Origin of the sequence: Micromonospora sp. NPDC005257 (genome assembly GCF_042872445.1) — a bacterium.
Lineage (GTDB): Bacteria > Actinomycetota > Actinomycetes > Mycobacteriales > Micromonosporaceae > Micromonospora.
Map to the genome: position 1 here is coordinate 1 of NZ_JBIAKL010000013.1, position 55,701 is coordinate 55,701.

Sequence of the window (55,701 nt, forward strand, 5' to 3'; positions counted from 1 at the left end):
GCGCGCTCGGCCGGGGTGGCCTGCGCGGCGATGGCGGGGCCGGCGATGCCACCGGCGGTGGCGGCGATACCGGCAGCGGTCAGAACGGTCTTGCGCAGCAGAGTGGTAGCCATGATCAGTTGCCTCTCTGTCGGGGGTACGCGGCGATGGGGGATGCCGCAAAGAAAGATCAGGTGGCCCGGTATGTGCGTCGGGCCGGTGGCTCGCTCGGGCGGCCAGGGGGATGGCCTGCTCCGGTGGCTCGGGGGATGTAACGACCGGCGTCCCGGCCTGATTCCCGGCCCGCTGGGCGGGCGGTCGGCGGATGCGGCGCGGTCTGCCATGTACAACGCCCCGCACCCGCCCCCGATTCCACCCTCACGGTGGCACCGACCACACCCCCGCCACGCCCAGCCCAGCGAACACCCCCGGGGCGCTAACTGCAAGATCGTGGGAGACCTCGCGGTGAGTGAGATCTTGGTACGAATGGCCCTCATGGGGCGCTCTCCTTCCAAGGTCTCTCGTGGTCCTGGGGAGTGGGACGGTTTTCTCGGTGAGAAGGACGGCGGGTGGGCGGGCGTGACCTGGGTGGGGCCGGACAGGGGCGGTGTCCGAGAGTGGGGCGGTGCGATATCTGCGCAGCGACGGCCGCGTCGCCATCCGCCGTCCCCGCCCTGCCGACGAGGCGGAGTTCGTCGCCGCCGTCCGGCGCAGCCGTGACCTGCACCATCCGTGGCTGTCGGCGCCGGACGACGCGCTGCGGTACGCGGCGTACCTGCGCAAGATCCGGCGGCGGGACAGCTCCGGTTTCCTGTTCTGCGACCGGGAGAGCGGCGAGATCGCCGGGTACGCGAACATCAGCGGCATCGTGCTGGGCGCGCTGCGCGGCGGCTACCTCGGGTACGCGGCGTTCCGGCCGTACGCCGGGACCGGACACGCCTCGGCCGGGGTGCGGCTGGTGATCGGGTACGCGTTCGGGCCGCTGGGGCTGCACCGGCTGGAGGCGAACATCCAGCCTGGCAACGAGCCGTCGAAGCGGCTGGCGCGACGGCTCGGCTTCCGGCTGGAGGGCTTCTCCCCGGACTACCTGTTCATCGACGGCGCGTGGCGCGACCACGAACGCTGGGCGATCACCGCCCCGGACGGGGTGGACTCGGCGCCGGGGCGGTGACCGGCCGGCTCAGCTCCCCGGCTTCGGGAAGGCGACCGGGCTGCGGTGCCCGGCCCGGTCCACCGCCCGTACGCCGAAGAACACGTTGTCCTTGGACAGGTCCACCGTCACCTCGGTGACGTCACCGACCGGCAGCACCTTCTGCCACTGGTCGGCTGTGGTCTCCCGCCACACCACCTCGTACCCGGCCAGGTCCGGCTCGGGCCCGCGCTGCCAGCGCAGCGTGGTGTCGTTCGTGAGGTTCGTGGTCACCACCGTGACGCCCTTGGGCGTGCCCGGCGCCTGGGCCAGCGACCACAGCGTCGCCGCGTTCACCCGGGCCACCCGGGTGATGTAGCCGAAGTCGCAGAACTCCGGCAGGTCGCCGTACTGCACCCCGTCGGCGACCCGCACGTCCTGGTGCTGGTGGGCGAAGTCCTCGTTGGGCTCGGTGAACCGCCCGGCCGGCCACCCCTCGCGCAGGAACGAGATGTGGTCGCTGCCGCGCAGGTAGCGGTCCCGCCGGTAGATGACACGCACGTCCATGCCGGTGGCGGAGTTCTCGGCCACGTCGGTGACGAACCGGGCGAGCTGCCGCGACGGCGAGTCGTTCTCGCCGCCGACGGACTGCCGCACGCTCGCCTCGGCCGGGGTCTCGGCGGTCGGCACCCCCTCGGCGAACAACCGCACGGTACGCGGGTCGCGGGTGCCGTCGTCGGCGGTGCTGCTGCCCACGATGTCGTTGCTGAACATCGCCTGGACGTCGACGCCGGCGGCCTTCAACTGCGAAGCCAGGTAGGCCGAGCCGTACAGCCCCTGCTCCTCGGCGGCCACGGCGGCGAGCACGATGGTGGCCTCGGTGCGGCGGGTGGACAGCACGCGGGCCAGCTCCATCACCACTGCCACGCCGGAGGCGTCGTCGTCGGCGCCGGGCGCGTCGCTGACCGCGTCCATCACGTCGGTGGCCCGGGAGTCGTAGTGGCCGGTGATGACGTACACCCGCTCGGGCGTGACCTCGCCGCGCAGGGTCGCCACCACGTTGGTGATGGTGGTCGGGACGGGGATGCGGGAGGCGGGCTGCTGCACGTACGACTGCAGTTCGACGCTCATCCGGCCGCCGGACGCGGCCGCGTACCCGGAGAGCTGTGCGTGGATCCAGTCGCGGGCGGCGCCGATGCCGCGTACCGGATCGGTCTGGCTGGACAGGGTGTGGCGGGTGCCGAACGCGGCGAGCCGGCGCACGACGGCCTCGATCCGGCGGCTGTCGATCTCGCGCAGCAGGGCGGTCAGCTCGCGGTCGGGGCGCTGCGGCCGGGCCGGCCGGCCCGGCCCGCGGGGCGTGCCGGTCGCGGCGGCGGCCGGGGTGGTGGTCAGGGGGGTGGCGACGGCGGCAGCGGTGGCCGCCGCGGAGGCGGTGAGGAACGTACGCCGGCTGGGCCTCGTGGGCCGGCCCTCGGCGGTCTCGTGGTTTCCCATCCCGGCATCCTCGCGCCGATCACGAGGAATGTCCATATAGCCGTCGATGGATGGATCATGGCACGTTTGCCGCTGGTCTGCCCGGGAACGGCAGCAGGCATGACGAAACCACGGGTGGTGATCGTGGGGGCCGGGTTCGCCGGATACCACGCGGCCAAGACGTTGCGCCGGCTGGCCCGCGGCCGGACCGAGATCGTCCTGCTGAACACGACCGACTACTTCCTCTACCTGCCGCTGCTGCCCGAGGTGGCGGCCGGGGTGGTGGAGCCGACGCGCATCGCCGTGCCGCTGGCCGGCACGCTCGACGGCGTCCGGGTGGTGATCGGCGAGGCGGACCGGGTCGACCTGCAGAACCGGTGGGTCGGCTACCGCTCGGTCGAGGGCGACCACGGGCAGCTCGCGTACGACCGGCTCGTGCTCAGCGTCGGCAGCGTCAACAAGCTGCTGCCCATCCCCGGCGTGACCGAGTACGCCCACGGCTTCCGCGGCCTGCCCGAGGCGCTCTTCCTGCACGACCACGTGGTCCGGCAGATCGAGCTGGCCGAACTGACCGAGGACCCGGCCGAGCAGCGGGCCCGCGCCACGTTCGTGGTGGTCGGGGCCGGCTACACCGGCACCGAGGTGGCCGCGCACGGGCAGCTGTTCACCGACCGGCTGATGGCCCAGCGCCCGCACCTGAAGGTCCGGCCGCGCTGGATGCTGCTGGACGTGGCACCCCGGGTGCTGCCCGAACTGGACCGGCGGATGTCGGTCACCGCCGACCGGGTGCTGCGCAAACGCGGCGTGGACGTGCGGATGGGCACCTCGGTCGCCGAGGCCACCCCGGACGGCGTGATGCTCACCGACGGCGAGTACGTCCCGACGTGCAGCCTCATCTGGTGCGTCGGCGTACGCCCCGACCCGTTCGTGGCCGAGCTGGGCCTGCGTACCGAGAAGGGCCGGCTGGTGGTCGACGAGTTCCTCAACGTCCCCGGCTACCCGGAGGTGTTCGCGTGCGGCGACGCCGCCGCGGTGCCCGACCCGACCCGCCCCGGGCAGGTGTGCGCGATGACCGCGCAGCACGCCCAGCGGCAGGGCAAGCTGGCCGCGCACAACATCGCCGCCTCGTACGGCCAGGGCGTGCGCAAGTCGTACAAGCACCACGACCTGGGCTGGGTGGTGGACCTCGGCGGCAAGGACGCGGCGGCGAACCCGCTGAAGGTGCCGCTGGCCGGGCTGCCCGCCAAGGCCGTCACCCGGGGCTACCACCTGCTGGCCATGCCGGGCAACCGTCCCCGCGTCGCTGCCGACTGGGCGCTGGACGCGACGCTGCCCCGGCCCGCCGTGCAGTTGGGCCTGGTGCCGGCCAACGCGGTGCCGCTGGAGAGCGAGTCACCGGAGCTGGCCCGCCACCGTTGAGCGCCGCCGCACGTACCCGCCGGCCGGCTCTCACCCGCCGGCCGGCGGTTGTTCGGGCGCGACGGAACCACCGGCGGCCGGAGCGCTGTCGGCCGACGGATCGCCGTCGGCGGGCCGCGGCAGGGCCTGCCGCCCGGCCGGGACGAACTCACGCAGCAGCACCTGGACGACGCCCGCCGCCGGAATCGCCAGCAGCGCGCCCACCAGGCCGGCCAGCTCGGCCGACAGCAGCACGCTCACCAGCACCGTCAACGGGTTCAGCCGGACCGCCCGGGCCATGATGACCGGTTGCAGCAGGTGGTTCTCCACCTGCTGGTAGACCACGAAGAAGACGAGCACCACGATGCCGGCGGTGGGGGAGTGCAGGAACCCCGCGCCGGCCGCGACGATCGCCCCGAGCGTGGCGCCGACCAGCGGGATCAGGTCGAACACGGCCACCGCCAGCGCGATCACCGAGGCGAACGGCACACCGAGCAGGAACAGCACGGCGAACGTCAGACCGCCGCAGATCACGCTGATCAGCAGGTTGCCACTCAGGTAGCCGGTGACGATCCGGGACGAGTCACGCCCGATGCGCCGCAGCCGCGCCGCCGGGCCGTCGCCGGTCAGCCGCAGCGTCGCGGCCACGATCTTCGGCGCCTCCAGGACCATCAGGTACGCCAGCACCACCACGGTCACCAGCGCGGCGACCGCCTGCACCACGCTGCGGACCACCCCTACCGTGGGATCGCCGAGCCGGGCGCCGTACCGGCGGAGCTGGCCGGGTTCGGCGTACCGGAGCAGGTGGAAGCGGTCCAGCAACCGTCCGAGCGGTCCCCGCCCGGCCTGTGCCTCGCGCACCAGATCCGGCGCCCGGTCGGCGAAGCGGCCCACCTCGTCCACCAGCGGCACCACGATCAGCGCGCCGACGGCGGCGAACAGCGCGAACGCGGCCAGGAACACCAGCAGCGTGGCCAGCGCGCGGCGGCGTACCCGCCGTTCGAGGCGGTCCACGAGCGGCTTGAGGGCGACCGCGAAGAACACCGCCACCAGCCCCCACACCAGCACCCGCCGGGTGGCCCAGACCAGTGCCAGCGCGACCCCGGTGGCGAGGACCAGACCGATCACGATCAGCGTCCGGCGCGCGGTGGATCGGTCGTCGGCGGCGCTCATCCGGCGCGGCTACCCGCGACGCCGGTGAGGAAACCCGGCTCAGCCCAGGTCGGCGTCGGTGACCGGGAGCGCGCCGGCGGCGAACGCGTCGAGCGTCGCGCCGTGCAGCACCGTACCGGGCATCGGATCGGCGGCGACGCGGGTGGCGAGCCGAACCACCGGCAGCCGCCCGGCGGCGGGCGAGGCGGCCAGCACCACGTTGCCGTACCGGCGCCCGCGCAGCATCCGCCGGTCGGCGATCAGGCAGACGTCGGCGAACACCGCGCGCAGCGTGGCCACCTGCGCCCGGGTGTGCGCCAGCGGCGGCAGGTCGGTGAGGTTGATCAGGTAGAGGCCGTCCGGGCGCAGCGCCCGGGCCACCTGCGCCGCGAACTCGACCGCCGCCACGTGCGGTGGCATCCGGGCCGCCCGGTAGACGTCGGCGACCACCACGTCGTACGTCCCGGACGGCGCCTCGGAGACCGCCTCCCGGGCGTCGCCGATCGTCACCACCACCTCCGGCGGCAGTGGCGGCAGCTTGCGCCGGACCAGCTCGACCACGGCCGGATCGCGCTCGATCACCCGTTGCGCCGAACCGGGCCGGGTGCGCGCCAGCCAGCGCGGCAGCGTCAGCGCGCCGCCGCCGAGGTGCAGCGCGGTCAGCGCCGCGCCGCGCGGGGCGGCCACGTCGATCGCGGCGGCGATCCGCCGCACGTACTCGAAGTGCAGGTACCGGGCGTCGGCCACGTCGACGTACGACTGCTCGACCCCGTCGGCCAGCAGTGTGCGCCCGGACGGGCGGGCCGGGTCCACCACGATCTCCAGGGTCTCGGCGTCGTCGTGATCCACGGCGGGACACGGTACCGCGCCAGCCACGGGCGGCCCCGGCCCGCGTCGGACCGGAGCCGTCCCGCCGCCGGCTCAGCCGGCCGCCATCCCGGCGCCGGCCTCGTCGACTGCCGCGTCCACCCGGTGCGCGAGGTCGACGTCCGCCGCCGTCACGCCGTCGACCTGCTGGGTCCGGACGGTCAGCACGGCGTTGTCCGGGTCCGGCCGCCCGATCTGTGGCGACCGTCCGACGTCGGACTTGAGCCGGTCCAGCCGGTCGAGCACCCGGTCCAGGTTGCCGCCGGGCAGCTCGATGGTGCGCACGAGCGACCGCCTGTCGCTGGACCAGTAGGGCAGCGTCGCGAGCGCGTCGCGCAGCTCCGCCTCGGTCAGCGGCGCGGTGGCCGAGGACGCGCCCACCAGGCCGCCGCCGAAGTCGGTCGGCCCGAGCAGGTCACGCAACCCGTCGGGTACGCGCAGCGACTCGACCAGCTCCGCGTCGGCCTCGGCGAGCGCGGCGAGCGTCGCCTCGGCCTGGTAGCGCGCCTGCTCCGGGGTGAGGCGGCTGTACCGGCCGACCTCGGCCAGGAAGCCGGGCAGGTCGCGGCGGCGTTCCATGCCGTGCACCGGCACCACGTCGTGCAGGGTCAGCGGCACCGCCGCCAGCAGCCGCTCCCGTTCCGCGTCGTCCAGCGCCCGGGCCAGAGCCAGCACGGTGGCCTCCGCCGCGACCCGGGCCGTGGGGAAGTCCACCCCGGCACGCCGGCTCACGTCGTCGACGAGATCTCGGTACCCCATCGAGATCCCGGGTGACGGCACCGGGTCCGGCAGCGGGCGCGACCGCTCCGCGACGGCGACCGGCGGCGGGGCGGGACCACCCCGGGCGCTGTCCGGCTTGTGCCGTCCGGCCGGCGGCGGGCCGGACCGGTCGTGCTGGTCCAGCGAGGTGACCTGCTTGGACGCGCTCAGGCTGGCGCCGGTCTGGCTCGGCCGCAGCCCTCGCTCGCGGGCCTCGCGGGCCAGGGCCCGGCGGCGCTGGTTGTCGCCCTCCATCTGCTTGCGCATCGTCGCACCTCGTTCCTGGGTCGGTTGCGCTTGCGCCGACCGCGTTCCCGGCGCTGCCGGGAAGGTAACGACGGACCGCCCGGCGGACGCTTCATTCGCTGCGGGTGAGGAGCGCTCACCCCGGCGGGCGGCAGGCTCGGACGGACCGGACAACTTCCGACGCACGCGGAAGGGCAGGTCGACATGAAACGGATCGTGGAGATCGTCCCCGCCCGTCCCGGCTGGTACGCCCGCTGGCGGATCGGCCCGGACGCCACCCGCTCCTACCCGGTGACCCTCTGGGCGCTGCTGGAGCAGCACGACGGCAGCGGACGCGAGGTGGTCGGCGTCGACTGTGTCGGGCAGTGGCCCGGAGCGGACGACGACGACATGAGCGGGGACTTCGTCCGTTATCTGTTCAAGACGCCCGATTCCGGCGCGCCGGACGACGTCGAGGCCCCGGTCGCGCCGTACCGGCAGGCCGCGCCCGCCGCCTGAGCCATCCTCCCGGCCCCCGGCCCCTGGTCCCAGGGTCGGGGGCCACCCCTGTCCGCCGGCTGCACAGCCGGCACTCGCGGGCCGTCGCCCGGGACAGCCGGGCCGGGTCAGCCCACTTCGCGGGCGTCCCTGGCCAGGTCGCGCGGCGCGGCGGCCAGCAGCTCGGCCAGGCCGGTGCGGTCCAGCAGGTGCTTGATCTGCGGGTTCAGGTTCAGCAGGCGGACCGCCTCGGTGCCGGCACGGTGGATCACCACGAGCGCGCTCAGCCCGGAGGAGTCGCAGAGGTCCACCCCGCCGAAGTCGATTTCCAGCTCCTGGTGACCGTCGCGGCGCAGGGCGGCCACGGCGTCGACGAGTTCCGGCGCCGTGTCGAAGTCCAGCTCCCCGGCCAGCCGCACCCGGGCGGCACCGGTGCCGAACCGGTCCACCTCGATGGTCAGCATCTGGGAGGGCACGGACCCATGTTCCCAGCCGGGCGCCCGCGGGAAACCCTCCGGGGTCACGCGGACGCGACCGAGCCCGGCGTGTCGTCGACCGGCGCGCGGTCGAGCAGGCCGGTGACGCCGGTCAGGTCGAGGATGGTCTCCAGGAAACGCGGGACCGCGCGCAGCTCGATGGCGGTGCCGGCCTGCTGGCCCTCCCGCCAGGCGTGCACGATCACGGACAGGCCGCTGCTGTCCATGAACTCCAGGTCGCCGAAGTCGAACACCAGCGTCCGCGGGCGCCCGGCGAGCAGCCGGTCGATCTCGGCGCGCAGCGGGCCCGTCGTGGCGTACGCCAGTTCGCCGCCGACGACGAGCTCCGGGACGGCCGGGTCGGAGCGATCCACGGAGATGCTCACCGGGCCCGCCTCGGGCCTTCTCCGTTGATGAACCACGTCACGCCGCCTTTCCGCGGGCTGCGGGCCGAGCCGGGATTGACAGGATCGTAACAACAGCGGCCTCACCTCGCTGGACGCGCGAGCCGGCCGGCAGCGCCGTGGGGTGGCGGTCCCGGCATACCCGCGTAGGGTGGTCGATGAGACGTGAGCACAGGCGCCAGGTCCGGCGCCCTCGGGTGTCGACGAGGAGAGTGGGGCTCAGCTGGTGACTGCTGCCGACGTCAGGGGTGCCGACCCGGGCGACGGACGGATCTCCACGCCGAGTGCCGCACGGCCTCCGGCGCGGTCCGCCGCCGCGCCGGTGCCGCCCGCCCTGCCGGCGTTGGCAGCCGACCGCGACCTCACCGTCCCGAACTGGTCCGAGGTGGTCGAGCACTTCCGTGAGGGCCTCGTCGTCTGCGACGCCGGCGGTGTCGTGCAGCACGTGAGCCCGGTCGCGGAGCGGTTGATCCCCGAAGTGACGCCCGGTGAGCTGCTGGCCGCGGCCGGGCCGGCCCCGCTGCGCGGCGACGGCCCGGCCGAGTTCACCCACCACGGGCGGCGCCTGCGCGTACGGCCGGTCGCGTTGTCCCACCGGCGCCGCTGCTGGTACGTCGACGACGTCACCGAGATCGTCGGCCGGGCCGACGCGCTGCTCGCCGAGCGGGCCCGCTCCGCGTTCCTCGCCGTGGTCGGCGAGAAGCTCGGCAACCCGCTGCACCCGGACCGGGCCGCCGCCGCCGTGGTGCGCCTGGCCGTGCCCACGGCCGCCGACGTGGCGGTCCTGGTGCTCGCCCCGCGTTCCGGCCGGGCCCGCTGGTGGCGGGCGGTACGCGCGGACGACCGGCCGCCGGTCGTGGACAGCGGGGTGCTGTCCGCCCCGGCGCTTCCCGCGGCCATCGAGGCGGGCCTGACCGGCGCCGAGCCGCACGAGCTGGACTGGCTGGTCGAGCAGGCCGCCGAGGCGGGCTGGTTGCCCGGCCTGGACGCCTCCGGCGCCACCGCGCGGGTGGTGCCGCTGCCCGGCCGGGAGGCGCCGGCCGGTGCGCTGCTGGTGGTCCGGCGTGCCGACCGCTGGTACGACGAGGCCGACGTGGACCTGGTCCGCGCGTTCGCGGCCCGGGCCGGCGCGGCGCTGACCACCGCCATGCTCTACCGCGACCAGGCCGAGGTCGCCGATACGTTGCAGGCCAGCCTGCTGCCGGTCGAACCGGCCGCCGCGACGGGCGTGCAGTGGGGCACCGCGTACCGGCCGGCGCAGGCCGGTCTGCGCATCGGCGGTGACTTCTACGGCTCGCACCGGCTGGCCGACGGCGGCTCGGTCTTCTTCCTCGGCGACGTGTCCGGCAAGGGTGTGGAGGCGGCCGTGTTCACCGGCCAGCTCCGCCAGTGCCTCCAGGCGCTGCACCGGGTCGAGACCCAGCCCGGGCGGCTGCTGAAGCTGCTCAACGACGCGCTGCTGGAGACCACGCAGGCGCACGGGCAGGGCCGATTCGCCACCATGGTGCTCGGCGTGGCCCGGCCGCACCGCGACGGCGGCCTGACGCTGACCCTGGCCGGCGGCGGGCACCTGCCGCCGCTGGTGCTACGGGAGTCCGGTGACGTCGAGGTGGTGCCGCTGCGCGGCATGCTCATCGGCGTGGTGCCCGATCCCCGCATCGGCGAGGTGACCGTACAGCTCGCGCCGGGGGAGACCTGCCTGCTCTACAGCGACGGGGTGACCGAGGCGCGCGGCGGCCGGCGTGGTGCCGAGCAGTTCGGCGCCGAGCGGCTCCTCAACGCGCTGGCCGGCTGCCACCGGATGCCCGCGCCGGCGCTCGCCGAGCGGGTCGAGCAGGTGACCTGCGACTGGCTCGCGCACGGCGACCACGACGACATCGCGGTGCTGGCGCTGCGCGCCACCGGCCCGGCCGGGCGGGCGCCGCGGCACCTGCACGCCGTGCCGGATGCGGCCGGGACCAATCGAACGAGGGAGCCGTCCGCGTGACCGTGCCGACCATGGAGGCCGACCCGGGGCACGCCTTCCCCCGCTACCTGGAGTGCCTGGCCGACGCCGACGAGTTGGCCGCCGTGGCGGTGGCCCGTGAGCTGCTGGAGGCGGGCGTGCCGGCCGAGCGGGTGCTGCTGGACCTGGTCGCCCCGGCCCAGGCCGAGGTGGGTGAACGCTGGGCCCGCAACGAGTGGAGCGTCGCCCAGGAGCACGCCGCCACCCACATCAGCGAGCGGGTGGTGGCCGCGGTGGCCGCGTACGCCGATCCGCGCCCGACCCGGGGGCGGATCGTGGTGGCCTGCATGGACGGTGAGTGGCACGCGCTGCCGGCCCGGCTGGTGACCGAGGTGCTGCGGCTGCGCGGCTGGCAGGTGATCTTCCTCGGCGCCAGCGTCCCGGCCGCGCACCTGGCCTCCTACCTGCACCGCTACGACGCGGAGGCGGTGGCGCTGGCCTGCGCCCTTCCGATGCGGCTGCCGCACGCCCACCGGATGGTGGAGGCGTGCCGCCGCTCCGACGTGCCGGTGGTGGTCGGTGGCCGGGGCTTCGGCGACGACGGCCGCTGGGCGCGCGTGCTCGGTGTGCCGTGGGCGCCCGACGCGCCGACCGCGGCGGATCTGGTGGCCGACGAGCGGGCGCTGCGTGAGACGCCGCCCGCGCGGCTGGACCACCTGGCCGACGACGAGTACGCCAGCCTGGTCAAGCGGCGCGGCGAGTTGATCGACAGCGCCCTGGCCGATCTGCGGGAGCGGATGCCGTCGACCGCCGACTACACCCCCGCGCAGCTCGACTCCACGATCAGCGACCTCGGCTACATCCTGGACTTCCTGGCCGCCGCCCTCTACGTGGACGACGCGACGCTGTTCACCGGGTTCGTCGAGTGGCTGGTGGAGATCCTGGTCAGCCGTGGGGTGCCGGCCGGCGCGGTCGGGTCGACGCTGGAGCACTATGGACAGCAGCTCCGCGACTTCCCGCGAGCGGCTGCCTTCCTGGACCGGGGCCGGGCCCTGGTGGGCGGGCTGTCGGCGGCGGGCCGCTGACGGAGATCCGGCCGGCCGTCGCATATACTTGCGCTACTGCAAGGGTTCGCCTGCGGTGGGAGCGAGAGGGGCCGCTGTGACGTTCACCGTCACGTACGCCCAGCGGGACGGGGGCGGTGCCCACCTCCGGCTGACCGGCGAACTCGATCTCAGCACGGCCGGCGAGCTGCACTCGACGATCGACCGGCTGGTCGCCGAGGGGCGGCGCGAGCTGCTGCTCGACCTCACCGACCTGACCTTCTGCGACTCCGCCGGGATCGCGGCCTTCGTCCGGGGGGACAACCTCGTCGCCGCCGACGGCGGCTGGTTGCGGCTCACCGGGGCGACCGGCCGGGTGGCCCGGGTGCTCCAGGTGACCGGGCTGGCCGAGGTGCTCCACCACGACCTCGGCGCCGCCGACCCGACCGCGCCGGCCGCCTCCTGATCCGGTACATTTCCCCGCCAGCAGCCGGCCGTGCGCCGGGCGCCCTCCTCACCACGAAGCAGGTAACCCGATGGGTCAGACCAGCCCCAGCCCCGTTCGCATCCTCGTGGTGGACGACGACCCGGGCGACGTCCTGATGATCGAGGAGGCGCTCGCCGACTCGGACGTCGACAAGGTCATCGACGTCGTCGCCGACGGCCAGGAGGCGATGGAGTTCCTCCGCCGCGAGGGCCGGCACGCCGAGGCGCAGCGCCCGGACGTGATCCTGCTCGACCTGAACATGCCCCGGATGGACGGGCGGCAGGTGCTCGGCGAGGTCAAGGGGGACGAGAGCCTGCGGACCATCCCGATCGTCGTGCTCACCACCTCCAACGCCGACACCGACGTGGTCAGCAGCTACACGTTGCAGGCCAACGCGTACGTGACGAAGCCGATCGACCTGGACGACTTCAACGACGTGGTGCGCCGGATCGACGAGTTCTTCGGCCGGGTGGTCGTGCTCCCGAAGCACTCGTAGGGGCGCGGAGTCCGGGCCCTCGCATCCTGAACATTTTGCGGGAACGGCCGCGCCGGGCGCGTGCAGACCGCAGGATCGGCAGGTGGGGACGCGCACCGGCTGCCTGGGGGGCGACGCATGAGGTTCTCGGTGGTGGAGGCCGGTTACGACCGGCGGCAGGTCGACGCCTGCCTGGACGAGCTGAGCCTGCGGCTGGGGCGGCTCGCGGCGCGAGCGGAGGGCGCCGCCGGGGCCGGCCGGGAGTGGGACCAGATCCGGTCGGACGCCCTGCACCTGTGCGACTTCCTGCGCCGTCGTACCGCCCCGGTCGAGGAGGACGCGTCCCGTCCCTCGGCGGCCGAACGGGAGGCCGCCGAGCTGCTGGCGGCGGCCCGCGCCGAGCTGGAGGCCGCACGCGAGGAGGCCCGCCGGTTGCGGGAGGAGGCGTACGCCGAGGCGGTTCGCGCGCGCCGCGACTTCGAGGCGGCCCTGCTGGCCCGCCGCCGCCGGGAGTCCCGGGTCGACGAGATCCTGGCCGGTGCGCGGAGTGAGCGGGTGCCGGTGGACACCCCCGCCGCCGCGGCGAGCGTGCGGCCCGCAGGCACCGGGCGCAGCGCCGCCTGACCGGGTCAGACCAGCGCGGCCACCACTGTCGTGGCGCGGCCCTGATGCCGGGCGTACGCGTCCGGATAGGCGGACACCTGCACCGCCTGGGCGGCGGCGGTGACGCTCATGTCCTCCCAGCCCGGCACTTCGCGCAGCGCGGCGTAGAAGGCCCGGGCGGCGTAGGCGGGCCGCATGAGCTGGGCGACGGTGCCCCAGCCGCTGCTGGGCCGCTGCTGGAACAGGCCGATCGAGTCGTGGTCGGAGCCGCTGCCCTGGTGCGGGTGATCGAAGGACTGCGGCAGCACGTCGCTGGCCAGGTTGTAGAGGTTGCTCTCCTGCATGGCGGTGGCCACCGCCACGACCATGGCCCGGCGGGGCATCTTCATCTCCCTCCCCACGTCGACGACGGCCTTGGCGTTGTCCATCTGCCGCTGGTCCAGGCCGGCGACCGGGCGCGGGCGCTGGGCGCGTACCGGCTCGCGCGGCGGCTTCCTCGTCGCCGGGGCCGTGCTGGGCGTGGGGGCCGGCGGTGGCAGGACCGCGGCGGCCGGTGGCGCGACCCTCGTGACGTCGCGGGACGCCCGCTGCTCGGCGGCGGCCCGGTCGGCGACCGCCTCACGTACCTCCAGGTGCGCCGGGGCGCTCTCGCCGACGCCGGCCACACCGATCAGGCCGAGGCAGCAGGTGACGCCGGTGGCCACCGCGATCCGGCCGGGCACGGACCGGGCGGGACCGCGCCGTGGGGGTCCCGGGGCGCGGTGCCGTCCCACTCGCCGTTCGGCTGATGCCGGGTCAATCGTTCGGCGAACCGGGCGGTTGGCGGGCAACGGCTGATGATCGGGTTCGTCGGGGTGCACCCGCCGAGGCTAGAAAGCCTGCGGGCCGTTGCCATCGGGGGGATTGGTGGCATGCGACACAATCTGCCGGATTAGCGGCTGACATTGGGTGCGCGCGAGCATGAAAGTTGCTAATGAGGCGTACCCGAAAGAGGCCCCATGTCGGTTTCGCCATGGCGAAACGGGCGCCAGGTCGAGCCGGGGACGGTGTACGCCTGCCTCCACCGTTCGGCGGAGGGTGCCCTGGTCGGCCGGTCCACGCCCGGCGGCGGTCCGCCGACCCGGGCGACCTGACCCCGACGCGGTGCGCGCCGACTCGGCCGATCGGCTGGTGGTGCTCGGCGACCTGAACACCGCCACCACCGACCGCGTCTTCGACCCGCTGACCCGGGTGCTCGGGGACGCGCAGGCCGACGCCGGGCAGGGATTCGGCTTCACCTGGCCGGCGGAGCTACCGGTCACCCGGCCGGACCACGTCCTCCACCGGGGACTGACGTCGGCCACCGCCGGGATGCTGCGCACCCCGGCCAGCGACCACCGCGCGGTGACCGCCGGCTTCCGCTGGTGAGCGCTCAGTGCCGGCCGTTCTCCGCCGGGGTCACGGTGAGCCGGTGCCGGCTCGGGTCGCCGCTGGAGAAGGGCCAGAGCCGGTCGGCGTACGCGACCAGGTCGGCCAACTGCTTCCGGGTCAGTCCCGCCGAGGAGATCTCGGCGTGCACGTCGGCCCGGTAGCGGCCGTCGTCGTCGCGGCCCAGCTTCGCCTCGGCGGTCACCTGCACGGTGTGCGCCTCGTCGGTGATCTCCCCGGCCGCCTCCACCGCCGCGTGGTGCAGGCAGGAGGCGAACGCCGCGGCCAGGAGCTGCTCCGGCGTCAGGCCGGTGCAGTGCGGCGCCAGCGGGGACGCCAGGGCGGAGGAGAGCCCGCCGTCGTCGGTGCGTACGTGACCGCCCGCCGCGGTCGCCGTGGCCGTCTCGGTCAGCCAGGAACTCGGATCCGGCATCGCGTTCCTCCCGTCACTCACCGGCCCGCGTTCCCGGAGCCGCAGCGGCGAAACCGCGCCCGGGCCGGCAGTAGGAGCGCTCAGCCGACCCGGCCGCTGGGCGCGGCGTCGACGGCCATCGCCTCGGTGGCCTCGGCGGCGGCGCGGCTGGTCCACGGCGACACCTGCGACGCGCGCTGCCGGGGCAGCACCGCGGACATCGGCACGTAGACCCGGGCGTCCACGGCCTCGGCCAGCAGCAACGCGGCCATCGGGCTGGTCGGCCGGGCAGACGGGTCGGCGTCGAGGCAACGGCGGCACAGCTCGGCCACCTCGCCCGGCAGTCCGGGCACCTCGGGCAGCGGCCGGGGTGACCGGCGGCGCGACCCGAGCAGCTGGGTGGCGCTCCCGGCCTCGTACGGCAGCTCGCCGGTGAGGCAGTAGTACAGCAGCACGCCGAGGGCGTACATGTCGGCGGCCGGGGTGGCCGGCTGCCGGTCGAGCTGCTCCGGCGCCAGGTACGCCGGGGTGCCCACCACGACGCCGTCCGGGGCGGGGTCGGGTGCGCCGGCCGGGGTGGCGATGCCGAAGTCGAGCACCTTCACCCCGCACGGGGCGAGGATCACGTTCGCGGGCTTCACGTCCCGGTGCACGATGCCGTGGGCGTGCGCGGCGGCGAGCGCGGCGCACACCTCGGCGCAGACCCGTACCGCGATGCGCCAGTCCAGCGGCCCGCCGCGCAGGTGCTCCGCGAGCGTCTCGCCCTCGGCCAGCTCCATCACGATGTACGGCACCGGGCGCCCGTCCGGCAGCGTCGCCGTGCCGAAGTCGTGCACGCTGGCGACGTTCGGGTGCACCAGCCGCGCCGCCGAACGCGCCTCGGCCCGGATCCGGTCCACCGAGCCGGCGTCGCCGTCCAGCGCGGGCGAGATGAGCTTCACCGCGACGACACGGTCCAGCACGCGGTCGTGCGCGCGCCACACCTCCGACATGCCACCCAGGCCGGCCCGCTGTTCGAGCTCGTACCGCCCGCCCAGCGTCCTCATCGCCCACTCCTCGCCTCGTCCGGTGTGCCCTCCGGTCCCGCTACCCGGCCCCGGAGCTGTGCAAACCGCCGAGGGTCCGCGCCCCGGCGGGGTAGCTTCGCGGCGAGGGCGTCGAGGAACGGAGGGCAGCGGTGGCCGCGGTGCGCGTACGGTTCGTCGGCGGGCCGGCCGACGAGCTGTCCCGGGATCTGCCCGCCGGCCCGGACGGCGCGCCGCCGCCCCGGTGGGTGCTGCGTCATCCGGAGGAATCGGCCGGGGGCGTGGCCGACCACCTCTACGAGCGCGACGACCACGCGTCACCCGGTGGCTGGACGATGCGGTACGTGCACACGTTCCCGTTCGGCGCGACCGAGTGAGGCGCTCGGACGCGGGGCGCCGGAGCGATCGGGCGCGAGGCGTCAGCCCGGCCCGACGCCTGTGGTGCCGAGGATGACCGAGGCGACCAGCTCCGGATCGTCGTGCATCGGCACGTGCCCGCAGCCGGGCAGGTCCAGGTGCCGCGCGGCGGGCAGCCGGGTACGCGCCAGCGCCGTCTGCCGGTAGGGCAGGATCCGGTCGCGTGTACCCCAGGCCACGGTGACCGGCACGGTCGGCGCGCCCGCGTAGGCGTATCCCCGGCCGGCGCGGGCGACGGCGCGGAACGCCCGTGCCTGGCGCAGCGCGCGAGCGTCGGCGAGCGCGTCGTCGAGCGCCATCCGGTTGGGCCGGGCCAGGATCATGCCCATCGCCAGCATCCGCAGCGCGGGCGCGGCGAACAGGCGGCGCAGCACCGGCTCGGGCAGCCGGGCCGCGTTGCGGTGCAGGGACAGCACGGTCAGCGCCCAGCGCAGCTCGCGTGCGGTGCAGAAGCCGGCCGGTGACAGGGCGGTCGCGGAGGTGACCGCGCCGAGCGCGGCCAGCTCCAACGCGATCGCGCCACCGAGGCTGTTGCCCGCGACGTGCGGGCGTTCCAGCCCGAACGCGGCGAACAGCTCGACCATGGCGGCGGTCAGGCCGGGCATGTCGGCGGGCAGCCCGGCGGCGGGCACCGGGGAGCGGCCGAAGCCCGGCAGGTCGACGGCGATCACGTCGTGCGCCTCGGCGAGGCGGTCCAGCACCGGCCGCCAGGCGCCACAGTGGTGACCGATGCCGTGCAGCAGCACCAGCGCCGGCCCGGCGCCCCGCCGCTCGTAGACGACGTCCACCGGCGTGGTCACGGCCGCGCCTGCGGCGTGCTGGCGCCGAAGCCCCGGCCCAGCGCCCGGGACTGCTCCTCGATCAGCGGTACGGTGGCCCGGGCGGTCCGGCCCACCAGGCGGTCGGCCAGCGGGCTGACCAGCACCGACCGCACGGCCTGCACGCCGGCCACGGCGCGCGGCACGTACACCCGGCGGCTGCGGCGCTCGATCGCCCGGACGAACGCCTCGGCGCACTCGGCCACGGTGGTGGTGCGCCGCAGCGGCCACGGCAGCTTCGCCAGGGCCGTTTCGAAGGCCGGCAGGTCGGCGCGCGCCTCGCGGACCAGGTCGGTGTCCACCCACGACGGATGGGCGGTGCCCACCGCCACGCCCCGGTGCGCCAGCTCCAGCCGGACCGCGTTGCCGAACTGCTCGACGCCCGCCTTGGAGGCGCAGTACGCGGCCATGCCGGGCAGCGCGGCGAACGCCGCGGCCGAGGAGACGATCAGCAGGTAGCCGCGCCGGTCGACGAGCGCCGGCACGGTCGCCGCGGCGGTGCGCATCACCCCGATCAGGTTGACCTCGACGGTACGCACCAGCGCCTCGACGTCGCCGACGGCGATCGTGCCCCGGTTGGCCACCCCGGCGTTGGCGACCACCGCGTCGATTCCGCCCAGCGCCGCCACCGTGCCCTCGACCGCCTCGGCCAGCGCCTGCTGGTCGGTGACGTCGGCGGCGAACCAGGCGTGCCCCGGCCCGAGTTCGGCGGCGAGCGCGGCGAGCCGGTCGGGTTCCAGCCCGACCAGTGACAACCGGGCGCCGCGTGCGGCGGCGAGGCGGGCGGTGTGCTCGCCGATGCCCCGGGCCGCGCCGGTCACCAGCACCACCTTGCCGGCCAGCCGGCCGGAAAAGCGACCATCGATGGACATGCCGGGAAGTTACCACCGGGTAGCACCGGTGCGGAAGACCCGCCGGACCTGCCCGGATCGGCGCCGCGCGTCGCGCACAGCTGATACACAGGATCGGGACAGCCCGGCGACAGCGGGTCCGCCCACGATGGGGGCATGGTCATGAACGGGCAGGCCGCGCAGGGCCGCATCGAGCTGCGCCGACCGGACGGCGAACCGGTGCGGGTGCTCGTGGTGGACGACGAGCCGACCCTCACCGACCTGCTCTCGATGGCCCTGCGGTACGAGGGCTGGCAGGTGGCCACCGCCGGCAGCGGCATGGCGGCGGTCACCACCGCCCGCCAGTTCCGCCCGGACGCCGTGGTGCTCGACGTGATGCTGCCCGACCTGGACGGCTTCCAGGTGCTGCGCCGCCTGCGCGAGCAGTTCCCGAGCGTGCCGGTGCTCTTCCTGACCGCCCGCGACGCCGTGGAGGAGCGCGTCGCCGGGCTCACCGTCGGCGGCGACGACTACGTCACCAAACCGTTCAGCCTGGAGGAGGTGATCGCCCGGCTGCGCGCGCTGCTGCGCCGCTCCGGCTTCGCGGTCGCCGCCCGGGAGGAGGCGGTGCTCACCGTCGGCGACCTCAGCCTGGACGAGGACAGCCACGAGGTACGCCGCGGCGACGACCTGATCACGCTCACCGCCACCGAGTTCGAGCTGCTGCGCTACCTCATGCGCAATCCGCGCCGGGTGCTCAGCAAGGCGCAGATCCTCGACCGGGTGTGGAACTACGACTTCGGTGGTCAGGCCAATGTGGTCGAACTGTACATCTCGTACCTGCGTAAGAAGATCGACGCGGGCCGCGCCCCCATGATCCACACCCTGCGCGGGGCGGGTTATGTCCTCAAGCCCGCCGAGTGAGCGGCGCGGCCGGCTGCGGCGCCGCCTGGCCGGCTGGTCGCTGCGCCGCCGGCTGGTGCTCTCCGTGGTGGCGCTGCTCGCGCTGGTGAGCGTCGGCATCGGCGGCCTGACCACTGTCGCGCTGCGGCACTTCCTGGTCGACCAGATCGACAACCAGCTCACCTTCGGCGACCGGCGGCCCGCCGACTTCGAACGCTGGGCCCGCCACGGCGCCGACCCGCCGCGCCCGGACCAGCGGCCCACCCCGCCGGACTCCGACGAGGCGGCGCCGGCGCCACCGGGCGGCTTCCCGCCCGGCTCGATCGCGGTCCGGGTGCCGACCTCCGCCGAACCCGTGGGCCGGATCCGGTCCGAGAGCGGCAGCAGCGAGGAGGTGCCCGCCGCCGATCTGGCCCCGCTGGCCCGCATGCCCGCCGGCGAACGCCCGCGCACCGTGACCGTCGGCGGCCGGGGCGAGTACCGGGCGGTCGCGCTGCCCTCGCCGCGCGGCGACGGCGACGTGCTCGTCCTCGCGATCCCGCTGGCCCAGGTGGACGACACCGTCATGTGGATGCTCGTCGCGCAGGCCGGGGTCATCGGCGCCGGACTGGTCATCGCCGGCGCCCTCGGCGCGCTCATCGTCCGCGTCACGCTGCGCCCGCTCAACCGCGTCGCCGCCACCGCCGCCCGGGTCACCGAACTGCCGCTGGACCGCGGTGAGGTCGCCCTGTCCGTGCGGGTGCCGGCCGCCGACACCGACCCCCGCACCGAGGTCGGGCAGGTCGGCGGCGCGCTCAACCGGATGCTCGGCCACGTCGCCGCCGCGCTCGCCGCCCGGCAGGCCAGCGAGACCCGGGTACGCCAGTTCGTCGCCGACGCCAGCCACGAGCTGCGCACCCCGCTGGCCGCCATCCGCGGGTACGCCGAGGTGGCCCGCCGGGGCCGCCAGGAGGTGCCGCCCGACGTGGCGCACGCGCTGCGCCGCGTCGAGTCGGAGAGCACCCGGATGACCAGACTCGTCGACGACCTGCTGCTGCTCGCCCGGCTGGACTCCGGCCGCCCGCTCGCCGCCGACCCGGTCGACCTGACCGCCACGGCGGTGAACGCGGTCAGCGACGCGCACGTCGCCGGACCCGACCACCGCTGGCAGCTCGACCTGCCCGACGAGCCGCTCACCGTCACCGGCGACGCCCACCGGCTGCACCAGGTGCTGGCGAACCTGCTCGCCAACGCGAGGGTGCACACCCCGGCCGGCACCACTGTCACCGTCCGGCTCGCGCCCGTGCCCGGCGGCGTCGAGCTGCGCGTCACCGACGACGGCCCGGGCATCCCCGAGCAGTTGCAGCCGGAGGTCTTCGAGCGGTTCGCCCGCGGCGACAGCTCCCGCTCCCGCGCCCAGGGCAGCACCGGCCTGGGGCTGGCCATCGTCGCCGCCGTGGTGGAGGCCCACCACGGCCGCGTCGACGTGGTCAGCCGGCCCGGCCACACCGCGTTCACGGTCTGGCTGCCGGGATCCACAGCAGACGCATAGGCCACTCACGGGAGCGGGCCAGCGGACCCGCCGAGGCTTGCCGGCATGGACAGAACCGAGACCCTGCCGACCGCGCCCGCGGCCGGACCGCCCGGCGCCGTGCCCGTATCCCCGGAGACCCGCACCGGCTCCGATCCGCGCTGGGCCCGCCCCGCCCTGGTCGGCCTGCTGGTCGTCACCGCGCTGCTCTACCTGTGGGGACTGGGCGCCTCCGGGTGGGCCAACGCGTTCTACTCGGCCGCCGTGCAGGCCGGCTCGCAGAACTGGACGGCGTTCCTCTACGGCTCGTCCGACGCGGCCAACTCGATCACAGTGGACAAGACTCCGGCGTCGCTCTGGCTGATGGCGCTCTCGGTGCGGATCTTCGGTCTGAGCGGCTGGTCGATCCTGGTGCCGCAGGCCCTGCTCGGCGTCGCCTCGGTCGGCGTGCTGTACGCGACCGTCCGCCGCTGGTACGGCCCGGCCGCCGGCCTGCTCGCCGGCGCGGTGCTCGCGCTCACCCCGGTGGCGGCGCTGATGTTCCGATTCAACAACCCGGACGCGCTGCTGGTGTTCCTGCTGGTCGCCGCCGCGTACGCGACGGTGCGGGCGGTCGAGACGGCGAGCACCCGGTGGATCGCGCTGACCGGCGTGCTCGTCGGCTTCGGCTTCCTCACCAAGATGCTCCAGGCGTTCCTGGTGATCCCGGTCTTCGCCGGGGTCTACGTGCTGGCCGCGCCGACCGGCCTCGGACGGCGGATCCGCCAGCTCATGCTCGCCGGGCTGGCCGTGGTCGTCTCCGCCGGCTGGTGGGTGGCGATCGTCGAGCTGGTGCCGGCGAGCGCCCGCCCCTACATCGGCGGCTCGCAGAACAACAGCATCCTGGAGCTGACGCTCGGCTACAACGGCCTGGGCCGGATCACCGGCGACGAGGTGGGCAGCGTCGGCGGTGGCGGACGGCCCGGCGGCGGACCGTTCTCCGGCCAGGCGGGGCTGCTGCGGATGTTCGACACCGAGGTCGGCGGGCAGATCTCCTGGCTGTTGCCGGCCGCGCTGATCCTGCTGGTCGCTGGGCTGTGGCTGGCCGGGCGGGCGCCGCGTACCGACCGCACCCGGGCCGGTCTGCTGCTGTGGGGCGGCTGGCTGCTGGTCACCGGACTGATCTTCAGCTTCATGTCCGGGATCTTCCACGCCTACTACACGGTCGCCCTGGCCCCGGCGGTCGGCGCGCTGGTCGGCATCGGGATCACCCTGCTGTGGCGGGCCCGCTCCGCGCCGGTCCGGTGGCGCCGGTTCGCCGCCACGCTGGTCCTGGCCGGCACGCTGGCGGTCACCGCCTGGTGGTCCTGGCACCTGCTCGGCCGCACCCCCGACTGGCACCCCTGGCTGCGCCCCACGGTGCTGGCCCTCGGCCTGACCGCAGCCGCCCTCCTGGCCACCTCGGCGTTCCTCACCCACCGGACCGTCCCGCCCTCCCCGCCTGCCCCGGTGATCAAGGAGTTTGTGTCCGGAAGTGGCGTTCAGGGTGACGCAAACTCCTTGGTCAACTCCGAGGCGGGGGCGACGGCGGGGCCCGGGGCCGGGTTTACCGGGCGGGTCGTGCGGTGGGTCGTGCCGGTGGTGTCTGTCGCCGGCATCGCGGTGGCGCTGGCCGGGCCGGCCGCGTACGCGATGCAGACCGCTGCCACCCCGCAGAGCGGGTCGATCCCGAGCGCCGGGCCGGCCGGAGCAGGCGGCTTCGGCGGCCCCGGTGGACCGGGCGGGCGGATGCCGGGCGGCGCGAACGGGCAGTTCCCCGGTGGCCCGGGGGGCGGGATCGGGCAATTCCCGGGCTTCCCGGGCGGCCGCAACGGCACCGGCCAGAACGGCGGGGCGAGCGCCGGTGGATTCCCCGGATTCCCGGGCGGTGGTTCGGCACCGGGCGCGCCCGGCGGGACCGGGCAGGAAGGGCGGGGGCAGCGCGGCGGTGGCATGGGCGGGCTGCTCGACGCCCGCGAGCCGAGCGCCGAGATGACCGCGCTGCTCACCGCCGACGCCGACGACTACACCTGGGTCGCCGCCACGGTCGGCTCGAACAACGCCTCCGGCTACCAGCTGGCCACCGGCCGGCCGGTCATGCCGATCGGCGGCTTCAACGGCAGCGACCCGTCGCCGACGCTCGCCCAGTTCCAGCGGTACGTCGCCGACGGGCGGATCCACTACCTCCTCGGCGGCGGCGGGTTCCGGGCCAACGGCGGGAGCAGCGCCTCGGCCGAGATCGCCGCCTGGGTCGCCGCGAACTTCACCGCGACCACCGTCGACGGCGTGACCGTGTACGACCTGAGCAGCGGAAAGCAGGGCTGAGCGATGACCGGCACGTACGCGCCCCGGGCCGCCGTGCAGGCCCGGCCCGCCGCCGACAGCGCGGTGCTCGACGTGGTGGTCCCGGTCTACAACGAGGAGGCCGACCTCGGGCCCTGCGTCCGGCTGCTGCACGCGCACCTGACCGCGCACTTCCCGTACCCGTTCCGGATCACGGTGGCGGACAACGCCAGCGTGGACGGCACCCCGGCGGTGGCGCGGGCGCTCGCCGACGAACTGCCCGAGGTGGGGGTGCTGCGCCTGGACGAGAAAGGGCGCGGGCGGGCGCTGCGCGCCGCGTGGTCGGCCTCGCCCGCGCCGGTGCTCGCGTACATGGACGTGGACCTGTCCACCGACCTGGCCGCGCTGTTGCCGCTGGTCGCGCCGCTCATCTCCGGGCACTCGGACCTGGCCATCGGTACCCGCCTGGCGCGGACCAGCCGGGTGGTCCGGGGCGCCAAGCGGGAGGTCATCTCGCGGGGTTACAACCTGCTGCTGCGCGGCACGCTCGCGGCGCGGTTCTCCGACGCGCAGTGCGGCTTCAAGGCGATCCGCGCCGACGTGGCGGCCGAGCTGCTGCCGCTGGTACGCGACACCGGCTGGTTCTTCGACACCGAGCTGCTGGTCCTGGCGCAGCGGGCCGGGCTGCGCATCCACGAGGTACCGGTGGACTGGGTGGACGACCCGGACAGCCGCGTCGACATCGTCGCCACCGCGCTCGCCGACCTGCGCGGCATCGGGCGGCTGGGCCGGGCGCTGGTGACCGGGGCGCTGCCGTTGGCGCAGTTGCGCGCCCAGCTCGGGCGCGGACCGCTGCCGGCCCCGCCGGCGCAGGTGCCGGTCGGGTTGCCGCGGCAGCTCGCCCGGTTCGCCGCGGTGGGCGTGGCGAGCACGCTCGCGTACCTGCTGTTGTTCCTGCTGGCCCGCGGCCCGCTCGGTGCGCAGCCGGCGAACCTGCTGGCGCTGCTGCTCACCGCGGTGGCCAACACGGCGGCCAACCGGCGGCTCACGTTCGGGGTGACCGGGCGCCGGCACGCCGGCCGCCACCACCTCCAGGGGCTGCTGGCGTTCGCGCTCGGCCTGGCCCTGACCAGTGGTTCCCTGGCCGTGCTGCACGCCACCACACCCCCGAGTCGCGGCTGGGAGCTGACCGTCCTGGTGGCAGCCAACCTGGCCGCCACAGCCCTGCGCTTCCTCCTGCTCCGCCTGGCCATGCACCACCGCCCCTGACCCCCCCCACCCCCCGGAACATCCCGTCGATCATGAGGTTGGCGGCGCGACACGCCGGGTGCCGGTGCCGTCAACTTCATGATCGACGGGGAGGTGGCAGGGTTGGGGTGTGTACCGGGAGTGGGGAGTGGCGGGGATTCCCGGCGGGGTGCTGTGGGGCAGCGTCTCCGGTGGGGGCGAGACGCGCGTGCTGCCGGACGGGTGCCTGGACCTGCTCTGGTCCAGCCGGTCCGGGCTGCTGGTCGCCGGCCCGGACCGCACCGCGCACCTGTCGCGCTCCGAGCCGGGGGACCGGTGGGTCGGGCTGCGCCTGCCGCCGGGGACCGGCCCGGCCGTGTTCGGGGTGCCGGCCGAGGAACTGCGGGACCGCCGCGTACCGCTGGCCGACCTGTGGGGCCGCGCCGCCGCCGAGGTGACCGAGCGGGTCGAGACGGCGCTGGCCGCGCCGATCCGCAACGACGGGCCCGACGCCGTCAGCGCTGCCGACGCCCACGCCGCCGCTGCCGCCGCGGTGCTGACCCGCGTCGCCCGTGACCGACTGCGGGCGGCCGGCGGCCCCGACCCGCTCGGCGCGCGGGTCGCCGCGCGGCTGGCCGCCGGGGCGACAGTCGCCGCGACCGCCGCCGAGGTCGGCCTCGGTCCGCGGGCCCTGCACCGGCGCAGCCGGGCTCTCTTCGGGTACGGCCCGAAGACGCTGGCCCGCATCCTGCGGATGCGCCGCGCGCTGGACCTGGCCCACACCGGTGCGCCGCTCGCCGAGGTGGCGGTGCGCAGCGGGTACGCCGACCAGGCCCACCTGACCCGTGAGGTGCGGGAACTGGCCGGGGTGCCGCCGACCCGGCTGCTCGACCGCGACTGAGCGCCAGTCAGTCGCCGGCAGGCCGGGTGACCGGCCCGGACCCGCCCGCGGGCACGCCGGCCGGCGTTACTCCGCTGCGGGCAGCGGGGCGAACAGGTCCACGCCGTTGCCGTCCGGGTCGTGCAGGACCGCGTACCGCTGGCCCCAGAACGCGTCCCACGGCGGCAGCTCACCGTGATGCCCGGCGCCGGTCAGCTCGGCGTACCAGCGGTCCACCTCGGCCGGGTCGGCGCACCGGAAGGCCAGGCTCATCCGGTTGTTGCCGCCGGACGGGTCGAACTCGGGATGGAAGCTGCGGATCACCTCGACCGTGTCCCAGGCCAGCCGTACGCCGTTCGGCAGGGTGACCTCGACGTGCCCTTCCGTCTCGGCGCCGGCCGGGATCGGCAGGCCGAGCCGCCGGTAGAAGTCGAGCGTGCGGGCCATGTCGGTGACCACGGCCCCGATCAGATCGAACTGCGGTGTCATGCCGGCCACGGTAGGCGTGCCGGGCCGGCCCGTCTTGAACGGATCGGACGGGGGACGAGTGGCCGGTGTGGCCGCGCGCCCGGTCGCCGAGCCGTTACCGTGAGGGACAAGTCCGGCTTTGAGCAATAAAGCTCGCATACCGGGCATGCACTGACGACCGGCGACGGAAGGAAAGCAGCCGTGACGCATCTGGCCTACCTGGACGCGGGATCCGGCAGTCTCATCGTGCAGGCGGTGGTCGGCGGGGTGGCCGGGGTGGCGGTGGCCGCCAAGCTCTACTGGCGCCGGCTGACGTCCCGGTTCCGGCGTCAGCCCACCGACCAGGGCCCGGCGGCGTGACGATCCCCGACACCGGCGTCCGGGTCGACCCCGGCTCCTTCCGCGACCCCGGCAACCGGGTGTTCCACCGGGGCGAGGAGGTGCTGCGCGGGCTCGACGAGCGCTCCACCCGCGACTGGCGGGCGCTCTCGGTCACCGACTTCTTCCGGCGGGCCACCGCCCGGGGGCAGATCGTCGGCACCGAGGAGCTGACCCCGACCCCGGTCGACGCGCCCTGGACCGCCGTGCTGCGGCACGAGCGGATCCCGTTCGTCTCGCACCCCTACGAGTGGTCGGCCGCGATGCTGCGCGACGCGGCGTTGCTGCACCTGGACGTGCTGCGGGCCGCCCTCGAGGCCGGCTTCACCACGAAGGACGGCTCGGCGTACAACGTGCAGTGGCGCGGCGCCCGGCCGGTCTTCATCGACGTCGGCTCGTTCGAGGCGCTGCGCGACGGCGAACCCTGGGCCGGCTACCGGCAGTTCTGCCAGACGCTGCTCTACCCGCTGCTGATCCAGGCCCACCTGGGGCTGGACTTCCAGCCGTTCCTGCGCGCCCGCGTCGACGGCGTCGAACCGGACCAGATGCGCCGGCTGTTCGGCGGCGCCCGGCGCTGGCGGGCCGGCGTGCCCACCCACGTGCACCTGCACGGCGCCATGCAGGCCCGCAACTCCACCGCGAGCACCACCGACGTCCGCGCCCAGTTGCGCGCCGCCGGGTTCTCCCGCGAGCTGGCCCTGGCCACGGTACGCGGACTGGCGAAACTCGTCCGCCGGCTGGACCACCGGCCCGGCGACAGCCACTGGTCGGACTACCAGCGCACCTGCGCGTACTCGGTGCCGGACCGGCAGGCCAAGGAGGAGTTCGTCGACCGGGCGGTGGCCGCCACCGGGCCCGGTTCGGCGCTGGACCTGGGCGCCAACGACGGCCGGTACGCCCGCATCGCCGCCCGGCACGCCGCGCACGTCGTCGCCGTCGAGCAGGACCCGGGCGTGGTCGACACGCTCTACCGTGCGCTGCGCGACGAGGGCGAGACACGGATCCTGCCGCTGGTGATGGACCTGGCCGACCCGTCGCCCGGCGGCGGCTGGCGCGGCGTCGAGCGGGCCGCGTTCGCCGAGCGGGCCCGCGCGGACACCGTCCTGGCCCTGGCCGTCGTGCACCACCTGGCGATCGGGCGCAACGTGCCGCTGCCCGAGGTGCTGGACCAGCTCACCGCGCTCACCGCCACCGGCGGCAGCCTGGTGGTCGAGTTCGTCCACCCGGACGACCCGATGGCCCGCCGGCTGCTGGCCAACAGGCCCGACGGGCTGTTCCCCGACTACCGGCGCGACGCCTTCGAGGCGCTGCTGGCCCGCCGGGGCCGGGTGGTCGCCCGGACCGAGCTGCCCTCCGGCACCCGCACGCTCTACCAGGTGGTGGTGGGTGACTGAGGACACCCTGGCGCCACCCCGGGACCGGGCGTCCGTCCCGCAACGGCGGGAGCGCCGGCCGTGGTGGCGGGCCGAGGCGGCGCGGCTGGCCGAGGTGGCGGCCCTGGTCGGGCTGGTGGTCACCCAGCCGCTGCTCGACGTGCTCGGCCGCAGCCCCGATTTCTTCCTGTTCCACCGCGCCTCCCGGGCCGACGTGCTGCTGCTGGTCGCCCTGGTCGCGCTCGTGCCGACCATGCCGTTCGCGCTGCTCGGCGCGCTCACCGTGCCCGCCGGACGGGTCACCCGGGCCGCCGCGCACACCGCGTTCGTGGGGCTGCTGCTCGCCGCGCTGGCGGTCCAGGTCGGCCGGCACCTGACGCCGCTGCGGGGCGTACCCCTGCTGGTCGTCGCCGGTGTGGCCGGGGCCGCGGGGGCGGCCGCGCACCGGCGGTGGCGGGCGCCCCGGCGGGTGCTGCGGGTGGCCGCGACCGGTCCGCTGGTGTTCGTCGGGTTGTTCCTGTTCGCTTCGCCGGCCTCGGCGGTGGTGCTGCCCCGCGGCGACGGCGGCGCCGCCGGTGTGGCCGGCGCGGGCGCGCACCCGCCGGTGGTCATGATCGTGCTGGACGAGCTGCCGCTGGTGTCCCTGCTCGGCCCGGACGGCCGGATCGACGCCGCCCGCTACCCGAACTTCGCCGCGCTGGCCGGCGGGTCGACGTGGTACCGCAACGCGACGGGCGTCAGCGGCTGGACACCATACGCGCTGCCCGCGATGCTCACCGGGCGCTACCCGGGGCGGGGGGTGGCGCCGCACTACTCGCAGTACCCGGACAACCTGTTCACCGCGCTGGGCGGCCTCTACCGGATCAAGGCCGAGGAGAGCATCACCCGGCTCTGCCCGCCCAGCCGCTGTGAGCAGGCCACCACCCCCGAGCAGGGGCTCGGAGCGCTGGTCCGGGAGAGCGGCAGGCTGCTCGGGCGGATCGCCGCGCCGGTGGACAGCCGGATCGATCCGGAGGACTCCTACCGCGAGCGGACCGCCGCCGAGGCCGGGCTGGACGCCGCCGAGCCGGTGCCGGACGACCCGAAGTTCCGCTGGGACACGCTCGACGACAACCAGCCGGCCCGGTTCACCTCCTTCCTGGCCGGGCTGCGCCCCGACACCCGGCCCACGCTGCACTTCCTGCATCTGCTGATGCCGCACTCGCCGTGGGCGTACCTGCCGTCCGGGGCGCACTACGCGGCGCCGGAGGACCTGCCCAACGACGGCGCCGGCTGGGTCGACCTGGCCCGCGCCCGGCACCTGGCCCAGCTCGGCTACACCGACCGGCTGATCGGCGAGACACTGCGGACGCTGCGCGCCACCGGCCTCTACGACAAGGCGCTGGTGGTGGTCACCGCCGACCACGGCGTCAGCTTCCGCCGGGACTGGCAGGGGCGGGGGATCGACGCCATCGACCACGCGGCGAACGAGGTGGCCTGGGTGCCGATGTTCGTCAAGGAGCCCGGCCAGCGCGCCGGGCGGGTGGACGACCGCAACTGGGAGCACGTCGACCTGCTGCCCACCATCGCCGACGAGACGCACATGCGGGTGCCGTGGCGGATGGACGGCCGGTCGGCGAAGGCGGCCCCGCGCGAGCGGGCGGACAAGCGCTTCTACGACCGCCCCGGCCAGCCGGTCACCATCGCCGGCGGGGTGCCCGCCCCGATTGCGCCGGTTCCCGCCGACCCGCTCGTCGGGACCCGGGTCGGGGACATCCCGGTGGGCGGGTCCGCCACGGTGGCGAACCGGGAGGCGTTCGACGCTGTCGACCCGGCCCGTGGCGGGCTGCCGGCGCTGGTCTGGGGCACCGTGCCGGACGACGTGCCGGACGGGGCCCGGCTGGCCGTCGCGGTCAACGGCACCGTCGGCGCGGTGGTGCCGGTGGTGCCGCCGGACGCCGGTGGGCGGCGGTTCGCCGCGTTGCTCGCCGACGACCGTCTGTTCGCCGCCGGAACCAACCGGCTCGACCTCTACCGGGTCGGTGACGACGGGGCGCTTCGGCGGCTCACGCTGTCGTGACGGGTCTCCCGAACATGCCCGTGGTCGCGCTCCCATCCGGTTTCCACCCCGCCTGGCCGGGAAACAGGTGACGCACACCTCACCCTGAAACCATGACGAGCGGTGTTCTCCGCGCCGTGATTACGGTAGAAGCGAAGGCAATTCAACGAAGATCTTGCCGGCGAAGCGAGGAACAGATGACGGAAGTCAAGCTCGACCACCCCGGTGGGCAGCTGTCGATGCCGGTGCAGTCCGCGGTTGAGGGCCCCGCCGGGATCGGGGTGAGCAAGCTGCTCAAGGAAACCGGGATGACCACGTACGACCCCGGTTTCGTGAACACCGCATCCTGCTCGTCCGGGATCACCTACATCGACGGTGACGCCGGCATCCTGCGGTACCGGGGTTACCCGATCGACCAGCTGGCGGAGAAGTCCTCCTTCCTGGAGGTCTCCTACCTGCTGATCTACGGTGAGCTGCCGTCCCAGACGCAGCTCACCGAGTTCAGTGAGCGGATCCGGCGGCACTCGCTGCTGCACGAGGAGATGCGCCGCTTCTTCGACGGCTTCCCCCGTGACGCGCACCCGATGGCCGTGCTCTCCTCGGCCGTCAGCGCCATCTCGACGTTCTACCAGGACAGCCTGGACCCGTTCGACTCCGAGCACGTGGAGATGTCCACGGTGCGCCTGATGGCGAAGGTCCCGACCATCGCCTCGTACGCGTACAAGAAGTCGATCGGGCAGCCGCTGCTGTACCCGGACAACTCGCTGGGCTACGTCGAGAACTTCCTGCGCATGACGTTCGGCGTGCCGGCCGAGCCGTACGAGGTCGACCCCGTGGTGGCCCGGGTGCTGGACATGCTGTTCATCCTGCACGCCGACCACGAGCAGAACTGCTCCACGTCGACGGTGCGGCTGGTCGGCTCCAGCAACGCCAACCTGTTCGCCTCGGTCTCGGCCGGCGTGAACGCGCTGTTCGGCCCGCTGCACGGCGGCGCCAACCAGGCCGTGCTGGAGATGCTCCAGAAGATCCAGGCCGACGGCGGCGACGTCCGCTCCTTCGTGCAGAAGGTGAAGGACAAGCAGGACGGCGTGAAGCTGATGGGCTTCGGGCACCGGGTCTACAAGAACTACGACCCGCGCGCCGCCATCGTGAAGAAGGCCGCCCAGGACGTGCTCGGCCGGATGGCCAAGCCGGACCCGCTGCTGGACCTCGCGGTGCAGCTCGAGGAGATCGCCCTCGCCGACGACTTCTTCGTGTCCCGGCGGCTCTACCCGAACGTGGACTTCTACACCGGCCTGATCTACAAGGCCATGGGCTTCCCGACGAAGATGTTCACGGTGCTGTTCGCGCTCGGCCGGCTGCCCGGCTGGATCGCGCAGTGGCGCGAGATGATCAACGACCCGGAGACGAAGATCGGCCGCCCGCGGCAGATCTACACCGGCGCCGCCGAGCGGGACTACGTCCCCGCCGCCCAGCGCTGACGCTGTCCCTCGGGAACGGCCGCCGGCACGGAACCGGCGGCCGTTCCCGTTCGCCCGCCGCCAACGAGGGTCGATCGTGCGCACCGGGGTGCGGGGCGTTATGAAGGGGCCATTCCCTACCGCAGGCCGGCGGCGGTGAGGAGGTTGCCCTCGGGGAGGGCGGGCACGGTGTGGCCGTGTGCCATGCGGTGCTGGGCGCGGGCGGCGGTGAACGCCGGGTCGCCGGCGATGGCGGCGGCGTACGCGGCGGCCGTGCGGGATGCGATGCCCGCCCAGCCGTACTGCTCGTGCACCATGACGCGGGCCCGCCGGGCGAGCGCGCGGGCCCGGTCCCGGTCGGACAGCAGCGTGTGCACCGCCTCGGCCAGCCCGTCCGGGTCGTGCGGGGCGAACGTCATCCCGGTGACGCCCGGCTCGACGATCTCGGCCAGCCCGCCGGTACGGGCGACGGCGAGCGGCGCGCCCGCGGCGGCCCCCTCCAGCGCCACCATGCCGAACGGCTCGTAGATGCTGGGCACCGCGAAGCAGTCCGAGGCGGCCATCACCGCGGGCAGGTCGGTGCCGCCGAGGAACCCGGGCATGCTGACCGTGTCGCCCAGCCCGAGGCGGTGCACCTCGGCCTCCAGGTCGGCCTTGTACGGCCCGTCGCCGACGATCACCGCGCGCAGGCCCGGGTGCCTGTCGCGCAGCCGGGGCAGCCCGGCCAGCAGGTGCTGCACGCCCTTCTCGTACACCAGCCGACCGGCGAACGTCACCAGCGGGCCGTCGGCGGCGAACCGGGCCCGCGCGGCGGCGACCGCCGAGGCGGGCACCCGCCAGCGGTGCGGCTCGACGCCGTTGGGCACCACGTCCACCCGGGCGGCGTCCACCCCGAACAGCGCGCCCACCTCGTCGCGCATGTAGCCGGAGCAGACGATCACCCGGCCGGACTCGCCGGCCAGCCAGTGCTCGACGCCGTGGATGGTGCGGTTCATCTCCTCCGGCAGCCAGCCCTGGTGCCGGCCCGCCTCGGTGGCGTGGATGGTGGTCACCAGCGGCACGTCCAGGTGCTCGCGCAGCGTCATCGCGGTGTGTGCGACGAGCCAGTCGTGGGCGTGGATCACGTCGTACGAGCCGGACTCGGTGGCCCGCAGGGCGGCCCTGGTGAGGGTGTGGTTGAACGCCATCGTCCAGGCCAGCAGCGAGCCGGTGGCGAGGGGGAAGGTGACCGGGTCCTCGGCGGCGCGGACGACGCGCACGCCGTCGGCGTACTCCTCGAGGGGTGCGCCGTCGGCGTGGCGGGTGACGACGGTGACCTCGTGCCCGGCGGCGGCCAGGGCGACCGACAGCGCGTGGACGTGGCGGCCGAGCCCACCGACGAGCACCGGCGGGTACTCCCACGACAGCATCAGGATGCGCCGGGTCCGGGGCGCGGATCCGGTCGGCGAGGGGGGCGCCGGGCGGGAGGTGAGGGTGGGCCGGTGGAGCCGGTCCGCCGCGGTGGCGGGCTGAGCGCCCACCCGCAGAGTGGTCACGTGGATCTCCGTCCATGCATGGTGAGGCACGCCGGCTTCGGTGGCGGCGTCGAGCGATGGTGAGGGGTGGCCGAACGGCCGGGCGGGCCCGCGCGGGCGCAGGTTCGGATCCAGGAAAGTCCATCCGCGGCCGGCGCGCATCTCGAAAGGGGTGATCGTGACGGATGACACCCGAACGTCTTTCCGTTCTCAGGAGGGTGGATTCGGCTACGGTCCGAACGGATGGATTGGCCGTGGCGACGACTGGGCATCACCGGCGTGCGCATCGGCGGCCCCCTGTCCGGTGCGCTCACGATCATGGGCCGAAGGAGCGACATGCAGGTCTGGCCGGGCGAGAGCTACCCCCTCGGCGCCACGTACGACGGGATGGGCACCAACTTCGCGATCTTCTCCGAGGTGGCGGAGAGGATCGAGCTGTGCCTGTTCGACGAGTGGGACATCGGCACCGAGCGCCGGGTCGAGCTGCGTGAGGTCGACGCGTACGTCTGGCACGCCTACATCCCCGGTGTCGAGCCCGGCCAGCGCTACGGCTACCGGGTGCACGGGCCGTGGAACCCGGCCGAAGGCCTGCGCTGCAACCCGCACAAGCTGCTGCTGGACCCGTACGCGAAGGCGGTCGACGGGGAGATCACCTGGCACCCGTCGGTCTACGACTACGAGGTCGGCGGCGACCCCGACCGGATGAACACCGAGGACTCGGCGCCGTACATGCCGAAGTCGGTGGTGGTGAACCCGTACTTCGACTGGGGCAACGACCGGCCGCCGCGCACCCCGTACCACCACTCCGTGATCTACGAGGCGCACGTGCGCGGGCTGACCATGCGCCACCCGGGCATCCCGGAGGAACTGCGCGGCACGTACGCGGCGATCGCCTCCCCGGTGATGATCGAGCACTTCAAGCGGCTCGGCGTGACGGCGGTGGAGCTGATGCCGGTGCACGAGTTCGTGCACGACCACCGCCTGGCCGACCTGGGGCTGCGCAACTACTGGGGCTACAACACCATCGGCTTCTTCGCCCCGCACCACGGCTACTCCGCGCTGGGCCGCCTCGGCCAGCAGGTGCAGGAGTTCCGGGGCATGGTCAAGGCGCTGCACGCGGCAGGCATCGAGGTCATCCTCGACGTGGTCTACAACCACACCGCCGAGGGCAACCACCTCGGGCCGTCGCTGAGTTTCAAGGGCATCGACACGCCCAGCTACTACCGGCTCTCCGAGTCCGATCGGCGCTACTTCGTCGACTACACCGGCACCGGCAACAGCCTCAACGTCCGCAGCCCGCACTCGCTGCAACTGATCATGGATTCGCTGCGTTACTGGGTGACCGAGATGCACGTCGACGGCTTCCGGTTCGACCTGGCCGCCACGCTGGCCCGCGAGTTCTACGAGGTGGACCGCCTGTCCACGTTCTTCGAGGTGGTGCAGCAGGACCCGGTCGTCGGCCGGGTCAAGCTCATCGCCGAACCGTGGGACGTCGGCCCCGGCGGCTACCAGGTCGGCAACTTCCCGCCGCAGTGGACCGAGTGGAACGGCAAGTACCGCGACACCGTCCGCGACTTCTGGCGCGGCGAGCCCGCCACGCTCGCCGAGTTCGCCTCCCGCATCTCCGGCTCGGCCGACCTCTACCAGGACGACGGCCGCCGGCCGTTCCACAGCATCAACTTCGTCACCTGCCACGACGGGTTCACGCTGGCCGACCTGGTCTCCTACAACGACAAGCACAACGAGGCGAACGGCGAGGACAACCGGGACGGGGAGAGTCACAACCGGTCCTGGAACTGCGGCGTCGAGGGGGAGACCGACAACCCGGGCGTACGCGCGCTGCGGGCCCGGCAACGGCGCAACTTCCTGGCCACGCTGATGCTGTCCCAGGGCGTGCCGATGCTCGGCCACGGCGACGAGCTGGGCCGCACCCAGCGCGGCAACAACAACGCCTACTGCCAGGACAGCGAGCTCGCCTGGGTCGACTGGGACCGGGCCGACGACGATTTGCTGGACTTCGTCCGCCGGCTCACCGAGTTCCGCAACCGCCACCAGGTGTTCCGCCGCCGCCGGTTCTTCACCGGTCTGCCGGTGGGCGGCCGGGCCGCCGGCACCGCGCTGCCCGACCTGGCCTGGTACACCCCGGACGGCCGGGAGATGACCGGCGAGGACTGGGGCAACGACTTCGGCCGCTCGGTGGCCCTGTTCGTCAACGGCGACGGCATCGGCGAGCGCGGCCAGTACGGCCAGCGTCACCGGGACGACTCGTTCCTGCTGCTGTTCAACGCGCACGACGCGCCGCTGGACTTCACGCTGCCCGGCGAGGAGTTCGGCAACCGGTGGGAGATGGTGATCAGCACCGCGGAACCGGATCCGGAGAAGACGACGCTCCTCGAGGCGGGCGGCACCGTCTGCGTGCCGGACCGCTCGCTGCTGGTCCTGGAGAGGACGGCCTGACCGATGCCCGACACCCCTCGCTCGACCTACCGGGTCCAGGTGCGGCCCGGCTTCGACCTGGACACCACCGCCGAGCTGACGGGCTACCTCGCCGCGCTCGGCGTCACCCACCTCTACACTGCGCCGCTGCTCACCGCCACCCCCGGCTCCACGCACGGCTACGACGTGGTCGACCACCGCGCGGTCAACCCGCAGCTCGGCGGCGAGGCCGCCCGGGCGCGCCTGGTCCGGGCGCTGCGCGCGGCCGGGCTCGGCCTGGTCGTGGACATCGTGCCCAACCACGCCGGGGTGGTCCGCCCCGAGGCCAACCCGGCCTGGTGGGACGTGCTGCGGCGGGGACGCGACTCGGCGTACGCGCGCTGGTTCGACATCGACTGGGACCGCGGCCGGCTGCTGCTGCCGGTGCTCGCCGACACCGCCGACGCGCTCGACGACCTGAAGCTCGTCGACGGGGAGCTGCGCTACCACGAGCACCGCTTCCCGCTCGCCGACGGCACCGGCGAGGGCACCCCCCGCCAGGTGCACGACCGGCAGCACTACGAGCTGGTGAACTGGCGGCGCGGCGACGCCGAACTGACGTACCGCCGGTTCTTCGCCGTGTCCGACCTGGCCGGCCTGCGGGTGGAGGACCCGGAGGTGTTCGACGCCACCCACGCGGAGATCCTGCGCTGGGCCGGCGCGGGCGAGGTCGACGGCATCCGCGTCGACCACCCGGACGGGCTGCGCGACCCGGCCGGCTACCTGGCCCGGCTGCGCGCCGCCGCGCCCGAGAGCTGGCTGGTGGTGGAGAAGATCCTGGAGTACGGCGAGGACCTGCCGGACTGGCCGGTCGACGGCACCACCGGCTACGACGCGCTGGCCGCCGTGTCCGGGCTGTTCGTCGACCCGGACGCCGAGGCGGACTTCACCGCGCTGGACGGGCGGCTCACCGGGCGGCACACCTCCTGGCCGGACCTGACGCACGCCACCAAACTGGAGGCCGCCACCCGGCTGCTCGCCGCCGAGTTGACCCGGCTGGCCGCGCTCGTGCCCGAACTGCCCGGTGAGCAGGTCCGCGCCGCCCTGGCCGAGCTGGCCGCGTGCTTCCCGGTCTACCGCGGCTATCCGCCCGAGGGGGCCCGGCACCTGGCCGCCGCCCGCAGCGAGGCCGGCCGCCGCCGCCCCGACCTGACCGGCGTGCTGGACGCGGTCACCGCCCGGCTGCGCGACCCCGGCCATGAGCTGGCCGCCCGGTTCCCGCAGCTCACCGGAGCGGTGATGGCGAAGGGCGTGGAGGACACGGCGTACTACCGGTGGAGCCGGTTCGTCGCCCTCAACGAGGTCGGCGGCAGCCCGGCCCACTTCGGCGTGCCCCCGGCCGAGCTGCACCGCTTCGCCGCCGCCCGGCACGTGCGCTGGCCGGCGAGCATGACCGCGCTCTCCACCCACGACACCAAACGCGGCGAGGACGTCCGCGCCCGCCTCGCGGTGCTGTCCGAGCTGCCCGGCCGCTGGGCCGAGCGGGTCGCCGACTGGATGTCCCGGGCGCCGCTGGCCGACCCGGCGCTGGCCCACCTGCTCTGGCAGACCGCCGTCGGGGCGTGGCCGATCGATCGGGACCGGCTGCACGGGTACGCCGAGAAGGCCGCCCGGGAGGCGTCGGTCACCACGAGCTGGGCCGACCCGGACCCGGTCTTCGAGCACGAGCTGCACGCCCTCGTCGACCGGATGTACGACGACCCGGAGCTGCACGCGCAGATCACCGCGTTCGCCGCCGAGATCACCCCGCCCGGCTGGTCGAACGCGCTCGGGCAGAAGCTGGTGCAGCTCGCCATGCCCGGTGTGCCGGACGTCTACCAGGGCACCGAGCTGTGGGAGAACTCGCTCGTCGACCCGGACAACCGGCGGCCGGTCGACTTCGCCGTACGCCGGGACGTGCTGGCCCGGCTCGACGCCGGATGGCGGCCCGCGGTGGCCGACGACGGCGCGGCCAAGCTGCTCGTGGTGTCCCGGACGCTGCGGCTGCGCCGTGACCGCCCGGACCTGTTCGGCGGCTACCGGCCGGTGCCGGCGCGGGGCCCGGCCGCCGCGCACGCGGTGGCCTTCGACCGGGGTGGCGCGGTCGCGGTGGCGACCCGGCTGCCGCTGCGGCTGGCCCGCTCCGGCGGCTGGCGGGACACGACCGTGCCACTTCCCGTTCACGACTGCACCGACTTGTTCACCGGGCGGGTCTACAGTGGTACTGAGCTGCTCCTGGATGATCTGCTGAGCACCTATCCCGTCGCCCTCCTCGCACCCACCGACTCTGTGGAGGCCGCCGCATGACCGAGTTCACGGTGTGGGCGCCCGAGGCCGCGCAGGTGCGGCTGCGCCTGCCCGGCGTCGCCGACCACGCGATGCGTCAGGGGCCGGACGGCTGGTGGCGGGTCGAGGTGCCCGACGCCGGGCCCGGCACCGACTACGCGTTCCTGCTCGACGACGACGACCAGGCCCTGCCCGACCCTCGCTCGGCCTGGCAGCCGGCCGGGGTGCACGGGCCCAGCCGGCTCTACGACCACGCCGCGTTCGCCTGGACCGACGCCGCCTGGACCGGCCGGCAACTACCCGGCAGCGTGCTGTACGAGCTGCACGTCGGCACGTTCACCCCGGAGGGCACCTTCGACGGGGCGATCGCGAAGCTCGACCACCTGGTCGACCTCGGCGTCGACCTGGTCGAGCTGCTGCCGGTGAACGCGTTCAACGGCGAGTACAACTGGGGCTACGACGGCGTCTGCTGGTACGCCCCGCACGAGCCGTACGGCGGCCCGGACGGCCTGAAACGGTTCGTCGACGCCGCCCACGCCAAAGGGCTGGGGGTGATCCTCGACGTCGTCTACAACCATTTCGGGCCCTCCGGGGCCTACGCGCCGCGATTCGCGCCGTACCTCACCGAGCAGAGCAACACCTGGGGCCGCACCGTCAACCTGGACGGCCCGCACTCCGACGGGGTGCGCCGCTACATCGCCGACAGCGTGCTGGGCTGGCTGCGCGACTACCACGTCGACGGGCTCCGGCTGGACGCCGTGCACGCCATGCCGGACGGCCGGGCCGTGCACTGGCTGGAGGAGGTCGCCGCCGAGGTGGAGGCGCTGTCGACGCACCTCGGGCGGCCGCTGTCGCTGATCGCCGAGAGCGACCTCAACGACCCGCGCCTGATCACGCCCCGCGAGGCGGGCGGATACGGCCTGCACGCCCAGTGGAACGACGACGCCCACCACGCGCTGCACACGCTGCTCACCGGCGAGCGGCAGGGCTACTACGGCGACTTCGGCTCCCTGGAGTGCCTCACCGACGTGCTGACCGGCGGGTTCTTCCACGCCGGCACCTGGTCCAGCTTCCGGGGCCGCAGCCACGGCCGCCCGGTCGACAGGCAGCGCACGCCCGGCCACCGCTTCGTGGCGTACCTGCAGAACCACGACCAGATCGGCAACCGGGCCACCGGCGACCGGATCTCCGCCACCCTGTCACCCGGCCTGCTGCGGGTGGGCGCGACGCTGCTGATGACCGCGCCGTTCACGCCGATGCTGTTCATGGGGGAGGAGTGGGCGGCCACCACGCCGTGGCAGTTCTTCACCAGCCATCCCGAGCCGGAACTGGCCGTGGCGGTGGCGACCGGCCGTCGGCGGGAGTTCGCCGACCACGGCTGGGCCACCGACGACGTGCCCGACCCGCAGGACCCGCAGACGTTCCTGCGGTCCCGGCTGGACTGGGCCGAGCTGGACAAACCCGAACATCGCGAGACGTACGACCTCTACCGGCGGCTGATCGCGCTGCGCCGCTCCCGGGCCGACCTGTCCGACCCCCGGCTGGACCGGGTCGACATCCGGCACGGCGACCGGTTCCTGGTGATGCGGCGCGGCGACACGCTCGTGGTGGCGAACCTGGCCGGCCGGGCGCAGCGGATCAGCCTGCCCGGTGTGGTACGCCGCGTGCTGCTCACCACCTCCGAGGGCGTCACCGTCATGCGCGACGGCATCGAGCTGCCCCCGGAGTCGGCCGCCGTCGCGGCGCTCTGACGGCCCGCGCGGTTGCCCCGGCCTGCGCCCCTGCGTGCGTCGATCTTGGACAGGTGGCGCCTCGAATGTCGTCGATGTCGGGTTGGTGAACCACCACAGCTCCAAGATCGGCGAAGGAGCGGTGAGTTCGCCGCCGCAGTGCGGTCCAATCGACGACCCGACTCTGGAGGTTTGATGTCCGACACGCTGACCCGCCGCGAGCTGTGGGCGCTCGCGCACGCCGAGCGCGCCGCCCTGGCCGAGGATCTCGCCGGGCTCGACGCGGCGCAGTGGGTGCGGCGCTCGCTGTGCGGCCGGTGGACGGTGCAGGAGACGGTCGCGCACCTGACGGCGGCGGCGAGCGTCGGGCGTATCCGCTGGCTCGCCAGCGTGCTCGGCGCCCGGTTCGACTTCGATCTGCACAACGACCGCCGGCTGGCCGAGCACCGGGGCGCCGACCCGGGCGAGACGCTGGACCGGTTCCGCCGGATCGTCGGCAGCACCACCTCGACCTTCGGGCCGGCCGAGGCGTGGCTCGGTGAGGTGGTGGTGCACGCCCAGGACATCCGGCGCCCGCTCCGCCTGGACCGTACGCCGCCGGTCGAGGCGGTCACGCCGGTCGCCCGGTTCTACGCCGGGCGGGACTTCACAGTGGCCGGGCGCAGCGCGATCGACGGCCTGCGGGTGGAGGCGACCGACGGGCCGTTCACCGCCGGCGCCGGCCCGCTGGTCAGCGGCACCACTCTCGCGCTGACCATGGCCATGGCCGGGCGGGCCGCCTACTGCGACGACCTCACCGGCCCCGGTGTGCAGACGCTGCGGGAGCGCTGCGCGCCTGCCTGACGACGCTCGGCGGCGACCGGCCCGGGTCACGGCCTCGGCAGCGTCAGGATCTCCGCGCCGTCGTCGGTGATGGCGATGGTGTGCTCGCTGTGCGCGGTGCGGCAGCCGGTCGCGCTGCGCAGCGTCCACCCGTCGGCGTCGGTGACCAGCGTGGCCGTGTCCGCCATCACCCATGGCTCCAGCGCCAGCAGCAGGCCGGGCCGCAGCGGGTAGCCGCGCCCGGGCCGGCCGGTGTTCGACACGTGCGGGTCCTGGTGCATGGTCGAGCCGACGCCGTGGCCGCCGAACTCGGTGTTGACCGTGTATCCGGCCTCGGTGAGCACCGAGCCGATGGCGTACGAGAGGTCGCCGACGCGCGCGCCGGGGCGGGCCGCGGCGATCCCGGCGCGCAACGCCCGTTCGGTCGCGTCGATCAGGGCGACGCTCTCCGCGGGCCGGGCGTCGCCGACCAGGAAGCTGATCGCGGAGTCGGCCACCACCCCGCCCAGTGAGACGGCCAGGTCGAGGCTGAGCAGGTCGCCGTCGGCGAGCGTGTAGTCGTGCGGCAGCCCGTGCAGCACCGCGTCGTTCACCGAGGTGCAGATGTAGTGGCCGAACGGTCCGCGCCCGAACGACGGCTCGTAGTCGACGTAGCAGGACTGCGCCCCGGCCTCGGTGATCATGCGCTGCGCCTGCCTGTCGATGTCGAGCAGGTTCGTGCCGACGGTGGTGCGGCTGCGCAGTGTCTGGAGGATGTGGGCGACCAGGGCGCCGGTGTCCCGCGCCCGCCGTACGTCGGTGGGGCTCAGGATCTCGATCATGCGGGCCTTCCTCGCGCGACCAATAAGTATCCCGGTCATGTTATCCCGGTATTAGAATCTCGGCATGGTCCGGTTGCCCCTCACCCCCGCCGAGGTCGAACGCGGGCAGCGCCTGGGCGCGCTCCTGCGCCGCGCCCGGGGGGAGCGCTCGATGCTGCTCACCGCGCTCGACGCGGGCGTGTCGCCGGAGACGCTCCGGAAGATCGAGTCCGGCCGGGTCGCCACGCCCGCGTTCCCCACCATCGCGGCCATCGCCGACGTCCTCGGTCTCTCCCTGGACCAGGTGTGGTCCGAGATCAACCGATCCGACGCCGCGGTGCGTCTCGCGCCGTCCGAGCGGCGCCTGGCCTCGTAGAACCGCCCTGTCGAACGGGAGCATACCGAGTATGTATGCTCCCCGGCATGCCACCCTCGCATCGCGCCGTCGCCCTCGTCGTCCCCGCCGCCGGTTTCCTGCTCGGCTTCCTCGACTTCGTCTGGATCAAGTGGGTGCCGTTCCCGTTCGCCGAACTCGGCAACTCCACCGCCACCTGGGCGGTAGCCGCGTTCGCGCTGGGCTGGTGGATCCGGTCGGGCGCGGTGCGCGCCGCCGTGGCCGCCGGCGTCCTGCTGATCGTCGCGGTGCCCAGCTACTACCTGGCGGCGACGCTGCTCCAGGGCGACGACCTCGCGATGATCTGGGCGCTCACCTCGTTCGTCTGGATGGCTTTCGGCGTGGTGGCGGGCGTGGTCTTCGGCGTCGCCGGAATCTGGGCGCGGACCGACGGGTGGCGGCGCATCGTGGGTGTCGCGCTGCCGGTGGCCGTGTTCGTCGAGGAGGCGCTGCGGTTCGCGCTGAAGTCCGGGTCCTATCCCGGCGCCTGGTGGAACGTGGCGATCGACCTCGGACTCGCCGCGCTGCTGGTGGGGCTGATCGGCCGATCCGCCCGGCTACGGCTGCTGGCCGCCGCCGCGGCGCTCCCGCTGGCCGCGCTCGGCGCGCTCACGTTCACCGTCGTCGCCGGCTGACCCGCCGCACCGGCGGGCGCCCGCACCTCGACCTGCCGACGCGAGGAAGGCCTGGCCGGCGGCGTGGTTTCGCTAGAATCGCAGGCCATGGGATCGCTCATCTTCAGCCTCAACCTCACACTGGACGGTTGCGTCGACCACCAGGAGGGGATCGCCGACGATGAGTCGCGCGCCTACTTCACCCGCCTCATGGACGAGAGCGGGGCGGTGCTGTGGGGTCGCGTCACCTACGAGTTGATGGAGGCCTACTGGCCGGCCGTCGCCCGCGGCGACCGGGAGGCGGCGCCGGCCATGCGTGAGTGGGCGGTCAAGCTGGAGGCCAAACCCAAGGTCGTGGTGTCGGCGACGCGTACGGACTTCCCGTGGGCCAACAGCCACCACATCACCGGTGACCTGCGCGAGGGGGTGCGGAAGCTCAAGGACGCGACCCCGGCCGGAGTCCTCCTCGGAAGCGGCGGGCTCGCGACCGAGCTCGACCGGCTGGACCTGATCGACGAGTACAAGCTGCTCCTCCATCCCCGGATCGCCGGTCACGGCCCGACGCTGTATGAGGACGGGCTGCCGGGCACGCGCCGGCTCGAACTGCTCTCGGCCGAGCCGCTCCGCAACGGCGTGGTGGCCATGCACTACCGCCGCGCGTGCTGACTCGGAGTCCGTCGCCGTCAGCTCGCCATCGACCGGAACCGGTGACGACGACGCCCGGCCGGGGGCGCGCCGGGTCGGCGGGGGAGGGGTCGATGAGGCGACGGCAGGCGATCGCGGCGGTGCTCACGACGGCTCTGGCGGCCGGCTGTACGACGGACCGGCCCGACCCCGCGCGCCGGAACACCACCCCGGCCGCATCGGCCACCTCGGCGACGCCGAGCCCTTCGCCGGTGCCCGCGCCGCCGGAACTGGCGGCCCTGGAGCGACGCTTCGACGCCCGGATCGGCGTCTACGCCGTCGACACCGGCACCGGCCGCACCCTCGCGCACCGCGCCGACGAGCGGTTCGCGTACGCCTCGACCTGCAAGGCGCTCGCGGCGGGCGCGGTGCTCGCCGCCACGTCCGACGCCGACCGGGACCGGGTGGTCCGTTACCGGCGCGCGGACCTGGTGGCGCACTCGCCGGTGACCGAGCGGCACGTGCGGACCGGGATGACCCTGCGGGCCGCCGCCGAGGCGGCGGTGCGGCACAGCGACAACACCGCCGGAAACCTGCTGTTCGACGCGCTCGGCGGTCCGGCCGGCTTCGCGCGGGCGCTCTCCGACGTGGGCGACCGGGTCACCCGGCCCGCCCGCACCGAGCCGGAGCTGAACGCGGCCACGCCGGGCGACGAGCGCGACACCAGCACGCCCCGCGCGCTGGCCGGCTCGCTGCGCGCGTACACGCTGGGTGACGCCCTGCGGCCCGCGGACCGCGAGCTGCTGCTGGGCTGGATGCGGGCCGGCACCACCGGCAGCGGGCTGGTCCGGGCCGGCGTGCCGGACGGCTGGCAGGTGGCGGACAAGTCCGGCACCGGCGGGTACGGCACCCGCAACGACATCGCCGTGGTCTGGCCGCCGGGCCGGGCGCCGATCGTGCTGGCCGTCCTGTCGAGCCGGGACAGCCGCGACGCGAAGCCCGACGACGCCCTGGTCGCCCAGGCCGCGAAGGTGGCAGTGACGGCGCTGCGCTGACCTACCGCCCGGTCAGGGGATCGGCCACTCGTGCACCGGCCGGTTGCTGTGCATCAGGTCGACGTAGTGGCGGACCACCTCGCGCAGCGCCGCCGGCCGGTCCATGTGGTCGGCCGACTCCAGGCGGTGCAGCGTCTCCACCTGCCACGTCGCGCCGTTGCGGCCGGTCAGGCAGCGCTGCTCGACGATGCCGAGCAGCCGGTCCCGTTCCGCCGGGTCCAGGCCCCACCGGTCCAGCCCCTGATGGGCCAGCGGCAGCAGCCGGCGTAGCACCAGCTCGGTCACCGGCAGGTAGCCCAGCCCGGGCCAGAACACCTGCGAGTCGATGCCGTGCCGGGCGCAGGCGTGGAAGTTCTCCTCGGCCGCGCTGAAGGACATCTGCGACCAGAGCGGACGGTCGGACTCGGCGAGCGCCCGGACCAGGCCGAAGTAGAACGCGCCGTTGGCGACCGTGTCCAGCACTGTCGGCCCGGCCGGCAGCACCCGGTTCTCCACCCGCAGGTGCGGGCGGCCCTTGGGCGCGTCGTACACCGGTCGGTTCCACCGGTAGATGGTGCCGTTGTGCAGCCGCAGCTCGGCCAGCTTCGGCACCCCGCCGCTGTGCAGCGTGGCCGCCGGGTCCTCCGGGTCGCAGACCGGCAGCAGCGCCGGGAAGTAGCGCACGTTCTCCTCGAACAGGTCGAACACCGAGGTGATCCAGCGCTCGCCGAACCACACCCGCGGGCGTACGCCCTGGGCCTTGATCTCCTCCGCCCGGGTGTCGGTGGCCTGCTGGAACAGCGGCACCCGGGTCTCGCGCCACAGCTCCCGGCCGAACAACAGCGGGGAGTTCGCACCGAGAGCCACCTGGATGCCGGCGATCGCCTGCGCCGAGTTCCAGTAGTCGGCGAACTGCGCCGGGCTGACCTGGAGGTGGAACTGGGTGCTGGTGCACGCCGCCTCCGGCGTGATCGTGTCGGCGGTGGTGGCCAGCCGCTCCACCCCGCTGATCGCGATCGGCAGGTCCTCCCCGCGGGCGGCGAAGATCTGCTCGTTGAGCAGCGCGTACCGGGGGTTCGCCGACAGCGTCTCGGCGGTCAGGTGCTCCGGGCGCAGCGTCGGCAGGATCCCGATCATCACCATGTGCGCGCCGACCGTGCGGGCCTTCTCCTCGGCGGCGTTCAGGCTGGCCCGCACGTGCTCCTCGAACGCGGCGGTGCCGGTGCCGGCCAGCCGCCGCGGCTCGACGTTGATCTCCACGTTGAACTGGCCCAGCTCGGTCTGGAACGCCGGGTCGGCGATCGCCTCCAGCACGTCGGCGTTGCGCATGGCCGGGTCGAAGCCGTCGTCGACCAGATTCAGCTCGATCTCCAGGCCGGTCATCGGCCGCTCCACGTCGAACCGGGACTCGCGCAGCATCTCGGCGAACACGTCCAGGCATCGCCGGACCTTCTCGCGGTAGCGGGCCCGATCCTCCCGGCTGAAGGTGCGCACGCCGACGTCCTCGCCCATCGTCACCACCCTGTCACCGTTGGTTCTCCCCAACCTCGCACGGAGCGGCGGGTCAGGAAAGGCCCGGGGGCTTTTTCTGTACCCCGTGTCGGCCCCGGTGACCCCGCCGCGGCGACCCGGGTTGCGTCCGGACGGGCCGGTCGGGGCGGCTAACATGGGCGGCCGACGGCGAAGGGGAGTGGCTGATGCGCGACGGGTGGACCCGGGCGTTCGTGGTGGTGGCGTTCGCCGAGGCGTGCTCCTGGGCGGCGCTGCTGGCCGGGATGGCGGTCAAGTACGGCCCGCCCGGCAACGAGATCGGCGTCAAGATCTTCGGGCCGATCCACGGCGGGCTGTTCGTGCTCTACGGGCTGCTGGCGCTCCTGGCGGCCCGCCGGCGCCGCTGGACCCTCGTGCAGACCGGGCTGGCCCTGGCCGCCGCCGTGCCGCCGTTCGCCACAGTGCTGTTCGAGCGCTGGGCGCAGCGCCGGGGCCTGCTCGACGCGCCCGCCGCGGCCGAGCGGCCGCTCACCCCCGCCGGTCGCTGAGCGCGGCTGTCTCCTCGGCGAGGAAGGCGACCAGCACGTCGGCCAGCTCCCGGGGTGCCTCCTCGGCCATGTGGTGCCCGGACGGGATCGACGCGGTCCGCACGTCGTCGGCCCAGTCCCGCCAGATGGCGGCCGGGTCGCCGTAGAGGTCGACCATGTCGTCCCGCTCGGACCAGGCGAACAGCACCGGACAGCCGATCCGCCGCCCGGCGGCCCGGTCCGCGTCGTCAGCCGCCCGGTCCGGGCCGAGCCCGGCCCGGTAGTCCTCGCACATGGCGTGCACGGTGGCCGGATCGTGGATGGCGGCCCGGTAGTCGGCGTACGCCTGCTCGCCCATCTTCTCCGGCGATCCGCCGTACCAGGCGTCCGGATCGGCGTTGATCACCCGCTCGGCCGGCTTGGCGAGCTGACCGAGGAAGAACCAGTGCCACCAGCGGGCGGCGAACCGGGCGTCGCAGCGGTCCAGCGCCGCACCGATCGGCACGCCGTCCAGCACGCCGAGGCGGCTCACCCGGTCCGGGTGGTCCAGCGCGGTGCGCATGGCCACGTACGCGCCGCGGTCGTGCCCGATCACGGCGGCCCGGCGGTGGCCGAGCGCGTCGAGCAGGCCCACCACGTCGCCGGCCATCGCCCGCTTCGAGTAGACGGTGTGCCCCGGGTCGCTCGGCGGCTTCGACGAGCCGCCGTAACCGCGCAGGTCCGGGCAGATCACCGTGTGCCGCGCGGCCAGCCGCGGCGCCACCCGGTGCCAGGTCGCATGGGTACGCGGGTGCCCGTGCAGCAGCACCACGGGTGGCCCGGAGCCGCCGTGACGTACGCGCAGGCGCACCGCGCCGACGTCGATCTCGGTGAGCGTGAATCCGGCGAACACGGCGGTAGCGGTGCCCGCCACCGGCGACCGGGAAACCTATGTCAGCGCTGAGCAGGCGGCCACGCCGAACAGCAGGACGGCACCCAGCGTCGCCTGCAGCAGCAGCGCCGGCCCCAGGTGCGACCAGAGCGTGGCCGTACGCGGGGTCAGCAGTTGCCCGGTGGTCAGGTTGACGATCTGCTCGATCCGCGGCGGCAGGTCCTCGTCGCGCTGCCCCCGTAGCGTGAGCTGGACGTGGTCGCCCGGGTGCAGCGCGCTCTGCGGCAGGTGGCCGTGCAGCTCGACCTCGACCAGCCGGCCGGTGGTGTCGCGCACCCGGACCGGGGTGACCAGGAACTCCGGCCCCTTCTTCAGGTCCTTGAAGCTGCGCCGGGCCCCGCCGCCGCCACTGCTGAGCAACGCGCGCACCACCTTCAGCAGGAGCCCCACCACTCCCGCGGCGGTGAGCACCGCGACCAGCGCCGGTTGCCCGACCCGGACCTCCCGGGCATAGCCCTCCAGCAACCGGACCAGACGCCCGGTGACGACGCGTTCCGTCGGGTGGACGACCCGTCGGCCGTACAACTCCGTGCTCATGTTCACCACCGAGAGTCCCGTTGCGTGCACAGATGGTATCGATCCTTCGGGCTGAACGACGTGAATGAACGACGGTCACGCCGGGGCCGCCGGCAGGTGAACTCCGCCGGGGCGCGGGTATGCGTGCGGCCGAGCCGGAAAGGGGTCGAGCATGCAGCTGTCCTTCCTGCGCCCGCTCTACGACCGTCCCGGGCCATGGTGCTCGGTGTACATGGACGCCTCCCGCGACACCCAGGACGCGCGAGCGCAGGTCGACCTGCGCTGGCGGGCCCTCAAGGGCGACCTGCTGGGGCAGGGCGCCGACCCGGTCACCGTCGAGGCGGTGGAGGAGGTCGTCCGCCGGCACCAGCCGATGCCCGGCGACTACGGCATCGCCGTGTTCGCCAGCCGGGGCCGCGTGGCGCTCACCGAGTACCTGTCCGCCCCACCGCTGCGCGACCTGGCCAGCTGGTCGGCGCTGCCGCACACCATGCCGCTGGTGGCCCAGCGCGGTGAGCAGGTGGCCTGGGTGCGGGTGCTGGCCGACCGCACCGGCGCGGACGCGATGGCGGTCAGTGCCGGCGGGGTGCCCCGACGGGCCCAGGTGCAGGGCGGGCAGAACCGCCAGCTGCGCCGGGTGCAGCCGGGCGGCTGGTCGCAGTCCCGCTACCAGCGTGCCGCCATGGAGGCGTGGCACCAGAACGCCGGTGACGCCGCCGCGGCCACCGCCGACCTGGCCGAGCGGGTCGGCGCGGACGTCGTCGTGGTGGCCGGGGACGTCCGGGCCACCGGCATGATCGCCGCCCAGCTGCCCGCGCGCTGGCAGGACGTGCTGGTCCGCACCGACGCCGGCGCCCGTGACGTGGGCGCCGACGACACGCTGATGGACGACATCACGGTGCAGACCGTCGCCGAGGTCGCCGACCGGCGGATCGCCGCTGCGCTGGACCGCTTCGGCGTCCAGGAGGACGTCGGCGCCGGACTCGACGCCGTGGTCTCCGCGCTGCAACGCAACCAGGTCGACACCATGCTCCTCGTGGACGACCCGTCGGCCGACGGCGAGCTGTGGGTGGGCCCCGAGCCGACCGAGATCGCCACCGACCGGGCGCAGTTGGCCGACATGTCGGTGGCCGACCCCCAGCGGGTACGCGCCGACGCGGCGCTGCTGCGCGCGCTGATCGGCACGGACGCGGACCTGACAGTGCTCGCGCCGGAGGAGGCGCCGGAGCTGACCGACGGGGTCGGCGCGGTGCTGCGGTACGTCGACGCGAGCACGCCGGGGCGGGGTAATGGCTGAGCGGATCGTCGCCGACCTGGTGGTCGAACGCCTGCGGGCCTGGCGGGTGCCGCGGGTCTTCGGCTGTCCGGGCGCGGCGGTCGCCCCGCTCGTGGGCGCGCTCGACGACGCGGGCGGGGACCCGTTGTTCGTCCCCGCCCGGCACGAGGAGACCGCCTCGTACATGGCCACCGGGCACGCGAAGTTCACCAGCGGTGTCGGGGTGTGCCTGGCCACCCAGGGGCCCAGCGCGGTGCACCTGCTCAACGGCCTCTACGACGCCAAGCTCGACAGCAAGCCGGTGGTCGCGATCATCGGCGAGGACGTCACCGGTCCGCTCGGCGGCGCGTACGAGGAGATCGGGCTGAGCCGGCTCTTCGGCGACGTGTGCAACCAGTTCGTCCGCTACGGCCGCCGGCCCGAACAGGTGCCGGCGCTGCTGGACCAGGCGTTCCGTACGGCCGTGGCGACCCGGAGCCCGACCTGCGTGGTGCTGCCGCGGGCGTTGCAGGTCACCGCCGTACCGGACCTGCTGCCGCAGGCCGCCGGGGTGCTCACCGCGACGCCCGGTGAGCCGCTGGCCCGGGTCATGCCGCACGACGCCGACCTGGACGCCGCCGCCTCGCTGCTCGGCAACGGGCAGCGGGTCGCGATGCTGGTCGGGCAGGGCGCGCACGGCGCGGCCGAGGAGATCGTCGCGCTCGCCGACCGGCTCGGCGCGGGCGTGGCCACGTCGCTGCTGGGCAAGCCGGTGCTCGACGAGCGGCTGCCGTTCCACACCGGCGTGCTCGGCGAGGTCGGCACCACCGCCGCCGCGCAGCTCATGGGCGCCTGCGACACGCTGCTGATGATCGGCACAAACGATCCGTGGACCGACTGGTTCCCGATGCCCGGCCAGGTACGCACCATCCAGGTCGACATCGACGGCCGGCGCATCGGCACCCGCTACCCGGTGGACGTGCCGCTGGTCGGCGACGCCGCCGAGACGCTGCGGGCGCTGCTGACCCGGGTGCCGGAGAATCCCGGCCGCGAGTGGCGCGGCATGGTGGAGAAGATGGTGGACCGGTGGCGGGGAGCCGCCGCGGAGCGCGCCGCCTCGCCCGCCGATCCGGTCGACCCGCGGCTCGTGCTCCGCGAGCTGTCCGCCCGGCTGCCCCGGCACGCCGGTGTCGCGGTCGACGTCGGCTCGGTCGTCTACTGGTACGCCCGGCACCTGGAACTGCCACCGGGGGTGCAGGCACGGCTGTGCGGCACGCTCGGTTCGATGGGCTGCGCCCTGCCGTACGCGGTCGCGGCCAAGCTGGCCCGCCCGGACGAGCCGGTGCTCGCGCTGCTCGGCGACGGCGCGATGCAGCTCAACGGCCTGGCCGAGCTGATCACGGTGGCGCACCACTGGCCCCAGTGGCGCGACCCCCGGCTGATCGTGCTGGTGCTGAACAACCGGGACCAGTCCGGCGTCGGTGGTGGCCGGTCACCGGGGGGACGGCGGCCCGAGGTGCCGTACGCCGGGTGGGCCCGCCTGCTCGGGCTGCACGGCGTACGGGTGGACCGGCCCGACCTGGTCGGCGCCGCCTGGGACGAGGTGCTGGCGGCCGACCGTCCCGCCGTCCTGGAGGCGGTGGTGGACCCGGCCGTGCCGCTGGACGCGCCCGAACCGGCGCTCGCGGACCTGCGCGGCCTGGTGGCCGACGGGGACGCGGCCCGCCGGGTGCGGGAGCGGGTGATCCAGACCGAGGCCATCGCGGCCGACGAGGTCGTTTAGCCGGATCACTGCGGGGCACTGCGACCAGGCACAACCGTCCCGGGAGGTCCCATGTCCGTCGCCGCCGACCGTCGTTACGGCCCGGCTCCGCTGCCGGCCGCTCGCGGCCCGGTCTCCGCCGCGCTGCTGACCGCGCTGCGCGAGGCGCCGGGGGAGCTGCCGGCCGGGCTGGGCGCCGGATTCGACGCGGTGGCCGCGCCGCTGACCGACGAGGATCTCCAGCTCACCCTGTTCCTCTGCTACGAACTGCACTACCGGGGCTGGTCCGGCGTCGACGAGGAGTGGGAGTGGGAGCCGTCGCTGCTGGCGCTGCGCGCCCGCGCCGAGCGGCCGTTCGAGGCGGCGCTGCGTGAGCTGGCCGGCCCGCTGCCCGCGGTGCTGCCGGCCGCCCTGCCCGGCGCGCTGGCCGACCTGGTGGCCGCCGACGACGGGCCGCCGCTGGCCGCCGCGCTGCAACGGCGGGCCGACCTCGGCCAGTTCCGCGAGTTCGTCGTCCACCGCTCGATCTATCACCTGCGCGAGGCCGACCCGCACAGCTGGGCGCTGCCCCGGCTCGGCGGCCCGGCGAAGGCGGCGCTGGTGGAGATCCAGACCGACGAGTACGGCAACGGCCGGCTGGACCGGATGCACGCCGAGCTGTTCCGCACCACGATGGACCGGCTCGGCCTGGGCACCGGCTACGCCGCACACCTGGACCGGGTGCCGGCGGTGACGCTGGCGACGAACAACCTGATGTCGCTGTTCGGCCTGCACCGGCGGCTGCGCGGGGCGCTGCTCGGGCACCTGGCCGCGTACGAGATGACCTCGTCGCTGCCGAACCGCCGCTACGGCAACGGACTGCGCCGGCTCGGCTTCGACGCGGTCGCGACCCGCTTCTACGACGAGCACGTCGAGGCCGACGCCGTGCACGAGCAGATCGCGGCCCACGACATGTGCGGGGGGCTGGTCCGGGCCGAGCCGGCGCTCGCCTCCGACGTGCTGTTCGGCGCCGCCGCCGCGCTGGCGCTGGACGGGCTGTTCGCCGCACACCTGCTCGGCGCCTGGTCGGGCGGGGAGTCGTCGCTGCGCCTGCCCGCCCCGGTCCTCGCCGCGGCCTGAGGCCCGAGATCTTGCGGTTCCGGCCCTTGAGGTGCCCGGTTCGCGGGTCTTGCCGCCCGAGGTGCGCGATCGGCGAGGTGGGAGTCAGTCCTCGCGGTCGGTGCCGGCGCGGAAACCGGCCACCTTGTGCGTACCGTCGCAGAAGGGCTTGATGGCGCTCTTGCCGCACCGGCACAACGCCACGGTGCCCCGGCGCGTCTCGATCGGCGTGCCCTCGGGCGTGACGAGCGCGAAGTCGCCGCGTACCAGCAGTGGTCCGTCCCGGTACGGGGTGATGGTCGCCGCCGGGGTGCTCTCGTCGTCGGGCATGCGCGGTGCAGTGCCCGTCCCGGTCCGGCCCAAACCCGCACCCCGAGCACCCTTGCGCCCGCGACGGCGAACACGCGGCGCGACGGCGTGCCTGGGTGCGGCGGGCGGTGCCGGTACCGGGCGGGCCTTGGTCCTGACCCGTGGGGAGATGCCCCGTTTAGACCCCAGAGGGACGGGAAGCCGGGCCGCGTGGTGAGCGAACGAGTCGAACGGGTCAGCGGCGCGGGCCTGCCCGCGGAGCGGGTGGTGGCGGCCGGCAGCGCCGCCCGGATCCTGGTCGCCGCGACGGTCCGGGCGCTGCGCGGCGACGACTGCGCCGACCTCGGCCACCCGGGCGCGCTGTCCCGCCTCACCGGCGCGCCCGAGCCGGTACGCCGCGCCGCCGCCGTCCGGGCCGCCGGGCGGACGGCGCTCACCGCCGGCCAGGTCGCCGCCGTGGACGCCGAGCGGGTGGCCGGGTGGTTCGCCGGGCAGTACCCGGACCGGCGCTGGCCCGGCGTGGTGCTCGGCTCGCCGCACGGCGCCGCCGCCCACCTCGCGGTGGCGCTCGGCGTGCCCTGGCTGCCGGCCGGGTTCGAACTGGCCGGGCAGTGGACCAAGGGAGCGGTGGACCGCCCGGACGCCGCGTTCGCGCACGGGACAACGCTTGCCGCCCGGCTGCTCGACGGCAACCCGCGCGTGCACGTCCGCCAGGTGCACTGCCCGGCCAGCCGGGGCGCGGTGGCCGGCGCGGCGGTCACGTTCGCGGTGCGCTGGCGCACACTGCCGAAGGCGTACGCGCGTTTCCTGGCCGACCGGCTGGAGCCGGCCGCGCCGGTGCTGCTGCTGCACGACGCCCGGACCTGGCCGGTCCGTGACGGCGGCGACGGGCACAGCTTCCAGTCCGGCTGCCCGGCCGGCGGCCTGGACCCGGTCGACTTCCACCCGGACGCCCGCGCGCTGGGCCAGGTGCTGCGCGCGGCCGGCGGGGACGAGACGCGCTGGAGCGCGCCGGAGGTCACGGTGGCGGGCGCGTTCGCCGAACACGGCGTGGAGTCCGGTTTCGAACACGACGCCCGCTCCTGGGGCGACCGGCACGGGCATCCGCTGCACCGGGTGGTCGTGCCGCAGCCGGACGCGCTGAGCGCGGTGACCGCCGACCTGTACCGCCGCTGGCTGCGCCGGGCCGGCAAGACCGGGGACCGGTTGGTGGTGGAGTGCGGCCGGCTGCTCGACCCGGGGCAGGTGCTGCGGGCCGGCCTGGTGCCCTACTGGTGCGAGAACGCCACCGCGCGCCGGGTCGCCGGCGTCGAGTGGTGGCTGGCCGGCAGCGAGCCGTTCAGCTCGGTGGACGTGCTGCCCGAGCCGCCCGGCCTGCGCTCGCCCGCGTACGCGGGACTGCCCCAGTGGCTGGCCGTGGCCGGCTTCGGGCGCAAGCGGCGGGCCGTGGACCGGGGCGCCGCCCGCGGCTACCCGGTCGCCTCGGTACCCACCCGACGTGCCACGGAGGTGTTGCGCAACCAGCCCTGTGACCTGCCCGTGCCGCCGCCGCTGCGGATGGCCGAGGCGCTCAGCGCGCTGCGCGACGCGGGTGCCCACCAGGGCCTGCTGGTCAGCTGACCCTCGGCGGCACCGCTGCCCGGCCAACCTGACGAAACATCCTCGCGATCCTGCGGTCCGTGATTGAGTACCTACGGAGCGGGAAGACCGCTCGCCGCGAAACGGCCCACGACGCCGTGCGGCGGGTAGCCGCCGCTTTCGACGTATCCGTCACGTAACCCAACTTCCTCACCCGGTGCGTGGTCCGACCACGCGCACGACCGGTTCCGACCGGGCGGGGGCTCTTTGGCGAGGGGGCGCGGATGTTCGGACAGACCACCACACCCACACCACCGACCACCGACCGGGGTCTGGAGGACCTGGACACCGCGGCGCTCGCGTACGCGGCCCGGATCGAGGGACTGCCACCGGAGCGGCGGCAGGAGGCACGGGACGACCTGGTCCGGTTCGCGCTGCCGTTCGCCGGCCGGCTCGCCCGGCGCTACCGGGGACGCGGCGAGCCGCTGGAGGACCTGGAGCAGGTGGCCCGTCTCGGCCTGGTCAACGCCGTCGACAGGTACGACCCGGAACGCGGCTCGTTCACCGCGTACGCGGCCATCACGATCGTCGGCGAGATCAAACGGCACTTCCGTGACCGCACCTGGGGTGTGCACGTGCCGCGCCGGCTGCGGGACCTGATCCTCGAGGTGGGACAGGCGACGGCGACGCTGACCAGCGAGCTGTCCCGCGCTCCCACGGTGGCCGAGCTGTCCGCCCGGCTGGAGACGCCGGAGGAGGAGATCCTGGCCGCGCTGGAGTCGGCCGCCGGCTACAGTCCGGCGTCGCTGAACGCACCGGTGGGCGGGGAGAGCTCGGCCGAGTTCGGCGACCTGGTCGGCGAGTCCGACCACGCGCTGGAGTCGGTGGACGACCGGGTCACGGTCAGCGGCCTGCTGCACCGGCTGCCCTGGCGGGAGCGCCGCATCCTGGCGATGCGCTTCTACGGCAACCAGACCCAGGCGGAGATCGCCGCCCGGTTCGGCATCTCGCAGATGCACGTGTCCCGGCTGCTGTCGCGGGCGCTGACCTGGCTGCGCCAGGCGATGCTCGCCGACGCGCCGCCGCCCTGGCAGAACGGCACGGCCGAGGCCGAACCGGCGAAGGCCCGGATCTCGGTGAAGCAGAACGGCGACCGGGTGGTCGTCGAGGTCGGCGGCGAGGTGGACCGGGCCGGCGCGGACCAGTTGCGCCGGGCGGTGCTCCAGGCGGTCACCGGGCAGCCCCGCGAGGTGGTGGTCGACCTGGTCGGGGCCGGTGGCTTCGACGCCGGCGGGATCGCCGCGCTGATGGCGGGCCGGGACGCCGCCGCGCGTACCGGGGTGCCGCTGCGGCTGACCCGGGTGCAGCCGGCGGTGCGCCGCTCGCTGGTCGCGGCCGGAATGCCGCCCACTGACTGACCCACCGCACGCGCCGGCTTCCCACCACGGGGGCCGGCGCGAGGCGTACGACGGGAGGGCCGGCGCCGCACGGCGCCGGCCCTCCCGTCGGTGTCCTCAGTTCTCCGGGGTGTCCCCGTGCCCGCGCGGGTGCCGCCACCTGTCGTTGGGCTGGTCGTCGCGTTCGGCGTTGAGCGCGCTGTCCTCCGGCTCGTCGGTCTCCTCGAAGCTGGGCCGGCGTACATCCTCCGGCTCCGGCACCTCCACCGGCCGGGCCCCGGACTGCGGGGCCGGCTGGTAGTCCACCGCCTCGGACGCCCCGTACGCGCCGTCGCGCGACGGCGCCTGCGGCACGTCCCGCTCGTGGTGCAGCTCCTCGCGGAACGTCTGCGGCGGCTTGGTGGTGCGCTGCGGCAGGTCCCGGCCCAGGTCGGAGACGAGCGGGCCGTACTTGAGGTCGAACGCCGGCCGCTCGGAGCGGATGCGCGGCATCCGGTCGAAGTTGCGCAGCGGCGGCGGGCAGGTGGTGGCCCATTCCAGCGAGTTGCCGAAGCCCCAGGGGTCGTCCACGGTGACCAGCGCGCCGTACCGCCACGACTTCCAGATGTTCCAGATCACGAACAGGGTGGACGCGCCGAGGACGAACGAGCCGATGCTGGAGATCGTGTTCAGCGTGGTGAAGCCGTCGCCGGGCAGGTAGTCGGCGTAGCGGCGGGGCATGCCCTCGTTGCCCAGCCAGTGCTGCACCAGGAACGTGGCGTGGAAGCCGATGAACATGGTCCAGAAGTGCATCTTGCCCAGCCGCTCGTCGAGCAGCCGTCCGGTCATCTTCGGGAACCAGAAGTAGAGCCCGCCGAACGCGGCGAACACGATGGTCCCGAACATCACATAGTGGAAGTGCGCCACCACGAAGTAGGTGTCGGTGACGTGCCAGTCCACCGGCGGGCTGGCCAGCAGCACCCCGGTCAGGCCGCCGAGCAGGAACGTCACCAGGAAGCCGACGGCGAACAGCATCGGCGTCTCGAAGGTGATCTGCCCCTTCCACATGGTGCCGATCCAGTTGAAGAACTTCACCCCCGTGGGCACCGCGATCAGGAAGCTCAGGATGCTGAAGAACGGCAGCAGCACCTGCCCGGTGGCGAACATGTGGTGGGCCCAGACCGACATGGACAGCACCGTGATGGCCACCGTGGCCAGCACCAGGCCGGTGTAGCCGAAGATCGGCTTGCGCGAGAACACCGGGATGATCTCGGTGATGATGCCGAAGAACGGCAGCGCGATGATGTACACCTCGGGATGGCCGAAGAACCAGAACAGGTGCTGCCAGAGCATCGGCCCGCCGGTCGTCGAGTCGTACACGTGCGAGTGCAGCAGCCGGTCCGAGGCCAGCGCCAGCAGCGCGGCGGCCAGCAGCGGGAACACGAAGATCACCAGGACGCTGGTGAGCAGCGTGTTCCAGGTGAAGATCGGCATCCGGAACATGGTCATGCCGGGTGCGCGCAGCGTCACGATCGTGGTGATCAGGTTGACCGCGCCGAGGATCGTGCCGAGACCGGACACGGTCAGGCCGACCACCCACAGGTTCGCGCCGACGCCGGGGGAGTGCTGCGCGGTGCTCAGCGGCGTGTACGCGGTCCAGCCGAAGTCCGCCGCGCCGGCCGGGGTGGCGAACCCGCCCACGACCATCAGCGCGCCCAGGAAGTAGAGCCAGTACGCGAACGCGTTCAGCCGGGGGAACGCCACGTCGGCGGCGCCGATCTGCAACGGCACCAGGTAGTTGGCGAACCCGAAGAACAGCGGGGTGGCGAACAGCAGCAGCATGACGGTGCCGTGCATGGTGAACATCTGGTTGTACTGCTCGGGGGAGACCACCTGCATCCCCGGCCGGGCCAGTTCCACCCGGATGATCAACGCCAGGACGCCGCCGACGATGAAGTAGGCGAACGACGTCATCAGGTAGAGCATGCCGATCTGCTTGGCGTCGGTGGTGCGCAGCAGACGCCACAGCGCGTTGCCCTTCACCGCCTCACGCGTCGGTCCGGGGAACCCCCCGAACCGGGCCGGCGCCAGGATCGCGGGCCCTCGGTCTCGTGCCGGTTCCGTGACTACCCGCTTGGGCATGGCATCTCACCCCGTGGTGACGACAGACAGGACGGGCGGGCGTACCCGGCCCTCTGTCCATGTAACCAGGCGAGAGCGGAG

At 74.3% G+C, this 55,701-nt stretch carries 52 protein-coding genes; 33 read left to right on the forward strand and 19 right to left on the reverse strand.

What is annotated here, in order from left to right:
- Positions 1-604: 604 nt before the first annotated feature.
- Positions 605-1,150, forward strand: a complete 546-nt coding sequence (locus tag ACFYO8_RS24595; protein WP_355096702.1) for a GNAT family protein — start codon at positions 605-607, stop codon at positions 1,148-1,150.
- A 9-nt stretch (positions 1,151-1,159) separates the two neighbouring features.
- Here the strand turns inward: ACFYO8_RS24595 and ACFYO8_RS24600 are convergent, their stop codons facing one another.
- Positions 1,160-2,605 (reverse strand): M20/M25/M40 family metallo-hydrolase, encoded by a 1,446-nt coding sequence (locus ACFYO8_RS24600; RefSeq protein WP_354871731.1) that lies wholly within the window; start codon positions 2,603-2,605, stop codon positions 1,160-1,162.
- A gap of 99 nt (positions 2,606-2,704) precedes the next feature.
- Here ACFYO8_RS24600 and ACFYO8_RS24605 point away from each other — a divergent pair, with 99 nt between their 5' ends.
- Positions 2,705-4,003 (forward strand): NAD(P)/FAD-dependent oxidoreductase, encoded by a 1,299-nt coding sequence (locus ACFYO8_RS24605; protein ID WP_355096704.1) that lies wholly within the window; start codon positions 2,705-2,707, stop codon positions 4,001-4,003.
- Positions 4,004-4,033: 30 nt separating this feature from the next.
- Here ACFYO8_RS24605 and ACFYO8_RS24610 read toward each other — a convergent pair whose 3' ends face one another.
- From ACFYO8_RS24610 to ACFYO8_RS24620, 3 genes are all read right to left on the reverse strand, one after another.
- Entirely contained in the window at positions 4,034-5,155 is a 1,122-nt protein-coding gene (locus tag ACFYO8_RS24610; RefSeq protein ID WP_354871736.1) for an AI-2E family transporter, read from the reverse strand.
- Positions 5,156-5,194: 39 nt separating this feature from the next.
- Positions 5,195-5,983 carry a fused MFS/spermidine synthase gene (locus ACFYO8_RS24615; protein ID WP_354871739.1) on the reverse strand — a complete coding sequence of 263 codons (789 nt, stop codon included), beginning with the start codon at positions 5,981-5,983 and terminating at the stop codon, positions 5,195-5,197.
- Between the two features lie 72 nt (positions 5,984-6,055).
- Complete coding sequence (locus tag ACFYO8_RS24620) at positions 6,056-7,027, reverse strand: DUF2267 domain-containing protein (RefSeq protein ID WP_357710229.1); 972 nt, start codon at positions 7,025-7,027, stop codon at positions 6,056-6,058.
- Between the two features lie 183 nt (positions 7,028-7,210).
- Between ACFYO8_RS24620 and ACFYO8_RS24625 the strand changes: the two genes are divergently transcribed.
- Complete coding sequence (locus ACFYO8_RS24625; RefSeq protein WP_357710226.1) at positions 7,211-7,504, forward strand: hypothetical protein; 294 nt, start codon at positions 7,211-7,213, stop codon at positions 7,502-7,504.
- Positions 7,505-7,611: 107 nt separating this feature from the next.
- On the opposite strand, the gene ACFYO8_RS24630 is transcribed toward ACFYO8_RS24625, so the two are convergent.
- Positions 7,612-7,959: an STAS domain-containing protein gene (locus ACFYO8_RS24630; RefSeq protein ID WP_357710223.1), complete on the reverse strand. Its 348-nt coding sequence runs from the start codon at positions 7,957-7,959 to the stop codon at positions 7,612-7,614.
- Positions 7,960-8,003: 44 nt separating this feature from the next.
- Positions 8,004-8,345, reverse strand: a complete 342-nt coding sequence (locus ACFYO8_RS24635; RefSeq protein ID WP_354871748.1) for an STAS domain-containing protein — start codon at positions 8,343-8,345, stop codon at positions 8,004-8,006.
- Between the two features lie 244 nt (positions 8,346-8,589).
- Here ACFYO8_RS24635 and ACFYO8_RS24640 point away from each other — a divergent pair, with 244 nt between their 5' ends.
- The 5 genes from ACFYO8_RS24640 (at position 8,590) to ACFYO8_RS24660 (ending at position 12,937) form a co-directional block, all read left to right on the forward strand.
- Positions 8,590-10,350, forward strand: coding sequence for a PP2C family protein-serine/threonine phosphatase (locus ACFYO8_RS24640; RefSeq protein ID WP_357710219.1), 1,761 nt, complete (start codon positions 8,590-8,592; stop codon positions 10,348-10,350).
- Positions 10,347-11,393: a cobalamin-dependent protein gene (locus ACFYO8_RS24645; RefSeq protein WP_357710216.1), complete on the forward strand. Its 1,047-nt coding sequence runs from the start codon at positions 10,347-10,349 to the stop codon at positions 11,391-11,393. The genes ACFYO8_RS24640 and ACFYO8_RS24645 overlap by 4 nt, the downstream gene beginning before the upstream one ends.
- A 76-nt stretch (positions 11,394-11,469) precedes the next feature.
- The gene (locus ACFYO8_RS24650) at positions 11,470-11,817 is read left to right on the forward strand and encodes an STAS domain-containing protein (RefSeq protein ID WP_354871756.1); all 348 of its coding nucleotides are present in this window, start codon (positions 11,470-11,472) and stop codon (positions 11,815-11,817) included.
- Positions 11,818-11,887: 70 nt separating this feature from the next.
- Positions 11,888-12,334, forward strand: a complete 447-nt coding sequence (locus tag ACFYO8_RS24655) for a response regulator (RefSeq protein ID WP_354871758.1) — start codon at positions 11,888-11,890, stop codon at positions 12,332-12,334.
- 117 nt (positions 12,335-12,451) lie between these two features.
- On the forward strand, positions 12,452-12,937 hold the full coding sequence (locus tag ACFYO8_RS24660) for an ATPase (protein WP_387257593.1): 486 nt from the start codon (positions 12,452-12,454) through the stop codon (positions 12,935-12,937).
- A gap of 5 nt (positions 12,938-12,942) precedes the next feature.
- Here ACFYO8_RS24660 and ACFYO8_RS24665 read toward each other — a convergent pair whose 3' ends face one another.
- A complete protein-coding gene (locus tag ACFYO8_RS24665) occupies positions 12,943-13,776 on the reverse strand; it encodes a hypothetical protein (protein WP_387188870.1) in 834 nt (277 codons plus the stop codon).
- Positions 13,777-13,876: 100 nt separating this feature from the next.
- Here ACFYO8_RS24665 and ACFYO8_RS24670 point away from each other — a divergent pair, with 100 nt between their 5' ends.
- Complete coding sequence (locus ACFYO8_RS24670) at positions 13,877-14,323, forward strand: endonuclease/exonuclease/phosphatase family protein (RefSeq protein ID WP_387257595.1); 447 nt, start codon at positions 13,877-13,879, stop codon at positions 14,321-14,323.
- Between the two features lie 4 nt (positions 14,324-14,327).
- Here ACFYO8_RS24670 and ACFYO8_RS24675 read toward each other — a convergent pair whose 3' ends face one another.
- Complete coding sequence (locus ACFYO8_RS24675) at positions 14,328-14,756, reverse strand: OsmC family protein (protein ID WP_354871766.1); 429 nt, start codon at positions 14,754-14,756, stop codon at positions 14,328-14,330.
- 80 nt (positions 14,757-14,836) lie between these two features.
- Positions 14,837-15,781 carry a serine/threonine-protein kinase gene (locus ACFYO8_RS24680; protein WP_354871768.1) on the reverse strand — a complete coding sequence of 315 codons (945 nt, stop codon included), beginning with the start codon at positions 15,779-15,781 and terminating at the stop codon, positions 14,837-14,839.
- 131 nt (positions 15,782-15,912) lie between these two features.
- Here ACFYO8_RS24680 and ACFYO8_RS24685 point away from each other — a divergent pair, with 131 nt between their 5' ends.
- Positions 15,913-16,137, forward strand: coding sequence for a hypothetical protein (locus ACFYO8_RS24685; protein WP_354871770.1), 225 nt, complete (start codon positions 15,913-15,915; stop codon positions 16,135-16,137).
- Between the two features lie 42 nt (positions 16,138-16,179).
- Here ACFYO8_RS24685 and ACFYO8_RS24690 read toward each other — a convergent pair whose 3' ends face one another.
- Together ACFYO8_RS24690 and ACFYO8_RS24695 are read right to left on the reverse strand one after the other, a co-directional pair.
- The gene (locus ACFYO8_RS24690) at positions 16,180-16,977 is read right to left on the reverse strand and encodes an alpha/beta fold hydrolase (RefSeq protein WP_387257596.1); all 798 of its coding nucleotides are present in this window, start codon (positions 16,975-16,977) and stop codon (positions 16,180-16,182) included.
- Entirely contained in the window at positions 16,974-17,867 is an 894-nt protein-coding gene (locus tag ACFYO8_RS24695) for an SDR family oxidoreductase (RefSeq protein ID WP_387257598.1), read from the reverse strand. Before ACFYO8_RS24695 ends, ACFYO8_RS24690 begins: the two co-directional genes overlap by 4 nt.
- A 135-nt stretch (positions 17,868-18,002) precedes the next feature.
- On the opposite strand from ACFYO8_RS24695, the gene ACFYO8_RS24700 reads away from it, so the two are divergent.
- The 5 genes from ACFYO8_RS24700 to ACFYO8_RS24720 all read left to right on the forward strand — a co-directional run bounded on the left by ACFYO8_RS24700 (position 18,003) and on the right by ACFYO8_RS24720 (position 24,667).
- Complete coding sequence (locus ACFYO8_RS24700; protein WP_387188868.1) at positions 18,003-18,749, forward strand: response regulator transcription factor; 747 nt, start codon at positions 18,003-18,005, stop codon at positions 18,747-18,749.
- A complete protein-coding gene (locus tag ACFYO8_RS24705; RefSeq protein ID WP_387189429.1) occupies positions 18,727-20,259 on the forward strand; it encodes a sensor histidine kinase in 1,533 nt (510 codons plus the stop codon). The genes ACFYO8_RS24700 and ACFYO8_RS24705 overlap by 23 nt, the downstream gene beginning before the upstream one ends.
- A 45-nt stretch (positions 20,260-20,304) precedes the next feature.
- Positions 20,305-22,581 (forward strand): glycosyltransferase family 39 protein, encoded by a 2,277-nt coding sequence (locus ACFYO8_RS24710; protein ID WP_355095359.1) that lies wholly within the window; start codon positions 20,305-20,307, stop codon positions 22,579-22,581.
- Positions 22,582-22,584: 3 nt separating this feature from the next.
- A complete protein-coding gene (locus ACFYO8_RS24715) occupies positions 22,585-23,808 on the forward strand; it encodes a dolichyl-phosphate beta-glucosyltransferase (RefSeq protein WP_354871781.1) in 1,224 nt (407 codons plus the stop codon).
- Positions 23,809-23,935: 127 nt separating this feature from the next.
- Positions 23,936-24,667, forward strand: a complete 732-nt coding sequence (locus ACFYO8_RS24720) for a helix-turn-helix domain-containing protein (RefSeq protein WP_387188866.1) — start codon at positions 23,936-23,938, stop codon at positions 24,665-24,667.
- 66 nt (positions 24,668-24,733) lie between these two features.
- Here the strand turns inward: ACFYO8_RS24720 and ACFYO8_RS24725 are convergent, their stop codons facing one another.
- A complete protein-coding gene (locus tag ACFYO8_RS24725; RefSeq protein ID WP_354871786.1) occupies positions 24,734-25,135 on the reverse strand; it encodes a VOC family protein in 402 nt (133 codons plus the stop codon).
- A 180-nt stretch (positions 25,136-25,315) separates the two neighbouring features.
- Here ACFYO8_RS24725 and ACFYO8_RS24730 point away from each other — a divergent pair, with 180 nt between their 5' ends.
- The 4 genes from ACFYO8_RS24730 (at position 25,316) to ACFYO8_RS24745 (ending at position 30,384) form a co-directional block, all read left to right on the forward strand.
- Positions 25,316-25,474 carry a hypothetical protein gene (locus ACFYO8_RS24730; protein ID WP_354871788.1) on the forward strand — a complete coding sequence of 53 codons (159 nt, stop codon included), beginning with the start codon at positions 25,316-25,318 and terminating at the stop codon, positions 25,472-25,474.
- Positions 25,471-26,886, forward strand: coding sequence for a methyltransferase domain-containing protein (locus ACFYO8_RS24735; RefSeq protein ID WP_354871790.1), 1,416 nt, complete (start codon positions 25,471-25,473; stop codon positions 26,884-26,886). The genes ACFYO8_RS24730 and ACFYO8_RS24735 overlap by 4 nt, the downstream gene beginning before the upstream one ends.
- 7 nt (positions 26,887-26,893) lie before the next feature.
- Positions 26,894-28,924 carry a sulfatase-like hydrolase/transferase gene (locus ACFYO8_RS24740; RefSeq protein WP_354872110.1) on the forward strand — a complete coding sequence of 677 codons (2,031 nt, stop codon included), beginning with the start codon at positions 26,894-26,896 and terminating at the stop codon, positions 28,922-28,924.
- A 176-nt stretch (positions 28,925-29,100) separates the two neighbouring features.
- Complete coding sequence (locus ACFYO8_RS24745; RefSeq protein ID WP_354871793.1) at positions 29,101-30,384, forward strand: citrate synthase; 1,284 nt, start codon at positions 29,101-29,103, stop codon at positions 30,382-30,384.
- Positions 30,385-30,500: 116 nt separating this feature from the next.
- Here ACFYO8_RS24745 and ACFYO8_RS24750 read toward each other — a convergent pair whose 3' ends face one another.
- A complete protein-coding gene (locus tag ACFYO8_RS24750; RefSeq protein WP_354871795.1) occupies positions 30,501-31,898 on the reverse strand; it encodes a glycosyltransferase family 4 protein in 1,398 nt (465 codons plus the stop codon).
- A 315-nt stretch (positions 31,899-32,213) separates the two neighbouring features.
- Between ACFYO8_RS24750 and glgX the strand changes: the two genes are divergently transcribed.
- The 4 genes from glgX (at position 32,214) to ACFYO8_RS24770 (ending at position 39,190) form a co-directional block, all read left to right on the forward strand.
- Positions 32,214-34,334, forward strand: coding sequence for a glycogen debranching protein GlgX (gene glgX / locus ACFYO8_RS24755; RefSeq protein WP_355096599.1), 2,121 nt, complete (start codon positions 32,214-32,216; stop codon positions 34,332-34,334).
- A gap of 3 nt (positions 34,335-34,337) precedes the next feature.
- Positions 34,338-36,638, forward strand: a complete 2,301-nt coding sequence (gene treY / locus ACFYO8_RS24760) for a malto-oligosyltrehalose synthase (protein ID WP_387257600.1) — start codon at positions 34,338-34,340, stop codon at positions 36,636-36,638.
- Positions 36,635-38,368 (forward strand): malto-oligosyltrehalose trehalohydrolase, encoded by a 1,734-nt coding sequence (treZ, locus tag ACFYO8_RS24765; protein WP_355096357.1) that lies wholly within the window; start codon positions 36,635-36,637, stop codon positions 38,366-38,368. Before treY ends, treZ begins: the two co-directional genes overlap by 4 nt.
- Before the next feature lie 174 nt (positions 38,369-38,542).
- A complete protein-coding gene (locus tag ACFYO8_RS24770; RefSeq protein ID WP_354871802.1) occupies positions 38,543-39,190 on the forward strand; it encodes a maleylpyruvate isomerase family mycothiol-dependent enzyme in 648 nt (215 codons plus the stop codon).
- Positions 39,191-39,216: 26 nt separating this feature from the next.
- On the opposite strand, the gene map is transcribed toward ACFYO8_RS24770, so the two are convergent.
- A complete protein-coding gene (map, locus tag ACFYO8_RS24775) occupies positions 39,217-39,990 on the reverse strand; it encodes a type I methionyl aminopeptidase (protein WP_354871805.1) in 774 nt (257 codons plus the stop codon).
- Positions 39,991-40,054: 64 nt separating this feature from the next.
- Between map and ACFYO8_RS24780 the strand changes: the two genes are divergently transcribed.
- From ACFYO8_RS24780 to bla, 4 genes are all read left to right on the forward strand, one after another.
- Entirely contained in the window at positions 40,055-40,345 is a 291-nt protein-coding gene (locus tag ACFYO8_RS24780; RefSeq protein WP_354871807.1) for a helix-turn-helix transcriptional regulator, read from the forward strand.
- 47 nt (positions 40,346-40,392) lie between these two features.
- Positions 40,393-40,998 carry a DUF6518 family protein gene (locus tag ACFYO8_RS24785; RefSeq protein ID WP_387188860.1) on the forward strand — a complete coding sequence of 202 codons (606 nt, stop codon included), beginning with the start codon at positions 40,393-40,395 and terminating at the stop codon, positions 40,996-40,998.
- Positions 40,999-41,085: 87 nt separating this feature from the next.
- Positions 41,086-41,643 (forward strand): dihydrofolate reductase family protein, encoded by a 558-nt coding sequence (locus tag ACFYO8_RS24790; protein ID WP_354871811.1) that lies wholly within the window; start codon positions 41,086-41,088, stop codon positions 41,641-41,643.
- Positions 41,644-41,735: 92 nt separating this feature from the next.
- Positions 41,736-42,656, forward strand: a complete 921-nt coding sequence (gene bla, locus ACFYO8_RS24795) for a class A beta-lactamase (RefSeq protein WP_387188859.1) — start codon at positions 41,736-41,738, stop codon at positions 42,654-42,656.
- Between the two features lie 12 nt (positions 42,657-42,668).
- Here bla and ACFYO8_RS24800 read toward each other — a convergent pair whose 3' ends face one another.
- Positions 42,669-44,147 carry a glutamate--cysteine ligase gene (locus ACFYO8_RS24800; RefSeq protein WP_387188857.1) on the reverse strand — a complete coding sequence of 493 codons (1,479 nt, stop codon included), beginning with the start codon at positions 44,145-44,147 and terminating at the stop codon, positions 42,669-42,671.
- A gap of 185 nt (positions 44,148-44,332) precedes the next feature.
- On the opposite strand from ACFYO8_RS24800, the gene ACFYO8_RS24805 reads away from it, so the two are divergent.
- Complete coding sequence (locus tag ACFYO8_RS24805; protein ID WP_354871818.1) at positions 44,333-44,674, forward strand: DUF3817 domain-containing protein; 342 nt, start codon at positions 44,333-44,335, stop codon at positions 44,672-44,674.
- Here ACFYO8_RS24805 and ACFYO8_RS24810 read toward each other — a convergent pair.
- Entirely contained in the window at positions 44,655-45,545 is an 891-nt protein-coding gene (locus ACFYO8_RS24810) for an alpha/beta fold hydrolase (RefSeq protein WP_387188873.1), read from the reverse strand. The genes ACFYO8_RS24805 and ACFYO8_RS24810 overlap by 20 nt on opposite strands.
- A gap of 36 nt (positions 45,546-45,581) precedes the next feature.
- Positions 45,582-46,121, reverse strand: a complete 540-nt coding sequence (locus ACFYO8_RS24815) for a hypothetical protein (RefSeq protein ID WP_387188856.1) — start codon at positions 46,119-46,121, stop codon at positions 45,582-45,584.
- 151 nt (positions 46,122-46,272) lie between these two features.
- Between ACFYO8_RS24815 and ACFYO8_RS24820 the strand changes: the two genes are divergently transcribed.
- From ACFYO8_RS24820 to ACFYO8_RS24830, 3 genes are read left to right on the forward strand one after another with little or no spacing between them, the layout of a single operon-like run.
- Complete coding sequence (locus ACFYO8_RS24820) at positions 46,273-47,397, forward strand: Vms1/Ankzf1 family peptidyl-tRNA hydrolase (protein WP_354871820.1); 1,125 nt, start codon at positions 46,273-46,275, stop codon at positions 47,395-47,397.
- Positions 47,390-49,138 carry a thiamine pyrophosphate-binding protein gene (locus ACFYO8_RS24825; RefSeq protein WP_354871822.1) on the forward strand — a complete coding sequence of 583 codons (1,749 nt, stop codon included), beginning with the start codon at positions 47,390-47,392 and terminating at the stop codon, positions 49,136-49,138. Before ACFYO8_RS24820 ends, ACFYO8_RS24825 begins: the two co-directional genes overlap by 8 nt.
- A 51-nt stretch (positions 49,139-49,189) precedes the next feature.
- Positions 49,190-50,236, forward strand: coding sequence for an iron-containing redox enzyme family protein (locus ACFYO8_RS24830; protein ID WP_354871824.1), 1,047 nt, complete (start codon positions 49,190-49,192; stop codon positions 50,234-50,236).
- Positions 50,237-50,320: 84 nt separating this feature from the next.
- Here the strand turns inward: ACFYO8_RS24830 and ACFYO8_RS24835 are convergent, their stop codons facing one another.
- Positions 50,321-50,545 carry a CDGSH iron-sulfur domain-containing protein gene (locus tag ACFYO8_RS24835; RefSeq protein ID WP_387189421.1) on the reverse strand — a complete coding sequence of 75 codons (225 nt, stop codon included), beginning with the start codon at positions 50,543-50,545 and terminating at the stop codon, positions 50,321-50,323.
- 189 nt (positions 50,546-50,734) lie between these two features.
- Here ACFYO8_RS24835 and ACFYO8_RS24840 point away from each other — a divergent pair, with 189 nt between their 5' ends.
- Together ACFYO8_RS24840 and ACFYO8_RS24845 are read left to right on the forward strand one after the other, a co-directional pair.
- The gene (locus ACFYO8_RS24840; protein WP_354871830.1) at positions 50,735-52,144 is read left to right on the forward strand and encodes a hypothetical protein; all 1,410 of its coding nucleotides are present in this window, start codon (positions 50,735-50,737) and stop codon (positions 52,142-52,144) included.
- A gap of 242 nt (positions 52,145-52,386) precedes the next feature.
- Entirely contained in the window at positions 52,387-53,520 is a 1,134-nt protein-coding gene (locus ACFYO8_RS24845; RefSeq protein ID WP_354871832.1) for a SigB/SigF/SigG family RNA polymerase sigma factor, read from the forward strand.
- 96 nt (positions 53,521-53,616) lie between these two features.
- Here the strand turns inward: ACFYO8_RS24845 and ctaD are convergent, their stop codons facing one another.
- A complete protein-coding gene (ctaD, locus tag ACFYO8_RS24850; protein ID WP_355096737.1) occupies positions 53,617-55,620 on the reverse strand; it encodes a cytochrome c oxidase subunit I in 2,004 nt (667 codons plus the stop codon).
- Positions 55,621-55,701 lie beyond the last annotated feature (81 nt).

Excerpts from the sequence above, each read along its gene's own strand:
- ACFYO8_RS24805 (WP_354871818.1), top strand. The coding sequence starts at position 44,333 with ATGCGCGACGGGTGGACCCGGGCGTTCGTGGTGGTGGCGTTCGCCGAG.
- ACFYO8_RS24830 (WP_354871824.1), top strand. The coding sequence starts at position 49,190 with ATGTCCGTCGCCGCCGACCGTCGTTACGGCCCGGCTCCGCTGCCGGCC.
- ACFYO8_RS24705 (WP_387189429.1), top strand. The coding sequence starts at position 18,727 with ATGTCCTCAAGCCCGCCGAGTGAGCGGCGCGGCCGGCTGCGGCGCCGC.
- ACFYO8_RS24820 (WP_354871820.1), top strand. The coding sequence starts at position 46,273 with ATGCAGCTGTCCTTCCTGCGCCCGCTCTACGACCGTCCCGGGCCATGG.
- ACFYO8_RS24770 (WP_354871802.1), top strand. The coding sequence starts at position 38,543 with ATGTCCGACACGCTGACCCGCCGCGAGCTGTGGGCGCTCGCGCACGCC.
- ACFYO8_RS24745 (WP_354871793.1), top strand. The coding sequence starts at position 29,101 with ATGACGGAAGTCAAGCTCGACCACCCCGGTGGGCAGCTGTCGATGCCG.
- ACFYO8_RS24845 (WP_354871832.1), top strand. The coding sequence starts at position 52,387 with ATGTTCGGACAGACCACCACACCCACACCACCGACCACCGACCGGGGT.
- ACFYO8_RS24715 (WP_354871781.1), top strand. The coding sequence starts at position 22,585 with ATGACCGGCACGTACGCGCCCCGGGCCGCCGTGCAGGCCCGGCCCGCC.
- bla (WP_387188859.1), top strand. The coding sequence starts at position 41,736 with ATGAGGCGACGGCAGGCGATCGCGGCGGTGCTCACGACGGCTCTGGCG.
- ACFYO8_RS24625 (WP_357710226.1), top strand. The coding sequence starts at position 7,211 with ATGAAACGGATCGTGGAGATCGTCCCCGCCCGTCCCGGCTGGTACGCC.
- ACFYO8_RS24655 (WP_354871758.1), top strand. The coding sequence starts at position 11,888 with ATGGGTCAGACCAGCCCCAGCCCCGTTCGCATCCTCGTGGTGGACGAC.
- ACFYO8_RS24800 (WP_387188857.1), bottom strand. The coding sequence starts at position 44,147 with ATGGGCGAGGACGTCGGCGTGCGCACCTTCAGCCGGGAGGATCGGGCC.
- ACFYO8_RS24660 (WP_387257593.1), top strand. The coding sequence starts at position 12,452 with ATGAGGTTCTCGGTGGTGGAGGCCGGTTACGACCGGCGGCAGGTCGAC.
- ACFYO8_RS24600 (WP_354871731.1), bottom strand. The coding sequence starts at position 2,605 with ATGGGAAACCACGAGACCGCCGAGGGCCGGCCCACGAGGCCCAGCCGG.
- ctaD (WP_355096737.1), bottom strand. The coding sequence starts at position 55,620 with ATGCCCAAGCGGGTAGTCACGGAACCGGCACGAGACCGAGGGCCCGCG.
- map (WP_354871805.1), bottom strand. The coding sequence starts at position 39,990 with ATGATCGAGATCCTGAGCCCCACCGACGTACGGCGGGCGCGGGACACC.
- ACFYO8_RS24675 (WP_354871766.1), bottom strand. The coding sequence starts at position 14,756 with ATGCCGGATCCGAGTTCCTGGCTGACCGAGACGGCCACGGCGACCGCG.
- ACFYO8_RS24670 (WP_387257595.1), top strand. The coding sequence starts at position 13,877 with ATGAAAGTTGCTAATGAGGCGTACCCGAAAGAGGCCCCATGTCGGTTT.
- ACFYO8_RS24815 (WP_387188856.1), bottom strand. The coding sequence starts at position 46,121 with ATGAGCACGGAGTTGTACGGCCGACGGGTCGTCCACCCGACGGAACGC.
- ACFYO8_RS24790 (WP_354871811.1), top strand. The coding sequence starts at position 41,086 with ATGGGATCGCTCATCTTCAGCCTCAACCTCACACTGGACGGTTGCGTC.
- ACFYO8_RS24725 (WP_354871786.1), bottom strand. The coding sequence starts at position 25,135 with ATGACACCGCAGTTCGATCTGATCGGGGCCGTGGTCACCGACATGGCC.
- ACFYO8_RS24785 (WP_387188860.1), top strand. The coding sequence starts at position 40,393 with ATGCCACCCTCGCATCGCGCCGTCGCCCTCGTCGTCCCCGCCGCCGGT.
- ACFYO8_RS24710 (WP_355095359.1), top strand. The coding sequence starts at position 20,305 with ATGGACAGAACCGAGACCCTGCCGACCGCGCCCGCGGCCGGACCGCCC.
- ACFYO8_RS24835 (WP_387189421.1), bottom strand. The coding sequence starts at position 50,545 with ATGCCCGACGACGAGAGCACCCCGGCGGCGACCATCACCCCGTACCGG.
- ACFYO8_RS24780 (WP_354871807.1), top strand. The coding sequence starts at position 40,055 with ATGGTCCGGTTGCCCCTCACCCCCGCCGAGGTCGAACGCGGGCAGCGC.
- treY (WP_387257600.1), top strand. The coding sequence starts at position 34,338 with ATGCCCGACACCCCTCGCTCGACCTACCGGGTCCAGGTGCGGCCCGGC.
- ACFYO8_RS24620 (WP_357710229.1), bottom strand. The coding sequence starts at position 7,027 with ATGCGCAAGCAGATGGAGGGCGACAACCAGCGCCGCCGGGCCCTGGCC.
- ACFYO8_RS24610 (WP_354871736.1), bottom strand. The coding sequence starts at position 5,155 with ATGAGCGCCGCCGACGACCGATCCACCGCGCGCCGGACGCTGATCGTG.
- glgX (WP_355096599.1), top strand. The coding sequence starts at position 32,214 with ATGCAGGTCTGGCCGGGCGAGAGCTACCCCCTCGGCGCCACGTACGAC.
- ACFYO8_RS24695 (WP_387257598.1), bottom strand. The coding sequence starts at position 17,867 with ATGTCCATCGATGGTCGCTTTTCCGGCCGGCTGGCCGGCAAGGTGGTG.
- ACFYO8_RS24680 (WP_354871768.1), bottom strand. The coding sequence starts at position 15,781 with ATGAGGACGCTGGGCGGGCGGTACGAGCTCGAACAGCGGGCCGGCCTG.
- treZ (WP_355096357.1), top strand. The coding sequence starts at position 36,635 with ATGACCGAGTTCACGGTGTGGGCGCCCGAGGCCGCGCAGGTGCGGCTG.
- ACFYO8_RS24605 (WP_355096704.1), top strand. The coding sequence starts at position 2,705 with ATGACGAAACCACGGGTGGTGATCGTGGGGGCCGGGTTCGCCGGATAC.
- ACFYO8_RS24700 (WP_387188868.1), top strand. The coding sequence starts at position 18,003 with ATGGTCATGAACGGGCAGGCCGCGCAGGGCCGCATCGAGCTGCGCCGA.
- ACFYO8_RS24825 (WP_354871822.1), top strand. The coding sequence starts at position 47,390 with ATGGCTGAGCGGATCGTCGCCGACCTGGTGGTCGAACGCCTGCGGGCC.